At 35.5% G+C, this 57,671-nt stretch carries 50 protein-coding genes (2 of these 50 only partly in view); 34 read left to right on the top strand and 16 right to left on the bottom strand.

What is annotated here, in order from left to right; translation table 11 throughout:
• The 10 genes from P2W75_RS09785 to P2W75_RS09740 all read left to right on the top strand — a co-directional run.
• Positions 1-727, top strand: partial view of a cell surface protein gene (locus P2W75_RS09785; protein ID WP_276380245.1) — the 3' portion only. The gene continues 470 nt to the left of window position 1, outside the view; only the last 727 of its 1,197 coding nucleotides appear in the window; its start codon lies beyond the left edge, outside the window; the stop codon is at positions 725-727.
• A 28-nt stretch (positions 728-755) separates the two neighbouring features.
• Positions 756-3,035 (top strand): DUF5074 domain-containing protein, encoded by a 2,280-nt coding sequence (locus P2W75_RS09780; RefSeq protein WP_276380244.1) that lies wholly within the window; start codon positions 756-758, stop codon positions 3,033-3,035.
• A gap of 117 nt (positions 3,036-3,152) precedes the next feature.
• Positions 3,153-3,791 (top strand): NAD(P)H-binding protein, encoded by a 639-nt coding sequence (locus P2W75_RS09775; protein WP_276380243.1) that lies wholly within the window; start codon positions 3,153-3,155, stop codon positions 3,789-3,791.
• 147 nt (positions 3,792-3,938) lie between these two features.
• Positions 3,939-5,927, top strand: coding sequence for a GAF domain-containing hybrid sensor histidine kinase/response regulator (locus tag P2W75_RS09770; RefSeq protein ID WP_276380242.1), 1,989 nt, complete (start codon positions 3,939-3,941; stop codon positions 5,925-5,927).
• A 73-nt stretch (positions 5,928-6,000) separates the two neighbouring features.
• The gene (locus tag P2W75_RS09765; protein WP_207296495.1) at positions 6,001-6,366 is read left to right on the top strand and encodes a response regulator transcription factor; all 366 of its coding nucleotides are present in this window, start codon (positions 6,001-6,003) and stop codon (positions 6,364-6,366) included.
• Positions 6,363-7,577: a YaiO family outer membrane beta-barrel protein gene (locus tag P2W75_RS09760; protein ID WP_276380239.1), complete on the top strand. Its 1,215-nt coding sequence runs from the start codon at positions 6,363-6,365 to the stop codon at positions 7,575-7,577. Before P2W75_RS09765 ends, P2W75_RS09760 begins: the two co-directional genes overlap by 4 nt.
• Before the next feature lies 1 nt (position 7,578).
• Entirely contained in the window at positions 7,579-8,400 is an 822-nt protein-coding gene (locus P2W75_RS09755) for a hypothetical protein (protein WP_207296493.1), read from the top strand.
• A 9-nt stretch (positions 8,401-8,409) separates the two neighbouring features.
• Complete coding sequence (locus P2W75_RS09750) at positions 8,410-9,840, top strand: glycosyltransferase (RefSeq protein ID WP_207296492.1); 1,431 nt, start codon at positions 8,410-8,412, stop codon at positions 9,838-9,840.
• Positions 9,841-9,925: 85 nt separating this feature from the next.
• Entirely contained in the window at positions 9,926-10,519 is a 594-nt protein-coding gene (locus P2W75_RS09745; RefSeq protein WP_276380238.1) for a biliverdin-producing heme oxygenase, read from the top strand.
• Positions 10,519-12,789 carry an ATP-binding protein gene (locus P2W75_RS09740; RefSeq protein WP_276380236.1) on the top strand — a complete coding sequence of 757 codons (2,271 nt, stop codon included), beginning with the start codon at positions 10,519-10,521 and terminating at the stop codon, positions 12,787-12,789. The genes P2W75_RS09745 and P2W75_RS09740 overlap by 1 nt, the downstream gene beginning before the upstream one ends.
• Before the next feature lie 42 nt (positions 12,790-12,831).
• On the opposite strand, the gene P2W75_RS09735 is transcribed toward P2W75_RS09740, so the two are convergent.
• Positions 12,832-13,710 (bottom strand): diacylglycerol kinase family protein, encoded by an 879-nt coding sequence (locus tag P2W75_RS09735; protein ID WP_276380235.1) that lies wholly within the window; start codon positions 13,708-13,710, stop codon positions 12,832-12,834.
• Between the two features lie 207 nt (positions 13,711-13,917).
• On the opposite strand from P2W75_RS09735, the gene P2W75_RS09730 reads away from it, so the two are divergent.
• From P2W75_RS09730 to P2W75_RS09705, 6 genes are all read left to right on the top strand, one after another.
• Positions 13,918-16,983, top strand: a complete 3,066-nt coding sequence (locus tag P2W75_RS09730; protein ID WP_207296488.1) for a PAS domain S-box protein — start codon at positions 13,918-13,920, stop codon at positions 16,981-16,983.
• Positions 16,984-16,987: 4 nt separating this feature from the next.
• Positions 16,988-17,440: a response regulator gene (locus P2W75_RS09725; protein WP_207296487.1), complete on the top strand. Its 453-nt coding sequence runs from the start codon at positions 16,988-16,990 to the stop codon at positions 17,438-17,440.
• A 167-nt stretch (positions 17,441-17,607) separates the two neighbouring features.
• Complete coding sequence (locus P2W75_RS09720; protein ID WP_276380233.1) at positions 17,608-18,546, top strand: ring-cleaving dioxygenase; 939 nt, start codon at positions 17,608-17,610, stop codon at positions 18,544-18,546.
• 12 nt (positions 18,547-18,558) lie between these two features.
• The gene (locus P2W75_RS09715; protein WP_207296485.1) at positions 18,559-18,849 is read left to right on the top strand and encodes a GNAT family N-acetyltransferase; all 291 of its coding nucleotides are present in this window, start codon (positions 18,559-18,561) and stop codon (positions 18,847-18,849) included.
• Between the two features lie 15 nt (positions 18,850-18,864).
• Complete coding sequence (locus P2W75_RS09710) at positions 18,865-19,485, top strand: alpha/beta hydrolase (RefSeq protein ID WP_276380232.1); 621 nt, start codon at positions 18,865-18,867, stop codon at positions 19,483-19,485.
• Positions 19,486-19,526: 41 nt separating this feature from the next.
• Positions 19,527-20,042: a PPC domain-containing DNA-binding protein gene (locus tag P2W75_RS09705; RefSeq protein ID WP_276380231.1), complete on the top strand. Its 516-nt coding sequence runs from the start codon at positions 19,527-19,529 to the stop codon at positions 20,040-20,042.
• Positions 20,043-20,088: 46 nt separating this feature from the next.
• Here the strand turns inward: P2W75_RS09705 and P2W75_RS09700 are convergent, their stop codons facing one another.
• The gene (locus tag P2W75_RS09700; RefSeq protein ID WP_276380230.1) at positions 20,089-20,439 is read right to left on the bottom strand and encodes a hypothetical protein; all 351 of its coding nucleotides are present in this window, start codon (positions 20,437-20,439) and stop codon (positions 20,089-20,091) included.
• A 299-nt stretch (positions 20,440-20,738) separates the two neighbouring features.
• Between P2W75_RS09700 and P2W75_RS09695 the strand changes: the two genes are divergently transcribed.
• Positions 20,739-21,341: a murein L,D-transpeptidase catalytic domain-containing protein gene (locus P2W75_RS09695; protein ID WP_276380228.1), complete on the top strand. Its 603-nt coding sequence runs from the start codon at positions 20,739-20,741 to the stop codon at positions 21,339-21,341.
• Between the two features lie 81 nt (positions 21,342-21,422).
• Here the strand turns inward: P2W75_RS09695 and P2W75_RS09690 are convergent, their stop codons facing one another.
• A complete protein-coding gene (locus P2W75_RS09690) occupies positions 21,423-22,850 on the bottom strand; it encodes an NAD(P)/FAD-dependent oxidoreductase (protein WP_276380227.1) in 1,428 nt (475 codons plus the stop codon).
• 183 nt (positions 22,851-23,033) lie between these two features.
• Between P2W75_RS09690 and P2W75_RS09685 the strand changes: the two genes are divergently transcribed.
• From P2W75_RS09685 to arr, 8 genes are all read left to right on the top strand, one after another.
• Positions 23,034-23,846, top strand: coding sequence for an SDR family oxidoreductase (locus P2W75_RS09685; protein ID WP_276380226.1), 813 nt, complete (start codon positions 23,034-23,036; stop codon positions 23,844-23,846).
• A 37-nt stretch (positions 23,847-23,883) separates the two neighbouring features.
• Positions 23,884-24,798, top strand: a complete 915-nt coding sequence (locus tag P2W75_RS09680) for an AraC family transcriptional regulator (RefSeq protein ID WP_276380225.1) — start codon at positions 23,884-23,886, stop codon at positions 24,796-24,798.
• A gap of 29 nt (positions 24,799-24,827) precedes the next feature.
• Positions 24,828-25,166, top strand: coding sequence for a nuclear transport factor 2 family protein (locus tag P2W75_RS09675; protein WP_276380224.1), 339 nt, complete (start codon positions 24,828-24,830; stop codon positions 25,164-25,166).
• A gap of 93 nt (positions 25,167-25,259) precedes the next feature.
• Positions 25,260-25,454: a hypothetical protein gene (locus P2W75_RS09670; protein ID WP_207296476.1), complete on the top strand. Its 195-nt coding sequence runs from the start codon at positions 25,260-25,262 to the stop codon at positions 25,452-25,454.
• Positions 25,455-25,550: 96 nt separating this feature from the next.
• A complete protein-coding gene (locus tag P2W75_RS09665) occupies positions 25,551-26,771 on the top strand; it encodes a DUF763 domain-containing protein (RefSeq protein WP_276380223.1) in 1,221 nt (406 codons plus the stop codon).
• Positions 26,772-26,940: 169 nt separating this feature from the next.
• A complete protein-coding gene (locus P2W75_RS09660; RefSeq protein WP_207296474.1) occupies positions 26,941-27,576 on the top strand; it encodes a hypothetical protein in 636 nt (211 codons plus the stop codon).
• A gap of 168 nt (positions 27,577-27,744) precedes the next feature.
• On the top strand, positions 27,745-28,200 hold the full coding sequence (locus tag P2W75_RS09655; protein WP_207296473.1) for a hypothetical protein: 456 nt from the start codon (positions 27,745-27,747) through the stop codon (positions 28,198-28,200).
• Between the two features lie 86 nt (positions 28,201-28,286).
• Complete coding sequence (gene arr / locus P2W75_RS09650) at positions 28,287-28,706, top strand: NAD(+)--rifampin ADP-ribosyltransferase (protein WP_276380222.1); 420 nt, start codon at positions 28,287-28,289, stop codon at positions 28,704-28,706.
• A 4-nt stretch (positions 28,707-28,710) separates the two neighbouring features.
• On the opposite strand, the gene P2W75_RS09645 is transcribed toward arr, so the two are convergent.
• From P2W75_RS09645 to gndA, 4 genes are all read right to left on the bottom strand, one after another.
• Complete coding sequence (locus tag P2W75_RS09645) at positions 28,711-29,259, bottom strand: GNAT family N-acetyltransferase (RefSeq protein WP_276380221.1); 549 nt, start codon at positions 29,257-29,259, stop codon at positions 28,711-28,713.
• A gap of 90 nt (positions 29,260-29,349) precedes the next feature.
• Positions 29,350-30,066: a 6-phosphogluconolactonase gene (gene pgl / locus P2W75_RS09640; RefSeq protein ID WP_276380220.1), complete on the bottom strand. Its 717-nt coding sequence runs from the start codon at positions 30,064-30,066 to the stop codon at positions 29,350-29,352.
• The gene (zwf, locus tag P2W75_RS09635) at positions 30,050-31,579 is read right to left on the bottom strand and encodes a glucose-6-phosphate dehydrogenase (protein ID WP_207296469.1); all 1,530 of its coding nucleotides are present in this window, start codon (positions 31,577-31,579) and stop codon (positions 30,050-30,052) included. The genes pgl and zwf overlap by 17 nt, the downstream gene beginning before the upstream one ends.
• A gap of 30 nt (positions 31,580-31,609) precedes the next feature.
• Complete coding sequence (gene gndA / locus P2W75_RS09630) at positions 31,610-33,019, bottom strand: NADP-dependent phosphogluconate dehydrogenase (protein ID WP_276380218.1); 1,410 nt, start codon at positions 33,017-33,019, stop codon at positions 31,610-31,612.
• 588 nt (positions 33,020-33,607) lie between these two features.
• Between gndA and P2W75_RS09625 the strand changes: the two genes are divergently transcribed.
• The 3 genes from P2W75_RS09625 to P2W75_RS09615 all read left to right on the top strand — a co-directional run bounded on the left by P2W75_RS09625 (position 33,608) and on the right by P2W75_RS09615 (position 41,861).
• Entirely contained in the window at positions 33,608-36,547 is a 2,940-nt protein-coding gene (locus P2W75_RS09625) for an Ig-like domain-containing protein (RefSeq protein WP_276380217.1), read from the top strand.
• 685 nt (positions 36,548-37,232) lie between these two features.
• Positions 37,233-40,424 carry a SusC/RagA family TonB-linked outer membrane protein gene (locus tag P2W75_RS09620; RefSeq protein ID WP_276380216.1) on the top strand — a complete coding sequence of 1,064 codons (3,192 nt, stop codon included), beginning with the start codon at positions 37,233-37,235 and terminating at the stop codon, positions 40,422-40,424.
• Between the two features lie 12 nt (positions 40,425-40,436).
• Positions 40,437-41,861 (top strand): SusD/RagB family nutrient-binding outer membrane lipoprotein, encoded by a 1,425-nt coding sequence (locus P2W75_RS09615; RefSeq protein ID WP_276380214.1) that lies wholly within the window; start codon positions 40,437-40,439, stop codon positions 41,859-41,861.
• 139 nt (positions 41,862-42,000) lie between these two features.
• Here P2W75_RS09615 and P2W75_RS09610 read toward each other — a convergent pair whose 3' ends face one another.
• The gene (locus tag P2W75_RS09610) at positions 42,001-42,894 is read right to left on the bottom strand and encodes a hypothetical protein (protein WP_276380213.1); all 894 of its coding nucleotides are present in this window, start codon (positions 42,892-42,894) and stop codon (positions 42,001-42,003) included.
• Positions 42,895-43,245: 351 nt separating this feature from the next.
• Between P2W75_RS09610 and P2W75_RS09605 the strand changes: the two genes are divergently transcribed.
• The 3 genes from P2W75_RS09605 to P2W75_RS09595 all read left to right on the top strand — a co-directional run bounded on the left by P2W75_RS09605 (position 43,246) and on the right by P2W75_RS09595 (position 45,924).
• Positions 43,246-45,027 (top strand): mechanosensitive ion channel family protein, encoded by a 1,782-nt coding sequence (locus tag P2W75_RS09605; RefSeq protein WP_276380212.1) that lies wholly within the window; start codon positions 43,246-43,248, stop codon positions 45,025-45,027.
• A gap of 118 nt (positions 45,028-45,145) precedes the next feature.
• Complete coding sequence (locus P2W75_RS09600; RefSeq protein WP_276380210.1) at positions 45,146-45,436, top strand: hypothetical protein; 291 nt, start codon at positions 45,146-45,148, stop codon at positions 45,434-45,436.
• A gap of 50 nt (positions 45,437-45,486) precedes the next feature.
• Positions 45,487-45,924, top strand: a complete 438-nt coding sequence (locus P2W75_RS09595; protein WP_207296462.1) for a hypothetical protein — start codon at positions 45,487-45,489, stop codon at positions 45,922-45,924.
• 102 nt (positions 45,925-46,026) lie between these two features.
• On the opposite strand, the gene P2W75_RS09590 is transcribed toward P2W75_RS09595, so the two are convergent.
• The 4 genes from P2W75_RS09590 to P2W75_RS09575 all read right to left on the bottom strand — a co-directional run bounded on the left by P2W75_RS09590 (position 46,027) and on the right by P2W75_RS09575 (position 48,085).
• Positions 46,027-46,392, bottom strand: coding sequence for a hypothetical protein (locus P2W75_RS09590; RefSeq protein WP_276380209.1), 366 nt, complete (start codon positions 46,390-46,392; stop codon positions 46,027-46,029).
• A complete protein-coding gene (locus tag P2W75_RS09585; RefSeq protein ID WP_276380208.1) occupies positions 46,373-46,621 on the bottom strand; it encodes a hypothetical protein in 249 nt (82 codons plus the stop codon). Before P2W75_RS09585 ends, P2W75_RS09590 begins: the two co-directional genes overlap by 20 nt.
• A gap of 22 nt (positions 46,622-46,643) precedes the next feature.
• Complete coding sequence (locus P2W75_RS09580; RefSeq protein ID WP_276380206.1) at positions 46,644-47,645, bottom strand: SDR family oxidoreductase; 1,002 nt, start codon at positions 47,643-47,645, stop codon at positions 46,644-46,646.
• A 182-nt stretch (positions 47,646-47,827) separates the two neighbouring features.
• Positions 47,828-48,085, bottom strand: a complete 258-nt coding sequence (locus tag P2W75_RS09575) for a hypothetical protein (RefSeq protein ID WP_276380205.1) — start codon at positions 48,083-48,085, stop codon at positions 47,828-47,830.
• Between the two features lie 142 nt (positions 48,086-48,227).
• Here P2W75_RS09575 and P2W75_RS09570 point away from each other — a divergent pair, with 142 nt between their 5' ends.
• The 3 genes from P2W75_RS09570 to P2W75_RS09560 all read left to right on the top strand — a co-directional run bounded on the left by P2W75_RS09570 (position 48,228) and on the right by P2W75_RS09560 (position 50,264).
• Positions 48,228-48,656: a VOC family protein gene (locus tag P2W75_RS09570; RefSeq protein ID WP_373921638.1), complete on the top strand. Its 429-nt coding sequence runs from the start codon at positions 48,228-48,230 to the stop codon at positions 48,654-48,656.
• A 75-nt stretch (positions 48,657-48,731) separates the two neighbouring features.
• A complete protein-coding gene (locus tag P2W75_RS09565) occupies positions 48,732-49,193 on the top strand; it encodes a MarR family winged helix-turn-helix transcriptional regulator (protein WP_276380204.1) in 462 nt (153 codons plus the stop codon).
• Positions 49,194-49,241: 48 nt separating this feature from the next.
• Entirely contained in the window at positions 49,242-50,264 is a 1,023-nt protein-coding gene (locus P2W75_RS09560) for an LLM class flavin-dependent oxidoreductase (protein WP_276380203.1), read from the top strand.
• A gap of 180 nt (positions 50,265-50,444) precedes the next feature.
• On the opposite strand, the gene P2W75_RS09555 is transcribed toward P2W75_RS09560, so the two are convergent.
• The 4 genes from P2W75_RS09555 to P2W75_RS09540 all read right to left on the bottom strand — a co-directional run.
• Positions 50,445-51,344 carry an AraC family transcriptional regulator gene (locus P2W75_RS09555; protein WP_276380202.1) on the bottom strand — a complete coding sequence of 300 codons (900 nt, stop codon included), beginning with the start codon at positions 51,342-51,344 and terminating at the stop codon, positions 50,445-50,447.
• 17 nt (positions 51,345-51,361) lie between these two features.
• Positions 51,362-52,360: an aldo/keto reductase gene (locus P2W75_RS09550; RefSeq protein ID WP_276380201.1), complete on the bottom strand. Its 999-nt coding sequence runs from the start codon at positions 52,358-52,360 to the stop codon at positions 51,362-51,364.
• A gap of 240 nt (positions 52,361-52,600) precedes the next feature.
• Positions 52,601-54,034, bottom strand: coding sequence for a hypothetical protein (locus tag P2W75_RS09545; RefSeq protein ID WP_276380200.1), 1,434 nt, complete (start codon positions 54,032-54,034; stop codon positions 52,601-52,603).
• 28 nt (positions 54,035-54,062) lie between these two features.
• Positions 54,063-57,671, bottom strand: the 3' portion of a protein-coding gene (locus P2W75_RS09540) for a molybdopterin cofactor-binding domain-containing protein (protein WP_276380199.1). It continues 978 nt past the right edge of the window; 3,609 of the gene's 4,587 nt are visible here — the last part of the coding sequence; the start codon falls outside the window, past its right edge — the gene reads right to left on this strand; the stop codon is at positions 54,063-54,065.

The raw sequence follows: 57,671 nt of genomic DNA, 5'->3' as shown, positions 1-57,671 counted from the left end.
TAATACCACAATGATTTCTTTAGGTGGTTTTGGTGGTTATGTTGTGTTTGGTTTCGATCATACAATTCCCAATTTGAAAGGAAAAGATTTTAAAGTTTTAGGAAATGCATTTTGGGGAAATGAAGCCAATGAAGCTCGTTCAGGATCATGTGAACCCGGAATTATTCTAGTCGCTTACGACAAAAATAAAAACGGAAAACCTGATGAAGACGAATGGTACGAAATAGCAGGAAGTGAATATTTTAAAAATACAACTCTTAAAAACTACAGCATAACCTATTTTAAACCAGACGAATCTAAAACCGGAGTAACAGGAAATGAATTCTGGCAGACTGATGTTGAATACATTAAATGGCAGGACAATTTGGGAAATTCAGGCCATAAGACCAAAAACAATTTTCATATTCAAAGTTATTATCCGCTTTGGATTTCAGACGCATCTTACACGCTCAAAGGAACCCGAATGGAGAATAACTTTTATGACCAAAGCGGCACTGGAAATTACTGGGTCGGTAAATCATTTGAATTCGGTTATGCTGACAATGCGCCCAATAATGATGACGCTTCTAGCATTGACATTTCATGGGCTGTTGATAAAAACGGAAACTACGTAAAACTTTCTGGAATTGATTTCATTAAAGTTCATACAGGAATTAATCATGAAGCGGGCTGGCTTGGAGAAGTTTCGACAGAAGTAGCCGGCGCTTATGATTTATACTTTGACTAATTAAAATTTTTTAACCTAAATACAAATTATGAAGAAAAACTACTTTTTAATACTGTTGTTATTTTTTGCACTCTTTTCGAATGCTCAGATTACCGTTCAGGGCGTGCCAAGAAGTGACATAAAACAAAAAATAACAACAGAAAAGCAATCCAAAAAAGCAGCCGGTACCATCACTTTTGATGATATAAAATATTGGGTGGGAACAGGAAGCAACAAAGCCGCTTTTGTCGTACAATGGAATGATGATAAAAATTCTGATGCTTTAGTATGGGGATTTAAATGGGATGGCGATGCAACAGGAGAAGATATGCTAAAAGCCATTGCAAAAGCAGATCACCGTTTTTTTACGTTGCTGTATCAGGGAACACAATTTGGTTCTGCGATTGGAGGATTTGGTTTTGACCTGAATGGAAAAAACACGAACGGACTTTATAAAGATGAAAATGTAACCTATCCGTATTATCCTGTAAGTGGTATTGTAAACACAACTGCTTACGATTTTGATCAATACACACCAATAGATACAGAAGATCACTGGCAGTCTGGTTGGATGTCAAAAGGATATTGGTCGTATTGGGTAAAAGATGACATCGATAGCGATTTTGGGTACTCGGGTTTGGGAGCGTCTAGTCGTGCTTTACAAAATGGTTCTTGGGATGTTTGGAATTTCAATCCAGAATTTAATACCATTGATATTTCAACAGAATTTACTCCTGTTGATCCTTATGTAAATGTGGTAGATTTTACAAAAGGCTATTTTGTAGTAAACGAAGAATGGTTTGGACACACGAATGGTTCTGTAAATTTTGTAGACAATGAAGGAAATATCAATTATCGTGTTTACAGCGCAGCCAACAACAATCAGGCTTTTGGCGCTACTACACAATACGGAACTATTTATGGCGATAAATTCTATTTCATTTCAAAACAAGCTGCCGATGGCGGTGATAGTCAATATACTCCAGGCGGAAGATTGGTAATTGCCGATGCTTTAACAATGAAAAAAATCGCTGCTTTTGATAATATCGGTGGAGGAGACGGACGCTCGTTTATTGGTGTAGATGAAAATACAGGCTACATTGGCGCTTCAAACGGAATTTTTGCATTTGATATTGCGAATATGAAAGTAGGCGATATGATAGCAGGAACTGGCGGAGGAAGTCAATATGCCGGACAAATAGGGAATATGATTCGTACCTCAAAATATGTATTTGCAGTAAAACAAAACGCAGGAGTTTTAATCATCGATCCAAAAAATAATACGGTAATTAAAACTATTTCAGGTGCATTTCATTCTATTGCACAAGCAAAAGACGGGAGTGTCTGGGCGATTCAAAACCAGAAATTGGTAAACATCAACGCAGTAAATTTTGATGTAACCGAATATACCATTCCAACTACTAAATATTTAGGTTCGTGGGGAGCATGGAATGCAGGAAGTTTTACCTACAGCAATAAAGAAAATGCGTTATACTGGATTAACTCAATCAATAGTTTCAATTCGGGAACACAAATCGTAAAATTTGATGCAGCATTCAAAACCTTCAATGAAAACTTTGCGGTAATTCCGGGACAGACTGACACTTATAAACAAATTCCGTATGGAGCGGCCTTGCGTATTGATCCAGTTTCTGATGAATTGATTCTCAATACTACTGAAAGCGGTTATGGCGCTCATTACCAGAAAAACTGGATACATACTTTTAGTAATTCTGGAACGTTAATCAGCACCAAAACATTAAATGATTATTACTGGTTTCCAGCCATAACGGTTTTTCCAGATAATGCTCTGCCGGTTTTAAGTGCAGATTTAGCATCTGAAGTTTCCTTAAGCAACAATTTGGTAATTGATTTAAAAACGGTAGTTTCGGATCAAGATAATCTAAGTGCGGCGATTGTAAAAAAAGTAAAATCAATTAGTAATACAGAAATTGTTACAGCAGAAATTAATGCAGATGACGAATTGGTTCTAACGCCAAAAGCTTCAGGAAATGCAGCAGTTGTAATTAGTTTTAATTCGAATGGTAAAATAATCGAAAAAACGATAACCGTTACCACTAGCACTTTAGGAACAGATCAGTTTGAAAGAATACAAGTGGCAATTTATCCAAATCCCGTTTCCGATTATTTGAACATTAAAACTCAAGATGAATTAAAAGGCATAATAATATACGACGTTGCTGGAAGAGCAGTAAATATAGTAATAAACAACAACCAAGTCGATGTGAGTGCTTTTGCAAAAGGCTTGTACATCATTACTATCAGCACAGATAAAGGGAATTTTACCCATAAATTTATCAAGAATTAAATTTGTTTTTATTTCAAAAGAAACCCCTTTGTTGACTTTGGTAAAGGGGTTTTTAATTATATTTGATAGAAATTAATTTTTAGCAGCATAAGTTCTGCTCTTAAAATAAATTATAACATGAAAGCATTACTAATTGGCGCAACAGGTTCTACTGGACACGATTTAACAAATCAGCTTCTTGATGATAGTAATTATACCGAAGTGGTACTTTTTGTAAGACGTTCAACAGGAAAATCTCATCCTAAATTGAAAGAATATATTGTTGACTTTTCAAAACCCGAATCTTTTTCAGATATAATTACGGGAGATGTTCTCTTTTCATGTCTCGGCACCACATTGAAAACCGCTGGATCAAAAGAAAACCAATGGAAAATCGACTTTGATATTCCTGTTGCATTTGCTGAAATTGCCAGAAAAAATGAAGTCGGATCTTTTGTTTTGGTTTCCTCTTATGGAGCTTCGGCAAAAAGCAGTGTTTTTTATTCTAAAATGAAAGGCGAATTAGAAGATTATATTGCCAAACTTGATTTCCGTCAATATATCATTTTCAGACCTGGTCCGCTAATTCGAAAAGACACAGATCGTTTGGGAGAAAAAATAGCCGTAAAAGTTATTAAAGTCTTGAATGCATTGGGTTTGTTTAAGAATATAAAACCTATTTCGACTTACTTTTTAGCCCAAAAATTAAGAAAAGCTCCAAAAGAACTTCCACTCGGAATCACAATATTAGAACTCGATCGTATTCTTAAATTTTAGTTTTTACTTCCTAATACTCTTTACAATAGTCAAAAAAAGAAGTTCTGGAAATCTTCAACAGAGGTTAAAGAATCACCGCAGAGTACAATTACTCTAGGGTTTTATACCAAATTGTCTTACCTTTATGCACTTTACTTTTATATTAAAATGAATAAAGATTTTCCAATTCCAGATAACGAACTGCAGCGTTTAGCCGCACTAAAACGCTACAATATATTAGACACGCTTCCGGATAATGCTTTTGATGATGCCACAAAGCTTGTTTCATATATTTGTGGGGTTCCCATTGCTCATATTTCATTTATAGATGAAAATAGACAATGGTTTAAATCTGAAATTGGTATTGGCATATCTGAAGTGCCTAGAGAAATTACATTCTGCCGTTATACCATTTTAGACACTGAAATGGTTGAAATAAATGACACACATTTAAACGAACGCTTTAAAGATGATCCCAATGTAACAGGAGGGTTCAACGTACGTTTTTATGCTGGAGTACCACTGACGACTCCCGATGGTTATAACATTGGAACTTTGTGTGCTGTCGATCATATAGTCAAAAAACTCGATGAGAATCAAAAAAATGCCCTTTCGATTGTTGCTAAACATGTAATCGCACAATTAGAATTGTCAACCAAAAATATTGAACTGAAAGAACAGCGAAAAATTGCCGAAAAAGCTGTTTTGGCGCGTGATAGTTTTTTGGCCAATATGAGCCATGAAATCAGAACGCCTTTAAATGCAATTATTGGTTTTACAGATCTTCTTGCGCAGACAGAGTTAGATGAAATGCAGCGTGATTATATTGAAAGTGTTCAGATTGCAGGCGAAAATCTGCTTTTGATTGTAAATGATATTTTGGATCTTTCTAAAATCGAATCTGGAAATCTCGCTATTGAATCAGAACCTTTTAATATCAAGAAAACCCTAAAACACGTTTACAATCTGCTGAAAGTGAAAGTGCAGAATGATGTGGAATTTGATCTTTTTTTAGATGCCGATCTGCCGGATATGATTATTGGCGATCAAGGAAGACTTAACCAGATATTAGTGAATTTGATAGGAAACTCACTAAAATTTACTTCAGAAGGTGCAGTCACTGTTTCGGTCAAAAAAACAGAAGAAACAGATGATACCTATTCACTTAAATTTTCAGTTAAAGATACTGGGATAGGAATACCTAAAAATAAACTGAAAACCATTTTTGAACGTTTTACACAAGGCGAAGAAAGTACTACGCGAACTTTTGGCGGAACAGGTCTTGGATTAAGCATTGTAAAACAGCTTATTGAACTTCAAAGATCTGAAATTCATGTAAAAAGCGAATTAAACCGTGGTTCTGAATTTTATTTTACACTGACTTATAAAAAAAATACAACGGTATCACTTTCATTAAAATCAACATCACAAAATGATTTAGGAAAACTGAAAATACTTTTGTGTGAGGATAATATTTTAAACCAAAAACTAGCAAAAAGCGTAATTAATAATTTTGGTTTCGATCTAGATATTGCTAATAATGGAGAAGAAGGTATTGAATTATTATCTAAAAATACATATGATTTAGTTTTAATGGATTTGCAGATGCCTGTGAAAGATGGTTATCAAACTACAGAATTCATCAGAAATGAACTAAAATCGACAATTCCTATTGTTGCCATGACCGCACATTCATTGGTTGGAGAACAGGAACGTTGTTACAAAGTAGGAATGAATGCTTATGTACCAAAACCATTTAAGCAGGCAGTACTTTTAAAAGCCATAAAAACAGTAATGGATACAGATGCTGTACTAACTAAAAAACGTACTGTCGATTTATCATTCTTAGAGGAAATGGCCTGCGGCGATGAAAATTTTAAGAAAGACATGATTGAAATCTTTCTAGAAAAAATTCCAGAACAAGACGCTGAGCTTCAAGAAGCTTTTAAAAACGAAGATCATGAAACAGTCAAAAAAGTGGCACACAATATGAAATCCAGTTTGGACATATTCCTGTTGGAAGATCTTAGCAACTGTGCGGCTATTCTCGAACAAGAAGCATCAGCTGGAATATTCACCACAGAAAGTATAGACAAAATTGAAATTCTGCATTGTGGGATAATAGAAGTCGTAAAAGTTTTAAAAGAGTTATATTAGAGAGAATTTACACAATAGTTTTACAATTCTATTGTTATAATTTAAGGTTGCCTCAAGATAAATAATAATAAAAATGAGAATTATTTTAGCAGAAGATAATGATATCCTACGCAAATCGTTATCTTTTTTCTTAGAATCTAAAGGATTTAGTGTCGATCAGTTTTCGGATGGAAAAGACGCACTGGATGCCATTGAAACAAATACTTATGATCTGGTCCTAACGGACATAAACATGCCCGGCATCAGCGGTATGCAGATTACACAATATATACGAGAAACATTAAAATCAAACGTACCTGTTATTATATTGACCTCTTCGGGAGTAGAACAAACAGAGCTGGACTCTTTTGATATTGGAGCCAATGAATTTATTGCAAAACCAGTTAGTCCGGCGGTTCTTTTGGTACGAATTAATAAATTACTAAATATCCGATCGTGAAGAAGTATATCTATTATTCAATTTTACTGTTGTTTATTTCCTCTATCGCAATTGCGCAGGAAATCAATATCGATGAAACGCTGTCCAAAGTAAAACAAGAAGTTGAAAAGAATAATTTCGATAAAGCATTGTCTTTAATAGAGCCTTTACGTGCAAAATTTCCTGAAAATGAAGATATTCAAATCTACACCGGAAGAATCTACAGCTGGAAAAAAGACTATACTGCCTCTGCAAAAATACTACTGCCTATGGCAGACAGAGTTAATCCAAATCCAGAAGCTTTACAAGCCCTAGTAAACAATTATTTTTGGTCGGAACAATTCGAAAAATGCATAACATACTGCGATAAATATTTAGCATTGAATCCAAAAGATACAGAAGTACTAAAAATAAAAGTAACCTGTCTTGAAAAACTAAACCGAGATCAAGAAGCGTTGGACATCATTTCAAGATCTGATATCGAAAACAGCACTCAGGCTTTCAGAGGAATCCGCACACTAATTGGGCGTAAGGCTAAAAATGCAGTATCAGCTTCTTATCTAAATATTTCAACATCAGATCCAGGACAATCTCCATTTCATTACGGATATGTCGAATATTCACATAAATTTTCAAAATCGGCCATTGTGGGAAGAGCCAATATTGGAAACGTTTCTGATAATACCCAAATGTTATTTGAAACCGATTTCTACCAGACATTTTCCAACAAAAGTTATCTGTATGCCAACGCTGGAGTTTCGACTGGAGAAACAATTTTTCCAGTAGCAAAGGCAGGATTAGAATATTATTTTAAACCGCATAAAAATTTCGATTACTCTTTAGGAGCCCGTTTTATGCATTTTGATACTGATGATATTACACTCGTTACAGGTCAGCTGGCGTATAACTCAGGAAATTACACACTGGCTTACAGACCGTATTATGACACTTCAAACGAATTATTTTCGCATGTTTTAAGTTTACAGCGAAGCAATGAAGAAAAAGAACGCATCATAAGACTCGAACTTCAATATGGAAACGTACCGTATTTGTATCTCTATAATGGATTTACACAGCCTTTAAAAGCCTATAGAATTGGTTTGCAATACCAGCATCGTTTTGGAGATTCATTTTTTGTACGCCCCATTTTCCTTTATGAAGATGAAGAATATACGCCTGGACAATATCGAAATAGATTTAATGTACAGTTAATTGTAACCAAACGTTTTTAGTATGGCAGAAATCTGGGAACTATATAAAAACAGTCATTGGGTAGTACCATTTCTAACTTTTTCAATCTATTTGTTTGTATTGGCTTCCTTTACGCTGTATTTAATTATTGTTTGGAGCCGAAGCCGAAATATTAGAAGAGAAAGACTTCGAAAAGAATACAACATTGAAATTGAAAGACTACTTTCATCTGTTATTTTTGAAGATAGAACTTATTCAGATTTTAAAGAAGACAAAAATTTTCTAGTACTTTTTGATACCACTTTTTACAGAGAAGTTGTCATAGAATCGATCATCAATCTGCATAAAAATTACGAAGGTGTATTTGCCCAGAAGCTGGAACAATTTTACAAAGAATCGGGATTGATAAAAGACTCATTTAGAAAACTCAAAAGCTTAAAATGGGAAGTAAAATGCAAAGGAATTACTGAACTAGCTGAGTTTAATATTATAGAGGCTTTCGACAAGATCATCATTTTTGCAAAGGCCCGAAACAAAACTTTAAAGATTACTGCCATAAACGCTTGTATTAAACTCGCAGGAATAAAAGGAATTGTACATCTTACCCAGCACAGAGATCCTATTGACGACTGGACACAAGTGAATATTATAAATGCTTTTAAAAAACACGATATTGGCGATATTAGCGGAGTTGAGCTTTTATTAGAATCGCAGAATACAACTGTAATTGCCCTTGGATTAAAACTTATCAAAGAACTCAAACTAACACAAAAAGTTCCGTTTGTAGCACAATTAGCAGCTCAAACACCAAATTTAACCATTAAATACGAAGCGCAGAACGTATTACAAACCTTAACAGTATAAATTAAACAAATGACTTTTTTTAATAGCGAAGTAACCTGGTTTATAGATGTATACATCATCCTTATACTTGCTTATGCAATATTAATCATGTCGTCGTATCTTGTGTTAGCCTATCTTTCAACTAAAGAATTACGAGGTTATCTTAAAAAAAACAGTTTCGTAGATTACGAAGTACTGCTTACCAGCGAATTTGCACCTAAACTTTCCCTGATTGCTCCTGCCTACAACGAAGGTTTTACCATAGAAGAAAATGTAAAATCATTACTTTCCTTAAATTACAATAACTATCAGGTAATTGTTGTGAATGATGGAAGTAAAGACAATTCGATGGAAATCCTAATGAAAACCTATGATCTTGTTTTGACCGATTTAGATTTTCATCCGCAGATTGAAACCAAAAAAATCAGAGGAATTTACACATCCAGAAATGCCGCTTTCAAAAAGCTAATCGTAGTGGACAAGGAAAACGGAGGCAAAGCAGATGCCTTAAATGTAGGTCTTAATATTGCGCAGAACCCTTATGTTGTCTGCATTGATGTTGATTGTATTCTCGATAAAGATTCTCTTTTAAAACTGGCAAAACCATTTTTAGAGTCACACGGAAAACGAATTATCGCAACTGGCGGCGTAGTAAGAATTGCGAATCAATGTGTGATTAAAAACGGACGTTTGGTTGAAGTGAACATTCCAGATGTGATGCTGCCTAGAATTCAGGTTTTAGAATACCTGAGAGCATTTCTTTTGGGAAGAATGGCGTGGGGAAGACTCGACGGATTACTGCTCATCAGCGGTGCGTTTGGTGCATTCGATAAAGAAATTGCAGTACTCTCTGGAGGTTACAGCACTAAAACAGTAGGCGAAGACATGGAATTGATTGTGAGAATGCGCCGTTATATGTTAGAAAATAAACTTCCGTATTCTGTAGCTTACATTCCTGATCCGCTCTGCTGGACAGAAGCTCCGGAAAGTTTTAAAATATTTAAAAAACAGCGCAGCCGCTGGATGCGGGGAACCATTGAAACCCTTGATTTTCACAAAAAGATGTTTCTGAATCCCAAATACAAATTATTAGGAATGCTTAGTGTTCCGTATTGGACATTATTTGAATTTCTGGCCCCTGGTATAGAGTTTATTGGTTTGGTAATAACAATTATATTTATAGTTTTGGGACAGTTAAATTGGCATTTTTTCCTGCTTCTTTTGCTTTTTGTATACACATTTGCAGTTTTCTTTTCGGTTATTGCTTTGTACAGCGAAGAGCGAACGTATCATAAATACCCAAAACAAATTGACTTTTTTAAATTATTAATGGCGGCTTTTATAGAACCTTTATATTTTCATCCGCTTACCGTTTATGCAGCGTTGGTGGGGTATAAAGAAAAAATCATGGGCACAAAAGGATGGGGCGAAATGACCAGAAAGGGCTTTACCAAGAAATAATAAAAATCAGCTTTTATTTTTTTATTAAATTTGCTACAGAGAAGTTGCTGTTAACTCTCCTAATGCCATAATATTTACCCAATAAATGAGTACAAATTCAACTTCAATATCTTCAGGTTTTCTTACTGATATCAAAACGCACACCGCAGATTCACATACAAAATTAGAACAACTTCCAGTTTCAATGTCTATTGTTTCACCAGACATGAAAATAGAAGATTATGTACATTATTTAAGTCTAATGCATGATGTTCACAACGATACAGAAAATATTGTTTATCCACTGCTTTCAGGTATTGTTGAAGATTTAGAACACAGAAAAAAGAAACATCTTATAGAAAATGATCTTTCTTTTCTTCATCACACTAAAATTAATTCAGCCAAAGTATTTGAAATAACAAACATGAGTATTCCTTTTGCTTTAGGAGTTTTGTATGTAATGGAAGGATCGACACTTGGAGGAAGATTTATTTTGAAAAATGTTTCAAAATTGCCTGAACTCTCTACAGATAAAGGCGTTTCTTATTTTAATGGGTACGGAGACAAAACAGGAAGTTACTGGAAAACGTTTCTAAATGTTTTAGCCGAATACGAACAAGATTATAATTGTGGAGATGAAATTATAAAAGGTGCAAAATATGCTTTTGAAAGCATTTATAATCATTTTCAAAACGCATAATGAAGATAAAAGATATAGTCAACCGCGACATTGTTACACTTACCAATTGTGAACATGAACCTATTCATATTCCAGGCAAAATTCAGCCTCACGGATTTTTGATAGGTGTTACTGCAGACTGGAAAATTGATTTTTGTACTGATAATGTTGCTGACTTTATCGCTGTTTCTTATACAGAAGCATTAGGACAAAACTTTGCCGCTGTTTTTGGTTCTGATGCCCAACAGCAGATTTTAGATTACCTTAATACGGATAAAATTCAGGATGCATTTCCTCTCGAAATAGAACTTTTAGGGAAACTTTTTCAAGTAAGTATACACCAAAGTCACGGTATTTATGTTCTGGAAGCCGAACCGCATTTTCCAGACAAAGAAAAACTGGCCGATGTCTATACACAGACTATTCAGTTTGTAACCCAGATGAACCAGACCAAGTCACTTAAAGATTTGTGTGCACTTGTAGCAGAAGGAACCCGTAAAATAACAGGTTACGATCGTGTAATGATTTATCGATTTGATGAACAATACAATGGAGAAGTATTTGCTGAAAGCCGTCGAGATGATCTTGAGCCTTTTTTGGGATTGCATTACCCGCATACTGATATTCCGGCACAGGCAAGAGAATTATACATAAAAAATCAGCTCAGAATTATTGTAGATGTTGATTATGAACCTGTTCCAATTTTTACGGTAGATGATAAAGAAAATAAAAACCTTGATCTGAGTCTTTCTGTTTTAAGAAGCACATCACCAATTCACGTTGAATATTTAAAGAATATTGGAGTAGGCGCTACGCTTACTATCTCGTTAATTCATCACGACAAACTGTGGGGATTAATTGCCTGCCATCATTATTCAAAAAAGAATATTTCGCCCGAAATTAGACTAGCAGCCAAACTTCAAGGGCAATTTATAACTTCTCAAATCGATATCAGGCAATCGAACGATGAATATGTAAGTGTACAGAAAGCCTCTTTAGCATTAGAACAATTAACCGGACTCGAAATACCGCTTTTACAAAGTTCATTAGAACTCGTTGTGAAAACACCGCAGATATTGGATTTATCAAATGCGTCAGGCGTTTCAATTGTTTCAAGAGATAAAATCTATAAAAACGGTTTAACACCATCTGATGAAAAAATCATAAAACTGATTGAACTTATTGGTAATGAAAACACAAACAGTGTATTCACCACCAATAACATCAGCAATTCTTTTCCTGAAATAGAAACCGATTCTGATTTTGCAGGATGTATATATCATTCTTTAGGAAATAACGACCATATAATTTGGTTTAGACCCGAAACCATTTCTGAAATAAATTGGGGAGGTGAACCTGAAAAAAGCATCGTAAAAGACAAAAACGGACTTCATCCTAGAAACTCATTTAATATCTGGAAACAGATTGTTAAAAACCAAAGTACAAAATGGAAAAGGTACGAAATTAATGCAGCGATTCAATATGCGCACGCTCTTCACAATCAGTTGATTATGATAATGCTGAGTGAAGAAGAAGAAAAATACCGTACACAGAGTGAAATCTTAAAAGAAACCAACTCAGAGCTTGAAAACATCAACTGGATTAGTACGCATGATTTACAGGAACCGCTTCGTAAAATTCAGCTTATTACTTCCAAAATGCTTACTGAACCAGATGTAGTTTCTAAAGAATCAATTGCAGCTTCTTTAAAACGCGTTTCAAAATCGGCTAGTAGAATGAGAGGTCTGCTGGAAGATATTCTGAAGTACACTCGCATCAAAAATGCCAAAGAAGCGTTGCAATTAGTAGATTTAAACAAAGTATTAAAATCTACCATAAAGGAATTGCAGGAAGTCATTACACAAAAAAATGCAGTAATTGAATTTGAAAATCTTCCTGAAATTCACGCCATTGGCTTTTTAATGCAGCAGCTGTTTATGAATATCATTCAGAACTCTCTAAAGTATGCATCAGAAGAAAGAACGCCGGTTATCAAAATTACCGCTTCGCAGGAACCCGTCATAATGCGTCATTTGTATAAAGTGCACTGCCACTGGGTTCGTTTTTCGGATAACGGAATTGGTTTTGAACAGAAATACGCCGAGTCAATTTTCAAAGTCTTTACCCGACTTCATAATCAGGAACAATATGCTGGTTCAGGTATTGGACTTGCTTTATGTAAAAAAATTATGCAGGCAGTAGGAGGAGATATTCATGCCGAAGGAAAACCCAATCAAGGCACCGATATTATAATTTATTTTCCTTGTGATCCTGAAGATACGCTTATTTAAACGTATCTCAGGATTTCAGTTTTTTATCACATCTTTTGGAAGTTAAACCACTACTTTTAATGAATGAGGAAGTATAGAAACATCTATTTTATTTGATTTAAGTTTATAATGTTCACCATCTATCTGGGCATCTGTAAATATTTTTGAAGGTATTTCAATATGAATATCAGTAACTAGAAAATGCTTTGCTTTTTTGAATTTTTGAACTGAATTTCGAAGCACATAATATCCTAAAATTAACTTTTCTACAAATGATAATTCTGGTATAATAACGAGATCAAGTAATCCGTCATGTAAAGAAGCTTTTGGAGTCAGACTCATATTATATCCCATTTCATTTGAATTGGATATAAAAACCATGAAAGGATTAGTAGGTATCGTTTGTTCTTCAAAAGAAATAATGGAAGACTCAGACTTAAATTCAAAACTAGAAATCAAGGCTGATTTTATGTATGAAACTAATGTCCTGCGTCCTGAATTTTCATATTTTTTTATAATCATGGCATCAATACCAATTCCGGTGTTGCTAAAAAAATAACTTCCATTTATTTTTCCAGCATCAATTAATTTCGTTTGTCCCTTTTTGATAATGTCAATCGCTTTTTTAAAATCACGAGGAATATTTAGATTTGAGGCCAGTCCATTTCCTGAACCCACCGGAAGTATACCCAGTATAATGGATGTCCCAATTAAACATGAAGCCACTTCATTAATAGTACCATCGCCGCCGCACGCCACTATATAATCTGGATTATTTTGTACTGCTGCCGCAGTAAGTTCTACAGCATGTTTTTTACGTGTGGTATAATCGGTTTTTACGGTATAGAGATCAGCAGGAAAATGTTCTTGAATGAGTTCTGGAGTTAAATTGTGTTTTCCGCTTCCTGAAATAGGATTAATTATAAAATGAATGTAAGTCATTATCAATTCAAAGGTTATTACAAACCGCAAATTTTACCATTCAATTCTGAATTAATTTTGAATTTCTATTTCCTTAGTACAATAAATTCATAAGATTTATTCTCGTAAATTAGGAACAATAGGGTTTTATTTATTAATTTAGATTAGGAGATACGGCTCAAAGCTTGATTTCTAAAAGCAAATTTTTTAATCTACGAAGCTGTTGCGATGGAGTTAGTAAATAATCCTGATCTTTTTAAAGCCATATTTAATGCTGCGCCAAATGGTATTGCAGTTCTTAAGTCATTGTATAATGACAAAGGGCAGATAGAAGATTTTTCAATATTAAAGTTCAATTCGCGATTGCTTGAATGGATTAATGTTTCAGACTACAGAGAGAAACGTTTAAGCGAAGTGTTTTCTAAAGCTGTTGATAACGGAATTCTTAAAAATAGTATTGATACAGCCGTAACTGGAATTACTGCTGATTTCGAGCAATGTTATGAAGAAAATAATCAGATAAAGTGGTTTCGAATTACAATTGTAAAAGAAGACGAACTGCTGATTTTAAATGTAGAAGATATAACCGAAAAAAAGCAGGCAGATTCAGCCTTAAATGAGGCACTTATTGCAGCCGAAAAACAAAAACGATTTTACGAGTCTATCATAAATACTACACCAGATTTGGTGTATGTTTTTGATCTTGATTATACTTTTTCGTATGCCAATAAGGCTTTGTTGACAATGTGGGGAAAATCTGCTGAAGATTCTATCGGACGCGGCTTACGTGAAAATGGTTATGAAGAATGGCATGCTCTTATGCACGAAAGAGAAATTGATACCGTTGTAGCTGAAAAAAGATCGATTAGAGGTACAGTTTCTTTTCCGCATGCCGAATTAGGAAGCCGAATCTACGATTATATTTTCGTTCCCGTTTTAAACGAAAAAGGAGAAGTAGAAGCCGTTGCAGGAACTACCAGAGATATTACCGAAATCAAACAAGCCGAAGAAAAATTGCAGCAGAGCGAAACTCGTTTTCGAAATATGATTGAACAATCCCCAATAGCAATGCTTCTTTCCAGAGGAGAAGATGTTGTAGTGGAGATTATCAATAAGCCAATGCTGGAATTCATGAACAAAAAAGGGTTAGAAGATGCCGTTGGAAAAAAAATGCTCGAAGCACTTCCAGAATTGCAGGATCAGCCGGCATTGGAAACCGTTATAAATGTTCAAAAAACAGGTATTCCTTTTAGAGGCGATGAACAGCCCGTTGATTTAATTATAAATGGTAATCTCGAACGTCGTTATTTTAATTTTTCATACGATTACATTCAAGATGATGGCGATACAGGCGCCGTTCTTCATATGGCAATTGATGCAACTGAACAAGTTTTAGCCAGAAGAAAACTCGAAGATAGTGAAAGCCGATTAAAATCGATGATTGAACAGACTCCAGCGCCAACATTAGTTCTTAAAGGTGACGATTTGGTTATTGAGCAGGTTAATAAACACATGCTTGAAATGATTGGCAGAGGACCTGAAATTATTGGTAGGCCGCTAATCGAGGTGCTGCCGGAACTCGAAGGACAATATGTTTGGGAACAGGTTCAGAATGTCTACAACCAAGGAATTCCTTTTGACCAAAGCGAAGTTTTGGTACCTCATAACCGTACAGGAGAAATAAAAGACTATTATTACAATCTTGCCTATCGTCCGTTGATTGAAGACGGACAAATTACAGGAATGATTCAAGTAGCGGTTGATGTGACACAGCAGGTCTTGGCTAGAGAAAAAATGCAAGAAAGTGAAAGCCGTTTTCGAGCTTTAGTAAACGCTTCATCTGATGAAGTATACCGTATGGATGCAGATTGGAGAATTATGTACAGTCTCGAAGGAGATGATTTTTCTTTAGATTCGCAAAAACCTATACTCAATTGGCTTGACAAATATGCTCATCCTAATGATCGTGAAAAAGCCATACACCTTATTGCCAAATCCATAAAAGAGAAAAGTATATTTGAACTAGAACATCGTATAATAAACGAGAATGGTTCAACAGGATGGATTTTTTCGAGAGTTGTTCCTATACTCGACGATCAAGGTACTATTATTGAATGGTTTGGTGCGGCAAGTGATATCACCTCAGAAAAAGAACTTCATGAAGTTATCAGAGAAAGTGAAGAAAAGTTCCGACAGCTTGCAGATCTTGTACCTCAGATTATCTGGACCGGAAATCCAGATGGTTTTATAGATTATTATAACAGACGCTGGTATGAATACACCGGTTTTGACGAAAGTGAATATGGCGATTCAAGCTGGGTTCCAAGACTACACCCAGATGATGTCCCATTTGTCACTCAAACTTGGTATAAAAGCGTCGAAAACGGAACTCCGTATCAGCTTGAATTTCGCTTAAAAAACGCTTATACAGGAGAATATCGTTGGTTTTTAAGTAAAGCAGTTCCTATTAGAGATAAAGAAGGTACTATAACCAAATGGTTTGGAACCTGCACGGATATACACGAACAGAAATCTATTACCGAAAAACTGGAAATCTTGGTAACAGATCGTACTAAAGAATTACAGCGTTCTAATGAAGATTTACAGCAATTTGCGCATGTTGCTTCTCACGATTTAAAAGAACCAGTTCGTAAAATAAAGACATTTGTTGGCCGTCTCGAAGATCATCTTCAGGGGCAGTTAGACGAATCTTCAGCAAAATATATTGACAGAATTCATGTAGCTGCAGATCGTATGTTTAATATGATCGACGGAGTATTGGCGTATTCTAAAATAAATGCCGATTCTCAGAAAACGACTTTAGTAGATTTAAATGAAACCATTAAAAATATCGAAACTGATTTAGAGATTTCCCTGCAGAAAACTAACGGAAAAATCTATTATCATGATCTTCCAGTGCTGGAAGGTGCTTCAGTTTTACTGTATCAGCTTTTTTATAATCTGATAAACAATTCCATCAAATTTGCCAAAGAAGGAATTCCGCCAGAAATAACCATATCCTCAACAACAGTTAACCAGCACGACAGAAAAACAGCTGTGATCACTTTAGAAGATAATGGAATTGGCTTTGAACACGATCAAACCCGACGTATTTTCGAAACTTTTACACGCCTTAATTCAAAAGACCGTTATGAAGGAACAGGATTAGGATTGTCGCTTTGTAAAAAAATAACAGAACGCCATGGCGGAAACATTATGGCATCGGGAATTCCTAATGAAGGAGCTAAATTTATTATAACACTCCCTTTTGAGCAAAAGGAAAATGACATTTAAAACAATGAAAAAGATAATTTTACTTGCTGATGATGATAGAGATGACACAGAGATGTTTTGTGAAGCATTGGGTGAAATAGATGAAAACATTAAATGTCATTGTGCCGAAAATGGCAGTGAAGCACTGCAAATATTAAACACTCTTGATGAAGCTCCAAGTGTTATCTTTCTGGATTTAAACATGCCCATTATGAATGGCTGGGATTGTTTGAAAGAATTAAAATCGGATAAACGATATAAAGATGTGCCTGTTATAATGATTTCGACTTCTTCCCATAAAAACGATATGGACACAGCATCAAAACTCGGTGCAATCTGCTATTTCGTAAAACCCAATAACTTTAAAGATTTAAAACAAGTACTGCATTCTATAACCTCAAATCTTGAAAGCAGTTTAAAAGACACGATTCTCAGCCTTCATTCAGGTGGTTCACGCCACGTATTTTATTTAGGATAAAATCGTAATGTATTGATTTTTAATTCGCTAGTTTCTAATCGTTAATGGTATCAGCCAGTTTCCATTTTATTCGTTTTTATTTCTTAATCTAGATTAATCGATCAAGAAGTATAACGGTGGTAAATTTGTAAAAGAAAATCAAGAACAACTTTAATACATAAAATACCATGGAAAATAAAATCTTAGGCTTACACCATATTACTGCCATTGCAGGCGATGCCAAACGTAATTTTGACTTTTATTCAAAAATATTAGGATTGCGATTCATTAAAAAAACAGTGAATTTTGATGATCCTGGAACATATCATTTTTATTTTGGCGATGAAGTGGGAAGTGCCGGTACAATTTTAACTTTTTTCCCTTGGGGAGAAGGAATACAACAAGGCAGGAAAGGATCAGGAATGGCGACAGAAATAGGCTATTCTGTTCCAAAAGGTAGTTTGGATTTCTGGCAGCAGCGTTTTGAAAAATACAATGTTATCTATAACAAACCAGCCGAAAAGTTTGGAGAAAAATACCTTACTTTCTTAGATCCTGACGGATTAAAATTAGAATTAATTGAATCTAAAACCGAAGACAGCAGAAAAGGCTGGGAAACCGATGAAGTAAAAGCAGACGCCGCTACAAAAGGATTTCACAACATCACACTGACTTTAAACGATATAAAACCAACAGCAGCAGTTTTAACGGAAATATTTGGTTACAAATTAATCGCTCAAGAAGTAAACCGTTACCGCTATGCTACTGATGCCATAGAAAATGCGGCAATTGTAGATTTAGTAGAATTGGCTGATGAAAGAAAAGGTTTAGTAGCCAATGGTTCTGTTCATCACGTAGCTTTCCGTGTACAAAACGATGAAATATTAATGCAATTTCGTGAAAAAGTTGAAGAATACGGATTATCAATTACACCACAAATTGACAGACAGTATTTCCATTCTTTATATTTTAGAGAACCAGGTGGAGTTTTATTCGAAATAGCTACCGATAATCCTGGATTTACTGTAGATGAAAGCTTGGAAGAATTAGGACAAAATTTGAAACTGCCAGCTCAATATGAGCCACACAGAGCAGAAATTGAAGCCCATTTGGTAAAAATTAATTAATTAGAAAAGATCATGGAAGAAATAAAATTAGAATTAGACGAAAAAAAACACGGAGCTTTCAATTTGTATGTTGAGGGTAAAAAACTAGGCGAAATGACCATAAGTCTTAAACCTGATTTACTTACAGTTTACCACACAGGAGTAGAACCAGAAGGCGAGGGGAAAGGCTATGCTAAAAAGCTTCTGGAAGAAATGACATCGTATGCTCGTGCCAATAAATTGATGGTTTTGCCGCTGTGTCCCTATGTTCATGCGCAATTCAAAAGACATCCCGATGAATATCAGGATATCTGGAAAAAATAATTTTAAATCGTACTTATGAATCCATCATATATAACAGCTGGAGTTCCTTTGCAAGAAGCCCAAAAAGCCTTAATCATGCTTCACGGAAGAGGTGCTGGAGCAAACGACATTCTTTCAATTGCCCGATATTTAAATGTTTCAGATTTTGCTTTTATTGCGCCACAGGCAGAAAGCGGAACTTGGTATCCGTATTCTTTCTTGGCACCAATTAATGAGAATGAACCTTTTTTATCGAATTCCCTTAAAACGGTTTCACAGGTTGTAGCTTCGGTTGAAGAAAACGGCATCAAAAGAGAAAATATTTATTTCTTAGGATTTTCGCAGGGAGCTTGCCTTACTTTAGAATATACCAGCAGAAATGCCGATAAATACGGAGGAATTATTGCTTTTACAGGTGGTTTAATTGGCGATCAAGTTTACGAAAACCATTACACAGGCGATTTCAAAAACACACCCATTTTTGTAGGCACTAGCGATCCCGATTTTCATGTTCCCGTTGAAAGAGTTAATGATTCTGAAGAACTTTTAAAAAGAATGGGTGCTGCGGTTACTAAAAAAATATATCCAGATATGGGACATACGATAAGCCAGGATGAAATAGATATTGTGAATGCTCTAATTTTCGGGAAAGAGTAAGATTTCCTATCTTTAAGGTAATAACTTTAAAAATATAGAATATGAAGTCTGCTATGAAGATAGTAATGTTGTTGTTTTTCTTTACAACACATTTTATGCACGCACAAAATGATACTCAAAAATGCCGCTATACCAAGACATCGCAAGGATATTTAATGGTTTTACGGGAAGGCGATAATGTTTTGGCTTCGATAGAAAACTTAGTAAAAGAACAGCAGATTCTTTCAGCAAACTTTACCGGAATTGGTTTTGCACAAGAAGTTACTTTCGGGTTTTATGATTTCAGTCAAAAGAAATTCCATCCCAAAACCTTCAATAAAGTTGAAATGGGAAGTCTTACTGGATCAATTGCATGGAGTGATGGAAAACCTTCTCTGCACATTCACGGAGTAGCCACAGATGATAAATTTGATGCTTATGGCGGACATATTCTGGCAATGAAAGTAGGAACAGGTTCTATGGAAATTTACATTACACTTAATAATGAAAAACTAGAAAGAAAAATAGAACAACCGCTAAACGCCAATGTGTTACAGCTTCCATGCTTAAATAAATAAAAAAAGTGCTGATTTTAATCAGCACTTTTTTTATGAATAAATTGAATTAATCAATTTTATAACCATCGTCTGAGAAAGTTTCAGGCTCACGGTCGTTTTCATCATAATCTTCAACTAAATCATCATCAAGATCATCTTCGTCAAGATCTTCATCTTCATCTTCATAAAGATCATCATCTTCTGATTCATCTGGCTGATAATCAAGTTCTGGATCGCTGTCATCTCGGTCTAATGCATTCGAAAATTCATTATCCAAATAATTGTTCTCACTCAATTGAATCTCTTCAAACGTATTATCATCTGAAGGTTCTTGATATTGATTTGAATAATTTTGCTGATCTGCTGTGTCGTTACGATCATCATAATCGTAATGCGGTATATGTGTATCTGTAATCATAATAGTTGATTTTAATTAGTAGATATATCTTTTAATGTTTATTAAAATTAAAGTTTTTAAAGCCCTTTATTTTATACCATTTTTGAAGATAGCTGCTAAATTTTCATGCTGTTTTTATAAAATTATATTTTTGGTAAGTATCACATTTTTAGATATTTATGAAAAGTTTAACACAGCCTACATGGGAATTGTATAAAATTTCTACATAATTTTGCAACATCAAAAATCAAGTGATGGAAACTTGAAACTGATAATCCCCCCAATCTACTACTAACTTTTATATTGATTTGCGAATGAGAATGAAAATGTTTTTTTTGGTATTGTTTGTTTCTTTAACCTCTTTTACCACCTACAATGTAATGGAAAATGAAGAAATATTATCTGAACTTGAACTGGTAAGGCTTACTGACCACGTAAATGAAATTAAAGCACTTACTGCTTCAGACCACAAATACAACAGCAAGATTGCGTTTCTTGTAGATATGAAAATCAAATCAGGAAAGAATCGTTTTTTTGTATACGACCTTCAGAATAATAAAATCCTTGATCAAGGATTGGTAGCGCACGGAAGCGGTTCCGAAACAGGAATAAGAGGTGATGAATTAAAATTCAGCAATATGCCTAATTCAAACTGTACTTCATTAGGAAGATATTCTGTTGAGAAATCCTATAAAGGCATTTTCGGAAAAGCTTTCAGACTTAACGGTCTTGATGAATCAAACAATAATGCTTTAAAAAGAGCTATCGTATTACACCAATATTCGGCAGTTCCTTATGGCGAGCAGGATTATTACATTACAAACAGCCATGGCTGTCCAATGCTGAACGAGATATTTTTCAAAAGACTTGAGAAAATTATCGACAGTTCAAATTCAAAAATTATGCTTTATGTATATTATTAAATAAGGTTAATTGAGTTATAACAACAAGAAAAGAGCTGAAAAGCTCTTTTTTTGTTTTATATAAGTTATAGCTGCTAAAAGTTAGTTATTTCTTTTAAGACATCTTCCTCTTGGTTCGTCACTTTCGAGAAGTACAATTTCAGAATGAAGAAACTTTGCTGCTTCTGCTGAATCTTTCACTTTTACGGCGCTTCGTTCCAGCATCTCAGCTTCAAATTCATTTAAAACCCTTTCTCGTATGCCATGTTTTCTCCATTCTGATGAAGGTTTGCATCCTTTAGTGATAGAACGGGCAAGAGAAAGTGCATCTAATAAAGCCTGATTGGCTCCTTGTCCTTTAAACGGACTCATTGGGTGAGCTGCATCGCCTATTAAAGTTGCTTTTTCTCCCTTTTTTAGAATTGCTGGCGTAAGCAGTTCGCGATCGTAAACTGGATAACCTGAAATCTGTGCTTCCTGTGTGGCTTCTAAAAGCTGCGGAATTGGCGCATGCCATTTTGTTCTGCGAATAGCTTCTTCTTTTAATGCCTGAGTTCCTTTTGCGCTTAATGCTTTGGCTTCATCTTCGTCCATTGGAAAACTGAGCTGCCACATTACAGAGTCAGCTTTATAAGGCATTACGTAGATTCTTTCATTTCCATTGGCGGTTTGAAATACCGTTGCTTTATCTAACAAAGGATTATCATTGCCTTCAATCGTACTTAAAGGACAAATACCTAAGATAACAATACAGCCCAGATAGCGAAGAGGCGCAACATCATCTCCAATTAACAATTTTCTGACTGAACTTCGAATACCATCTGCTCCCACAACAAGATCCGCTTTGGCCGTTTTTAGAACTCCATTTACATCGAAAGTTAAAAAGACTCCTTGTTCTTCATCTTCTTTAAAATCCAAAAGCTGATGTCCCCATTGTACGGCATTATGGCCGCCAAGTTCTTCTAAAAGTGCTAAACGAAGTGATTGACGGGCAATATGCATATTGGTGCGCTTAGGAGAATTTTCTCCATCTGATTGAAGCCATTTCCTGATTCCCCATTCGCCAATTACTTTTCCTTCAACCGTATGTACTACATGTCGTGTTGAAATAACTTTGTCTTTCAGCGAAAAAATACCTAAACCTTCAATTGCTTTACTGGCTTGCTGTAGAGTAAGTCCATACCCTTGAGAACGGGCATCAAAACTAGCATCGCGTTCGTAAATCGTAAAAGGAATACCACGATGCAGGCAAGCGACAGCCAAAGCAGTTCCGCCAATACCGCCTCCAATAATAGCAACATTCGGAAGATTTTTATAATCGGCAGGAAGATAATAGTCAGAAGGTAATAATCCGGTTCCAGAGCATGTTGTGCAAGTATGCAGATGTGCTTTGGGACGTACAGGAGCAATTCCCGTATGTCCTGATTTTTCAAATTCGGCAACGGCTGATTGATAACTCTCTTTTGCTTTTTTAGTTAGTCCCCGGTTTTTCTTTCCGCGTCCCTGACATTCATGGCATATAATCCACATAAATAGATGCTAAATACAGCGCAAAATTAGGCAATATATTTTATTTCCTAGGTTTACATCTATAATTAGTATGTCTCCATGAGAATTTGGAGACGTTATTTCGGCTTACTTTTTCACCTTTTTGGCTACCTCTAAAAGTTGTATTTAAAACAATTTTGCAGTGTACAATTAAACACAATGCATATGAAAAAAACAATTTTTATTACAGGAGCATCATCAGGATTGGGAAAAGCAGCAGCAAAAGTATTTCAACAAAATGACTGGCATGTTATTGCAACCATGCGTAAACCTGAAAATGAAGCGGAATTAACACAACTAGAAAATGTTACCGTATTAAAATTAGATGTTACTAATTCTGCTGACATTATACAGACAATACATAATGTTTTATCCAAACAACCTGTAGATGTGGTTCTTAATAATGCGGGCTATGGACTTATTGGACCTTTGGAATCGTTTAATGAAGAACAAATTCTGAATCAATTTCAAACTAATCTTTTTGGAGTTATCAATGTAACTAGAGCTTTTTTGCCGAATTTTAGAGAAAGAAAACAAGGCACTTTTATTAATATCACTTCGACTTTTGGGTTATTAGGATATCCGACTTGTTCGATTTACAACGCTTCAAAGTTTGGTGTGGACGGTTTTTCGGAAGGACTTGCTTATGAACTGGCTCCGTTTGGAATTAAGGTAAAAATAGTTGCTCCAGGCGGAATGCAAACTGATTTTGCCGGAAGATCACTTCAAGGAGGTTTGCATGAAGCGTATCAGGATTTAACAGCTAAAGTGAGTGAAGGGTACAGCGAAGAACAAATTGCTAATTATACCAAAGCCGAAACCGTTGCAGAAATTATTTATAATGCCGCTTCAGACGAAAAAAGCCAGCTTCGTTATATTGCTGGAAATGACGCCAACGAATTGTATAATGAACGTTTATCGCTGACTCCAGAGCAGCAGTTTCAAAAAATCCGTTCTCAGTTTTTAATGCAACTTTAGGATGATTTTTATTATTTGAAATAATTAAATTGGCACCATGAAAAAAAAGCAGCCCGTTATATTCAATTCATTATCTCAATTGCATAAAGCAATGGGAATAGGAGCGCCTCTGCATCCGCTTATCAGCATTATAAATTATGGTGAAGCGAAGTTTGAACCTAAAGACTTTGAAAACGGAATTATTCTTAACTTTTATAAAATTTCCTTTAAAACAAAATTCTCAGGAAAATTAAAATACGGACAGGGATTTTATGATTTTGAGGAAGGAGGAATGTCTTTTGTGTCTCCCGGCCAGCTGCTGCGCATGCAGGATGAAGAAGCTGACTACAGCGGCATGTCATTGCATATTCATCCTGATTTATTGCGATCCTATCCGTTGAATTTCCAGATTAAACAATACGGTTTCTTTAACTATTCGGCTTCGGAAGGACTTTATCTTTCTGAAAAAGAAAAAACAACTATTTTGAGTATTTACCAATTTATTCAGGATGAGTTAAATGAGCGGATCGATAAATTTAGTCAGGATGTTATTATTTCTCAGATTGAAGTATTGCTTAATTATGCCAACCGCTTTTACGACCGACAGTTTATAACCAGAAAAGTGGTAAACCATGATATGCTGACCAAATTGGAAAAACAGCTTGAAGATTATTTTAAGGAAGAAAAAACAGTGCTGAAAGGATTACCAACCGTTAATTCGCTTGCCGAAACTTTGAATGTCACGCCACGTTATTTAAGCGATATGCTGCGAAACCTGATAGGGTTAAATACACAGCAGTTTATACATGAAAAAGTAATAGAAAAGGCGAGGGAATATCTAGCTAAAGACGAAATGACAATTGCAGAAATAGCCTATCAATTAGGTTTTGAACATCCGCAGTCGTTTACTAAACTTTTTAAAAGTAAAACCGCCTTATCGCCTTCAGATTATAAAAAAAGTCTTCTGAATTAGACTTTCAATTAAAACAAACAAAAATTACAATGAACATAGATATTTTTATTAAGGATTGGATTGAAGCAGGAAATGCATTTGAGACCGAAAAGTACCTCCAATTTTATCATGAAGATGCTGTTTTGGATGATCCTTCAGTAGGCAGAAAATTTGCAGGACACAAAGAGATAAAAGATTATTTCGAGAGTTACTTTATAGGTTATAACACGCATACCAAATTAGTTCATTTCCACAAGACAGATCAAGAAAACCTTCATATAGAAGTCGAATTTACAGGAGATTTCTCTGAAGGAAAACTGGGAGGAACTTTCGATTTAAGATTTAAAGATGAGAAAATCAGTTTCGCCAAAGCTGATTTAATTCATTAATCAATCATTATTTTATAATTTTTATAAAGGATTATGTAAGTAAAAAAAATTGGGTTTCAGCTAATTTTACTAAACATTTAAAAAATAGAAATTATGGAATCAAATAATCAAATCCCGAAAAACACCAATAAGAATGGTGCAGATCATCGAAGTGATACCAGAAAACACCAATATAGAGATCATGATGAAGTCTTAACAAATGATGAAAATTATGATGCCGATACGAAGAAGTTTAAAGGTGAAGACCCAGATTTCGATGATAAAATGAATAACGAAGAAAAAAAGTAAATAAAAAACGTCTTAGATTTCTATTTAAGACGTTTTTTAGTAAACCGTTTTTCGATGGTATTTGCGTATTTTTGCATAACAAAAAAAATCTAATACATGAAACGTTCAGGTACAGCAGATCTTCCTCTTCATTACGGACAAGTTCCGTTGTGGCTTTCTGAACGAATGTCAAAATTGGGTTTGGCCATAGTAGAAACGATTGCTATGGAATTCTCCACGTCTGAAGTAATCAGTAAATTAAGCAATCCGTTTTGGTTTCAAAGTTTTGGTGCAGTAATGGGAATGGATTGGCATTCTTCAGGAATTACAACTTCGGTACTTGGAGCTTTAAAAAAATCAGTAAATCCGCATTCTAAAGAACTGGGTATTTACATCTGCGGAGGCAAAGGAAAACATTCAACTGCAACGCCTCAAGAGCTTTTATTTGTAGGTGAAAAAACAGGACTTGACGGAATTAATCTGGCAAACTGCAGCAGGTTAACGGCTAAAGTAGACAACACGGCCATTCAAGATGGATTTCAACTGTATCAGCATAATTTTATTGTCGATAATAAAGGACAATGGGCTGTTATTCAGCAGGGAATGAATCCTAATTCTAAAACAGCGAGAAGATATCACTGGCATTCTCCAGATTTACAATCATTTATAAACGAGCCACATACTTTTATTTATGGTGAAAATCAAGGTTCTATTTTGAATCTTACCGCTCAGGCTGCTTCCAAATCGAGAGAAGGTATTTTGGAATTGGTAAAAGAATCTCCAGTAAAAATCATAAAAGAAATGCAGTATCTGTCTATGCCTGCGCATCATGATGTAAGGATGGAAGATGTGAATATGAAAAGGCTGGGAGCGATGCTTTGGACAACTCATGAAAATAAACCAGAAGATTTTGAAGAGCTTCTGCTTTTAAAAGGTATGGGACCAAGAGCTTTACAATCGCTGGCCTTGGTAAGTGAAATAATTTACGGAACTCCAACCCGATTTGAAGATCCTGCCCGTTTTTCATTTGCCCACGGAGGAAAAGATGGTCACCCGTTTCCCGTTCCCTTAAAGATTTATGACGAAACGATTTCTACTTTGCAAAAAGCCATTAACCGTGCTAAAATTGGAAATAGTGATAAAATAAGCGCTATTCAAAAATTATCTGAAATCTCAAGAAGGGCAGAAGAAAGCTTTACACCCAATTCCAATTTTGACGCTTTAATTGAGAAAGAACGCAGAGAATCTCACTTATACGGCGGTCGAACGATATTTGGAGATGCAAAACCTCCTAAGGATAGGCCTAAACCACCCAATAACCAGCTTGAGTTATTTTAAAGCATAAATGTATTTTCAAATGCAAAAAGATCGAAATCACCTTTTGTATCGATTATAAAATTTTTAGAAAAGTTAAAAAGCAGAAAAAAAATATGATTTGATTTTTATAGATTTGTATAATCTATTACATTCTCAAAATTTCCGAGAACAAATATAAAATGCAATTACAATGAAATCTGTTACTTCGTTTTTTTTATTCTTACTCTTTACCTGTACCAATTCTTATTCACAACTAAGCGCAGATAAAATATTCGAAAGCTTTAAACAAGGAGAACGCACCAATTGTTCGTCAATTGCTTTTATCAAAGCCGCTTTAAATGTTTACGGATTGGATAATCTTTTCGTAAACGAGAAGGTAAATGATAGTCTCTATAAAATCACCCTTAAAAATAATGCTTCCTTTAATCTAAAAGAAGAGGAATTAGAAAAAGCCAGAGTATCTGCAGGTTTTGTATTTATAAAAGACAATTGCGAAAGCGAAAAAATATTAGAATATGCCGTTTTAACGTATGCTGTAATGGCTAAATACAAACAAATTATTGATAAGGAATCTACTTTTGATAAAGCTTTAGAAGATTTAGAAGATGGCACAGTTTATACACCTACAATATATAAATATCTAGGATTTAGAATAGGAAAGCAGATTCAGAAATTAAAAAGAGAAACTGGAAGCGAATTCTGCGGTGTCGTGGCGTGGTCAACAGCACATGCAGTATTTATCTGTGAAGAATTTATGGACTATTACGGAAATAAAAAGAGTATTTGGATTAAATATCCAGGACGTTTTAGAATTATTAAATCCTAAAAAGCAGTAATTATTTAATAAATCTTTTAAAAATACCTCTTATTACATCGATTTTAGCAGATTAGACCCGTTAAATTATATTTTTGAAAAAAAGAAAATAATAAAGTTGGTATTTAACATAAATTATATATTTTTGTTTTCATTAACAACCAATTACAAATAGAAAAAATGAAGAGTAAAATTACTTTACTAAGTGTCCTTTTCTTCTTGATCATATCTGCAGCTGCATCAGCTCAGGCAAAAAATGCCCCAAGAAGTATAATCAGTACAACAGCTCTAATCCGTAAATACCACGATCAAAAAGAATTAAGCGGTATGCAAAAAGGAGAACTTCTGGAATTATACATTGAACGTATTAAAGTTTTAGTGAAGACTCTTCCTTATATTGCTTTGGTTACAAAACCGGGTGTTACGATGGCAGACTTAGGTATTCCAGACGATAACGAACACAAAAAAGTGTTAGATGCTCAGGCAGTAGGTACATCAACTTTCTTAGATACTACAGTAGAATTCCAAAGAAAAATGATGCCATATTCAGATAAAGGTAACCTTATCGCTGCTATCTTATTCTACGAAAATACATTGAAATCGTTACACGAGTTCAACGAATTGAACGAAATGTAATAGCATTTTGAAATATAAATTTAAATCTCCAAAGTCATTGATTTTGGAGATTTTTTATTTTAATACAAGTCAAGGAAATATAATCTATGGAAAAGAGCATAAAGATTTTAGACAATGGACCGTTTTATCATGGCACTAAGGCTGATTTAAAAATTGGTGATTTTCTAACAGCAGGCTTTAGATCGAATTATCATAGTGATGTTATTATGAATCATGTCTATTTTACTTCACTGGTGAATGGAGCAGGTTTAGCGGCAGAAATTATATCAGGAAAAGGTTCGCCGCGTGTTTATATTGTAGAACCCACAGGAAGTTTTGAAGATGATCCGAATGTGACTGATAAAAAATTTTCAGGTAATCCCACAAAATCGTATCGAAGTAAAGAGCCTTTAAAAATAATTGGTGAAATAACAGACTGGAAACGATTAACTCCTGAAGAATATAAAATGTGGCAGGAAAGACTGGCAAATCTCAAAGCAAATCCTGATGCAGAAATTATAAATTAAATAATTATAGTTTTTTCCATTCTTTCTGCAGCATAGCATATTGAAATTCACTTCCCCATTTTCCTTTAAAGAAGATATTCTCAATAAAATGACCTTCGCGTCTAAATCCGGTACTTTCGAGTAATTTTATAGAAGCTTCGTTTTCTGCATCAACGATTTCAACGATTCTATGAATATCTTTTTCTTCAAATAAGAACTTCATAATTCCCAGTAAAGTTTCTTTTGCATATCCTTTCTGTTGTTCAAGATGCGAAATGGTTATGCCAATTTCTGCAATTCGAGGATCGTAAGAATCTAGTTTTATAGCACAATCGCCAATAATTTTTTTGGTTTCATTGTTTTCAATAGCGTATTGAACCCATTGTCCCGGTTCTCCAAAATAGTGTACGGCATTTTCTTGTATAAAAGCTTCAGCCTCTTTTAAAGTCATAACATCAAAACCTTGATATTTAGTGACTTCAGGATTAGAACGATAAATATGAAAATCTTCTAAATCAGAAATACGGAGATGTCTTATTTGTAATCTTAAGGTTTTTATTTTGAGTTCTTTCATTTTAATTATTTGAATGAGTTAAATTATGAAAATAAAAAAAGTTTATACTTTGAGCATAAACTTTTTTTATTTGATTAACTGAAAAAATTCTTAGTTATTTCCAGCAGCAGCTTTGTCTACTAAAAACAATAACTCACCAGAAACTGGTTTGATGAGTTGCATCGGATATGTAGTTGGATTGTATTCTCCTGTTGTTACTTCTTTCAAGGCAGGTGCTTTTTTCTCTCCAAAAGCCACGACAACAATTTTTTCTGCTTTATTAATTAAAGGAGCCGTAAGTGTAATACGGTGCATGTTTTGCGGTGCAAGGAAATAAGCGTCTACCCATTTGGTTTCTTCTTTTAAAACTTCTTCACCTGGAAAAAGAGAAGCTGTATGTCCGTCATCTCCCATTCCTAATAAAATCAGGTCGAATTTTCCTTCTTCACCTAAAACTTTTCTAATTGACTGTTCGTACGTTACGGCATACTCTTCTGGTGTAACGCCATCTTTGTACATCTCGAAGATATTTTCTTTCGGAATAGAAACATGATTTAGCAAAGTGCTGTAAGACATTTTAGCATTGCTCAAATCGTCGTTAAGCGGAACCCAGCGTTCATCTCCCCAGAAAATAAATACCTTATTCCAGTCAATTTTGTTTTTATAGTCGTCAGACGCCAATAATTTGTAAATACCGGCAGGAGATGAACCACCTGTTAGTACAGCGGTAAATTTGCCTTTTTCGGCAATTGCCTTTTGAGCAGATGACACAAAAAGGTCTGCTGCCGTTGTATTGATTTCGTCTGTAGTATTATATATCTGTATCATCTATAAGTTCTTCTTTTGTTTGTGTGTTCGGAATCCATTTGTGCCCTTGACGCGCTAATAATTCATCTGCTTCTTCAGGTCCCCAGCTTCCTGCTTTGTAATTTGGAAAATTCTTTGGAGCAGTTGTTTTCCAAACTTGCTGAATGGTATCAATTGCGTCCCAAGCTTCTTCCACCTGATCCCAGCGCATAAATAGAGTAGGATCTCCTAATAATGCATCTGCGATTAAGGTTTCGTAGGCTTCCGGCGACATTGTAGAACATGCAAAATAATCAAAAACCATTTCGGCTGGTCTTAGAGACATTGATAAACCAGGTTTTTTGGTCATAAATTGCAGTTTAATATCCATCGAAGGTTGAATATTAATAATCAATCTGTTTGGTGTCATTCCTTCTTTTCCATATGAAAATGAAGAATGCGGAACAGGTTTAAACTGAATAATGATTGAAGATTGTTTTTCTTCCATTCTTTTTCCTGAACGCAAATAGAACGGAATTCCCTGCCATCTCCAGTTGTCCAAATAGATTTTCATTGCCACATAAGTTTCTGTATTAGAATCTGGTGCAATGCCCTTATCTTGGCGGTAACCGGGAACTGGAACGCCTTTGATTTCTCCAGCATCGTATTGGCCTCTTACAATATAATGGTCTACTTCTTCTGGTTTAATACGGCGAATCGATTTTAATACATCAGCTTTACGGTTACGAATATCATCTGCACTTAATGATGCTGGTGCTTCCATTGCTGTCATACATAAAATTTGAAGCAAATGGTTCTGAATCATATCTTTTAAGGCGCCAACACCTTCGTAGAATCCGCCGCGTTCCTCAACGCCAACTTCTTCTGCTACAGTAATCTGAACAAAATCGATAAAATTACGGCTCCATAAAGGTTCAAACATCGAATTTCCGAAACGGAAAGCTAAAATATTCTGAACCGTTTCTTTTCCTAAATAGTGATCGATTCTATAAATCTGCTCTTCTTTAAAAGTCTGCGAAAGCATTTCATTCAGCTCAATTGCAGAAGCTTTATCGTATCCAAAAGGTTTTTCAATAATAATACGATCCTGCTTTGGATTGGCAGCAAGACCAATTTTTTTGATATTGCTAGAAATAGTCGAAATGAAAGAAGGTGTAATCGAAAGATAGAAAAGGCGATTAGCGCGTTCGCCAAAAGCCAGATCAAAATTGTTGATTTTCTCATTTAATCCGATATACGATTCTTCTTTGTCAATATCGAGACTGTGGTAAGTAATGTGTGAAAGAAATTTTTCAGTTTCTGAATCAGAAAGTCCTTTTTTTCTTGAGAAAAGATTAAGGTTTTCTAAAACATATGCGCGAAAATCTTCATTGGTTTTTTCTGCTCTACCAAGAGCAATAATCTGGAACTTTTCAGACATACGTCCGTCAAGATACAGATTTTGAAAAGCGGGGAAGAGCTTTCTTTTTGCTAAATCCCCAGTTCCTCCAAAAATTACTATAATCGTTGGATTCTTTAGTTTATTTTTAGTCATTATGTGGTGTAGTTGTGTTGCTTTAATTGTTTATTCAGCCCATTGCGTGTGGAAAACACCTTCTTTGTCGATACGCTCGTAAGTATGTGCTCCAAAATAGTCACGCTGTGCTTGAATTAAATTGGTTGGAAGATTAGCAGAACGATACGCATCAAAATACGCTAACGAGTTCATTAATCCTGAAACCGGTAATCCTTTTTGAACTGCAAATTGAATAACAGCTCTCATTCCTGATTGGTTTTCTGTTAGTTTTGAAGCGATTACGGTATCTAAAAGCAAGTTTGGCAAATCTGTTTTTGCTACATACGCTTTTCTGAAATCTTCTAAAATGGTAGCACGAATGATACATCCTCCACGCCAGATTTTAGCAACCGTTTCTAGGTTTAATCCGTAGTTGTATTCTTTAGAAGCCGTGTGAAGCTGTGCTAAACCTTGAGCATAAGTCACCACAATCGAAAAGAATAATGCCGATTTTAAAGAAGCAATAGCTTCGCTTTGAGAAACATTGGTTTCATCAGCATTCCAAACTAATTTTTTAGCCGCTTCAATTCGTTCTGGTTTTGTTTTAGACATGTCGCGCATGTTCACTGCCGCGTCGATTGTTGGAACTGGAACTTGTAAATCCATTGCGTTTTGCGAAGTCCATTTCCCTGTGCCTTTAGATCTTGCCCAATCTGAGATTTTGTTGATTAATTGTGTGCCGTCTTCATCTTTTTGTTTTAAGATTTTTCCAGTGATTTCAATTAAATACGATCTAAGATCATCAGTTTGGTTCCATTCTTCAAAAGTTTTTTGAATTGTTTCATCATCTAGATTATAACCTCTTTTCATAAGGTCATAAATCTCAGAGATTAACTGCATGATTCCGTATTCGATTCCGTTGTGAACCATTTTTACGTAGTTTCCAGCAGATCCATTTCCTAAATATTCCACACAAGGCTCACCGTCAACTTTTGCTGCAATCGCTTCAAAAATTGGGCGAAGTCTTTCATATGCTTTTTGATCGCCGCCTGGCATCATAGCAGGACCAAAACGAGCTCCTTTTTCGCCGCCAGAAATTCCCATTCCAAAGAAATGAATTCCTTTTTCAGATAATTCTAAAAATCTTCTGTCAGTATCAGTAAAATAAGTATTTCCACCGTCGATAATGATGTCTCCTTTATCCAAATGCGGTAATAAGCTAGCAATAGCGCTGTCAACTGGTTTTCCTGCTGGAACTAAAAGCATAATTGCTCTTGGCTGCTGGATAAGTTCGACGAAATGTTTAACATCTGTAGTAGCTTCGATAGTATCGCCGGGACCGGCTTCTTGTTGAAGAGAGTTGACTTTTTCTGTATCTAAGTCTAAACCTGCGGCCGCAAAGTTATGGCTCGCAATATTTAAAAGTAAGTTACGGCCCATTACACCGAGTCCTACAATTCCAAAATCAAATTTGTTCATAGTTTTTAATTAACTAAATTATTAGAAAAATGTTTTTTCTAAAAGATTGTAAGAAAAAATATAGTAATCTGTTTTCATTCAGTTCTTTGCGAAAAAACAAGGTTTGTTTTAATCTTACATGATAAGATTGCAGTGTGCTAAGTTAGAGAAAAATGATGAAAAACGATGCGATTTATAGTCGTCTTTAAGTGTTTATTGTGATACTTTTTTATGTGTTAAAAACACGTTTATTTTTGCTTTTGGATATTATGAAACACCAGTGAATTAGGGTTAATTTATAGTATTGCTAAATTCATAAAAATGAATTTTTTAATATTGATGTTTTAAAACGAGAATATTGTAAATTATAAAGTTATTTTTTTGGAAATTCTCATTGATTTTATCTTAAAACAGTAATTTATCATCTAAACATATTCTTGATTTTGTAATCCGGTAGTTTTGTTTAAGATATTGATTATTAATGATTTAAATTAGCGAAAACGTTGTGAGAATCTTGATTTTTAACACATCTTTTTTTATTTTTTTGTTTTAGGATTAGTTTCGTTACACCCTTATTTAGGATAGAACTAATTTAAAAACCGAAAAATTATGAAAAATCAATTACTCAATGTTTTTTTTAAACGAGACAGATATGGTCTCATAATCTGGATTTTTTTAATACTCTTCACTTCAAACTTACAAGCACAAAGAGGTTATTATGATGCTCCGTATAAAAGATATGAAGCAAATCTGGGCCAATTGTCAAATGGTGCTTCTACCACTTCAAAATCATATGTACAATCTGAATTACAATCAGAAGCTTCAGACCAGCAGTGTGTTAATATGTCTGCAACAAATGCTACTGTGCAATGGACACTCACTGAAGCAGCAGACGGACTTGTAATTCGCTACAGCGTTCCAGACGGACAAAGCGGAACTTTAGGTGTGTACAATGGAAACACTAAACTTACAACTCTTACTTTGACTTCAACTTGGTCTTGGGAGTATTTGTGGAGTAATGGAAATCCTAACAACAACGGAATTACCAATCAAAACCCAAGAATGCGATTTGACGAAGTGCGTTATAAGCTTCCATCAAAAATTGCAGTATCAGGAACTTTAAAATTAGTGAGAGAATCAGGAAATATTCATGTGGATTTTGCTGAAATGGAATCTGTTCCTGCTGCTATTACAGCTCCAGCAGGTTCTGTAACGTATACTGGAAACGGAAGTGACTTACAGACATTTATTGATGCCAACGGCGGGAAAAAGATTTTTATTCCAAGCGGTGTAATCAATGTTAACCGCGAATTGTATTTTGGTGCTGCTAATACGTCATTAATTGGAGCGGGAATGTGGTATACGCAAATTAATTTTACCAATACCAGCAGTTTAAATGGCGGATTACGTGCAAATGCGAGTAATATTTCATTCAGCGATTTGTATTTAACAACCAATTCGGCTTCAAGAAGTAATTCATATAAAGCCATAAATGGGGTTTTTACATCGGGATCTACTATCAAAAATATCTGGGCAGAGCATTTTGAATGCGGCGCCTGGATTGCACAATACAATGTGGGAGGACCCGCAATCGCTGATGGATTTACGATGTCGCACTGTCGTTTTAGAAATAATTATGCTGATGGAATTAACCTTTGTAAAGGAACTGCAAATGCTATTGTAGAACACTGTAACTTTAGAAATAATGGTGATGACGATCAAGCAATTTGGTCTGCAGATGGATTAGAATGTATTAATAATACGTTTAGATACAATACTTCTGAAAACTGCTGGCGTGCTTGTGGTCTTGCTATTTATGGAGGAAAAAATAACAAAGCCTACAATTTGATTATTAAAGATAATTTAGAAGCAGGAATTAGAGTTAGTAATAATTTTCCTGGTGCTCCATTTAATAATGATGGGATGCACGAAATTCACGATATCACGATCACCACATGCGGAACTTTTAATGATACATACAATAATCCTGTAGCAGCTGTAGATATTTTTAGTGCAACTAATGCCGGATCTCAGGTTAAAAATGTTCAGCTATACAATCTTGATATTTTAGATTCAAGAAATGATGCCATTTCAATCAGCAAAAGATCAGGAGACGGAATTTATAATCTTTCATTTAAAGACATAACGGTGAATGGAACGGGTAAAGAATATCCAAACAATAATGCCTTAAATAGAAACTGGGGAAGAGGATATTTTGTATTAATTGCGGGTTCTCCAAGCGGAAATGGAACGTATTGTAATATGAATTATTCCAACAGAGGTGGTAATGCAGCGGCAAATGAAGAAACTAGTGCTATTGGTACGTTTTCATGGACGCAAAGCAGTAACTGTTCAACATCAAATGTAGCTGTAACAGGTGTAACACTTGCGCCAAGTACGGTAACTTTAAGCGTTGGAAGCACTCAGCAGTTAACTCCTACAGTAACACCTGCCAATGCTACAAACAAGACAGTTTCGTACAGTTCAAACAACACGGGAGTAGCAACGGTAAATTCATCTGGCTTGGTTACGGCAGTAGCTTCAGGATCAGCAACTATTACAGTTACGACTCAGGATGGTGCAAAAACTGCTGTATCTGCAATAACCGTAAACAATTCAAATGTTGCGGTAACTAGCGTAAGTCTTAGTCCGTCGACTGCGTCGTTAACGGTAGGAGGAACACAGCAATTGACAGCTACTATACTTCCATCAAATGCAACAAATAAATCAGTTAGTTATTCTTCAAATAATACCGGAGTAGCAACTGTCAATTCTTCTGGTTTGGTAACTGCAGTTTCAAATGGTACAGCAACCATTACCGTTACTACTGCTGACGGAAATAAAACAAGTACATGTGCTGTTACAGTAAGTACAGCTTCTGGAAATTATTTTACGATTAAAAACAAATGGACGAATAATTATTTATACGACGCAGGAGCGAATGTTGGATACGGACCAACTGTGGCCAATAACAATTACAAATGGGAAAAAGTGGCTGTAGATGCTACTTACTTTATCATTAAAAATGTAGGTACTGGCGATATTATGCATATTGAAAACTTAAATGGAGCAGTGCAGTGTACAGCAGGTTCTACAGGTTGGTGGAGTGCACAATGGTCTACTGAAAATGTGGACGGAACTTGGGTAAGAATTAAAAACAGATGGCAGACAGGAAGTATGATTCATATTGAAAATCTAAATGGTTCTGCGCAATATATTGGAGCTCAAAATAATTGGGAAAGTGCACAATGGCAGTTTCAAAATACGACAGCGTCAAAAAGAGTAAGTACTGTTGAGACAGAAGTGGAAAATTTAGCAGTAAGTATTTACCCGAATCCAGCAGTAAATAATGAGTTTAATGTGGCGCTGCCAGAATTAAAGCAAGGCGATACAGCCGCAATTACGGTTACTGATATTAACGGAAGAAAGGTTTTAGTAAATCAGCTTCAAGAATCAGGAAAAATTAGTCACAATCTGGCGACAGGAATATATGTTGTAACGATCAAGTCTAATGATTTTTCTATTTCGAAAAAACTCATTGTGAAATAATCGGTCATAAATTAAAATAAATAGAAAATGCTAAACGTCATGTTTAGCATTTTTTTTGTTTAAAAAACGACGATTTGCGATCGTTTCGCATTCTTTTTAATGCTTCTTTTCTTGTTATTGGGATTAAAAAAGGCTTTCAAAATGATCCAATTTGCGTCGTTTTAAAAAAAATCTTACATAGATTTTAAAATTATACTTTCATTTAAGTTGTTGTTTTTCAGGTGTTTGTTTTTTGATTGCTGATTTGATTAACATTTTTTTTGCAAAAAGTTCTCTTAAAATTTTGGGACTGAAATTTTTAATTTACCTTTGTTCTATCAAATTAGTAGAATTTAAATAAAATGCAAAGGTTAAAAACTATTTCATATACTTCATTTTTAAACATGCGGGGAATGATGGGCTCATTATGCCTTATGGATCACTGCTATTAAATTCTTCAATCACAATTTCATTTAAAATTTAATAAGACACATCCTTAGTAATAGGGCAGAAATCTCATGACTAATTCACAAAATAATAATCCAAAATAAAAGTAAAATGAAAAAACGAATGTGCAGCAAATAAAAAACCATTTCTGTTGCAGCAGAAATGGCGGAGCTTAAAAGAAATTATACATCTCTATAAGGAAAGCGAGAACGGAGAAATCCTTTTCGGCTCACCTTATTTATTAAACTAAAACAAAGTAATGAAAAAAAAATTAAATAGATATGCATGGTTATGTATTTTCTTGATTTCCATAGGGATTAAGGCACAAGAAACCAAACCGTTAATTCAATCCAAACTGGAAGGAATCGTAGTTGATGCTGTTACAAAAGAGCCTATTATTGGGGCTTCTGTAAACATAAAAGGAACTACACACGGAGTTATTACTGATTTTGATGGAAAGTTCTTTTTCCAAACGGGACAAAAATTACCATATACTTTAATAGTAAGTTATTTAGGATATAAAAAAGCTGAAATTGTTGCTAATGAAAATCCAGTTACAATCAACTTAACTGAAGAGCAGAATTTATTATCAGAAGTTGTAGTTACGGCATTAGGAATTTCAAAAGAAAAGAAATCTTTAGGATATACTACTCAGTCACTTAAAACTAAAGACTTAGAAAATACGAAAGAAACCAATATTTTGAACAACCTTACCGGAAAATTGGCAGGGGTTCGTATTACAAATTCACAAGGTGATATGGGATCTTCTCGTATTGTTATTCGTGGAGAAACTTCTATTGCAGGAAACAATCAGCCTTTATTTGTAGTAGATGGAATTCCAGTAGATAACTCACAACTAGGAAGCGTTGGTGGAGCTACTCGTGACTTTAAAAACGCAATTGCCGATTTGAGTCCGCAGGATATCGAATCGATAAACGTATTAAAAGGACCAAACGCGGCTGCTTTATACGGTTCTCGTGCGGCGCATGGTGTAGTTTTGATTACTACAAAATCAGGAAAAGGACAAAAAGGATTGGGAATAACCTTTAATACTGGAATCACAATTTCTCAGGTAGCTACTTTACCTAGATTTCAAAATACATTTGGGCAAGGTTCTAACGGAAGATTCAGCTATGTAGATGGTAAAGGAGGCGGTGTAAATGACGGAGTTGACGAAAGCTGGGGACCAAGAATGGACGGTCGTCTTATTCCGCAATTCTATTCAAATGGTGAAGCAGTTCCTTTTGTAGCACATCCAGATAACGTAAAAGACTTCTTTAACAATGGATATACTTTTGATAACAGTATTTCGGTTGCGAAATCAAACGACAAATCAGATTTCCGTTTAGGGGTAAACAATCAAAAACAATTAGGAACAGTACCAAACAGTGAAGTAAATAAAACTAACTTTACGATTAATTCTAATTACCAAATCTCAGACAGAATCAAAGTAGGAGTAACAGGTAATTATATTGTTACAGATGCTCCTGCACTTCCGGGTGGTCCATCAGGTAACCGTGCTGCAGGTGTAATGCTTCAGTTTCTTTGGTTTGGACGCCAGGTTGATATCAATCAGCTTAGAAATAACAGAAATGTGAACTGGAACAACAGCTACTACAGCAATCCATACTGGAATGCCTATTATAATACTACAAGCCAGCAGCGTAACCGTTTAATTGGAGATATCCATTTAGAGGCAAAATTAGCAGAAGGACTTGATTTTAAATTCCGTACAGGCGTTGATTACTACAATGACAGAAGAAAGTACACTATTAAATATGGTACAAATGGAACTCCTTACGGTTCGTATGCAGAAGATGCTTACACAGTAAATGAAAGAAATACAGAGGGTATTTTCCATTATGATAAAAAATTAAGCGAAGATTTCTCTTTAGATGCACTTGCAGGATTTAATGTTCGCAGCCGTAATGATGCCAATAACTATCAAAAAGCACCACGTTTAGCGGTACCGGATTTATATACATTAACCAATTCACGTGATCCATTAACATCATCAAATTTATTATCAAGATTAAAAGTGTATAGTGTTTATGCATCGGCACAATTAGGATTTAGAAATTACGCTTACTTAAACGTAACAGCTCGTAATGACTGGTCTTCAACATTGCCAAGCAATAACCGTTCTTATTTCTATCCATCGATTAATGGTAGTTTAATTTTATCTGAAGCTTTAAATCTGAAAAGCAACACGCTTGATTTCTTAAAGTTACGCGGAGGTTGGTCTGAAGTTGGAAATGATGCAGATCCTTACCAATTGTCTACGATTTATAATTTCCAAACAGCATTTGATGGAAATCCTATTCAGACTTCTTCTCAAAAGAAACTGAATCCAGACTTAAAACCAGAAACTACACGTTCTACGGAGTTTGGTATTGAATCTTCTTTCTTTAAAAACAGACTTCACTTTGATGTAGCTTATTATAACACAAATAGTTTTGACCAGATTTTGGAAATCAAAACAACAGCTTCAAGCGGTTACAATTCGCAGTTGATCAATGCTGGAAAAATCAACAACCGTGGTATTGAGGTTCAATTAGATGGAACTCCTGTTCAAGGTAAAGATTTCAAATGGAATGTAGGCTTGAATTACTCAAGAAACAGAAGTAAAGTAGAAGTTTTAGATTATGATGGATTAATTAAAAACTATACTATTGGTTCTTCAGGAGGTGTTGATGTATTGGCATCTGTAGGACAAGCTTATGGTGCACTTTACGGAACAGCGTATCAGCGTGATGAAAACGGAAATATTGTAGTAGGTGCAAACGGATTACCAAAAGCTGATCCGCAGAAAAAGGTTTTAGGACATTACACTCCTGATTACTTAGCCGGTATTACGAATACTATAACGTACAAAAACCTTGAACTTTCGTTCCTTGTGGATGCAAGTGTAGGAGGCGAATTGTTTTCTGGAACAAACAGAACAGGAAATTATACAGGAGTATTAGCACAAACTCTTCCGGGTCGTGGTGCTGAAAATGGAGGATTAAGCTACTATTATCCAGGAAACAATACTGCAAATCCGAAAACATTGGTTGTAGGCGGAACTCCTCCAAGTGGTGTAACGGTTTATGATGACGGTATGATCTTTAATGGTGTCTTTGCTGATGGAACTGCAAATAACAAAGTAATCAGTGCGCAGGAATATTACAAAGCATCATACAATATTAGTGAAGCATATATCTACAGCTCGACTTTTGTAAAATTAAGAGAAGTAAAACTAACGTATAATTTCGACAAGAAATTTGCTAATAAACTTGGATTTCAAGCCGCGAGTGTTACAGCAGCGGGACGTAACTTGTTATTTATTTACAAAGATGCGCCAAATATTGATCCTGAAACAGCTTTCAATACTGGAAACGCACAAGGATTGGAAAGTTTATCGCTTCCAACTACCAGAAACTTCAGTTTGAATGTTAATCTTAAATTCTAAAAACAAGAAATCATGTTAAAAAAACTATTATATACAACCCTGTTTGCACTAACACTGACTTCTTGCAGTGATAGTCTGGATGATATTAATAAAAATCCAAATGCAACCGAAACACCTTTGGCTCCATATCTTTTAACAGGAACTTTAAAACAAGGTGCTGATTTATACTGGGGAGATGCGAATAACTTCAACTCATCTTTGTTATTTGTACAACATTGGGCTAAAATTCAGTATACAGAACCAGACCGATATGATGTATCGAATACTTCGTTTACTTCTTTATGGAATACGGGATATGCAACTTTGATCACAGATTTAAACACTATTCTGAAATTCCCAGAGGCACAAGCCAATTCAAATTATAAAGGTATTGCATTGACATTACGTTCATGGACCTTTTTACTTTTGACAGATGCTTACGGAAATATTCCGTACAAAGAAGCAGGTCAAAAAGTAACTCCGGCTTATGACACGCAAAAAGATGTGTACACAGGATTATTAGAAGATTTAAAACAAGCACAGTCTTTATTAAATACTTCAAACGGTGCTGTAACGGGAGATTTAGTATACAAAGGAGATATTGGAAAATGGAAAAGATTTGTGAATTCACTTCGTCTGCGTATTGCTTTGCGAATTTCAGACAAAGAACCTGCTTTAGCAAAACAAGCGGCTATTGAGGCTACAAATGATGCTGCTGGCGTTTTAAGCAATAACAGTGATACTTTTAAATTTACGTATACAAGTTCACCTCAGCAAAATCCAGCTTCTGCATGGTTTGAAACACGTGATGATTTCCGTATTTCAAAAACAATGGTAGATAAATTAAATGAATTTTCAGATCCGCGTTTACCAGTTTACGCACAACTGCCGTCAGATGCAAGTGTAGGTAAATATGTGGGAGGAGCAAACGGATTATCAAACAGTGATGCTAATAGCCAAGGATTTGCTAAAACATCCAAACCAGGAACTTATTTCCTTACATCAGCATCGCCTGCTGTAATCGCTTCTTATTCTGAAACGCTTTTCAATCTTGCCGAAGCTGCCGCACGTGGTTATATTGCAGGAGATGCAGAGCAGTATTATAGAAACGCCATTATTGCATCGTTCAATCAATTTGGAATCACAGATCCAACGGTTATTGCGAATTACCTTAATCAGGCAGTTGTAAAATATGATGCAACCAATTATGCGAAATCGATTGGAACACAAAAATGGATTGCATTCTTCGGACAAGGTCTTGATGCTTTTACAGAATGGAGAAGACTTGATTATCCTGTTTTAACAGCAGGTCCAGCAACTGTTTTAGACGGAAAAATTCCTTCACGTTTTTTCTATCCTGGAACAGAACAATCATTGAACGGTGCTAGTTATCAGGCTGCAATAGCTGTTCAAGGAAAAGACTTGTTGACAACCAAATTATGGTTTGATGCTAAATAAGCGCTTATTCTAAATTAGCACAAAATTTCATCAAAAAGCCCTGTATCAATTTGATACAGGGCTTTTCAATTTTAAGTAATAAATATCTGCTTTTCTAGACTTTACTATTTTTAGATCTAAATTTTAGAAAAAATGTTACTTATATTGCTGGTACGATATCTTTTACTGGAACAGGCCAAACACCAGGACTTGGGAAACTGATTCCTTTATTAGCACCTCTTACGCTCGCATCTTGTCCGAAATAATACAATGGCCAGCCGTTGTAAGTAATTTGCGATTTTCCAAACACAGTAATAACAGCAAATTTAGATTTGTCAAGAGCAGATGGCACTACAATTTTATCGGTTTCATAAATGGGCCATACGCCATTGTTTGAAAAATCAGCCTTTGTAAAATTGTTTTTATTGAAATTATCGCCTTTATAAGTATACAACGTAATTCCTTTTGCATCTGTAAAATAAGTCGTTAATCCATCTCCAACAGTATAATCTGATTTGTAGTTTTTGCCGTCATGTCCCACAAGCTGACTTCTTACAATCATTATAGAATAATCTGGTTTTGCAATAAACCAAACACCGCCCACTCCGTCTCCAGTAGTTTTACCCGGAGCTTCAGGGCTATTTACTCCACCATATCCGTCACTTGAAGTTACTGGAGCATAATAATATAATGGCCATCCTTTGTACGTTAATTGTTTTTTGCCAGATCCTGTTGTTATAGAACCAAAATCAGAAAATGTCAATCCCGCGCCTAATTTGTCAGCAGTTAAATTATCTACAAAAAATACCGGCCAGACTACTTCGCATCCTCCTGTACAAGAAGATTGGCCATTAGCATCAGTAGAGAAAAAATACAAAGATCTTCCATCTTTGTCTGTAAGATAGGTTCCTAATGTTGTACTCGTAGCAAGGTTGATTTCTTTTTTTGCTTCTGGGGTTGGAGTAGGTTCATTACTATTGTCACTGCTGCAGCTTTGAAAGAGGGTAGTCATGATAACAGCAGCTAAAGCGAATTTGATTTGTTGTAATTTCATTGTAATTTAATTTAGGTTATTGAAAAGTGAAAAAATATAGTACACTGCAACAGCAGTTTATATTTCAAGTTCTAAAGGGGATACTTTGTTTTTACATTTTTTATTCTTTAACGATCAATTGTAAAACAACTATGAGATCAATTACCCTACTTGCTGTGTTATTTATTTTCTAGAAAAGAGTACTAATTTTTTTTAATACGCTGAGTCGGTTTTGTGTATAAGTGAATTGCATCCATACAGAAACTTTAAGGAAATAGAGAAGATTTAGATAATTTTAAATTCATTATTTCCTGAGTAAAGGTTTCTTTTCTCTTCTATATTTCTTATTTTTAATAGATTGAATCATTAAAAATGAATGCAATTATGATTTTAGGAATTAAGCGTTTACTGCCATTTGTATTGTTGATGATCAGTTTTATCACGCCGCACAATATGAAAGCCCAGCTGCTGGGATCAGCCAAAACCACAACTGAAGAACCAGCCAAAACTCCTGATGATTCTTTGGGAAGAAGAACGCCTCAGGGAACAGTTAACGGATTTATTAAAGCACTCGCCGATCAAAATTACCTGCGCGCCAGCCAGTATTTTGTTTTAAGCAAACGTTCGTACCGCAAAACCGCTGAGAGAATCAGAATCGCCAAAACATTTCAGCAGTTATTGGATCAGGGAGGTAATTTATCGCCATCTTCCATTATCAGCAATAAAGAAACCGGTCGTATAGACGATGATCTAGCAACAGGTGTCGATTTGGTCGGAAATATATCAAGTGACAAAACCACTATACCGCTTTATGTCGAAAACCAGTCAGATGACAGTCAACCGCCTTTATGGCTTTTTTCGGCAGAAACAATAGAATCGATTGTATCTGCTGATATTAGAGGAGAAAAAACATTTTTAGACCGAGTACTTCCCAATGTTTTAAAAGAAAAAAAACTAGGAAATGTACCCATCGGACATTGGGGCGTAGTTGTGGTAATGACTATCGTTTCTTATTTACTGTCAAGACTACTGATTTTTGTGTTTGTTTTTCTACTCCAAAAATTATGGAAGAAGGCAGATACCGAAAAAGGAAATGCCATTATAGATGCTTTTACATTACCAGTCCAGATGTATCTGACGGTAATTTTGTTTGTAGCTTTTACTCAGAGAATGGGAATTTCTATAGTAGTAAGACAGCGTTTTAGTATTATCATCATCACCATTGGAATTGTTGCTTTTTTAATTCTGCTCTGGCGAATGACCGATTTTGTGAGCATGTTTACCAGAAGCAGAATGAACAGACGCGGACGAATTTCTGCGGTTTCGGCAATTTTGTTTTTAAGCCGTACCACTAAAGTTGCAATTGTATTCATAGGTATTATCGCTATACTTGGAATCATTGGTGTAGATGTAACTGCTGGGCTTGCTGCTCTGGGAATTGGAGGTATCGCATTGGCACTGGGAGCACAAAAAACAATTGAAAATTTTGTGGGAAGTGTGAGCCTTATTGCAGATCAACCATTAAGAGTAGGCGATTATTGCCGTGTAGATGATATTAAGGGAACCGTAGAATCTATCGGAATGCGTTCGACAACTTTACGCACCTCAGCACGAACGATTGTGACGATTCCAAACGGACAGCTCTCTGCCAGTAAAATCGAAAATTTTGCCCATCGCGACCGTTTTATTTTTAATCCCATTTTTAATTTCAGAATGGAAACAACACCCGATCAAATGCGATACCTGCTGGTAGAACTCAGGTCTTTATTGTATTCTCATCCAGCGGTATTAAATTCACCTCCAGTAGTACGCTTTACCGGAATTACCACCGACGCTTTGAAGGTTGAAATTACAGCTTACATCGAATCCATAAATTTTGAAACATCACAGGAAGTACAAGAAGATTTATTACTGCGCATGATGGATATAATCGAGAAAAGTGGTACTGCTTTGGCTTATCCATCTCAAACACTTTATATGGCACGTGATACTCCTTTTTCAGCCGAAAAAGCCGCTGAAGTTTCAGAAACGGTTAAAAAATGGAAAGAAAACAACGAATTGCAATTGCCAAAATTTGACCCAAAACGTGTTGAAGAATTAAAAGGCAGTATACAATATCCAGAGGAGGGCAGTTATAAACCAGAAGAAGAATAAATTACAAAATACAGGTAAAATCTATGATTTCTGTAACTGACTAACGGAATCCTGTAAATGTTTTGATAATCAGAGTTTTAATTTTGTTTTAAAATTTATAAACTCAAACTACTGGATTATGAAAACACTTTTGAAAACAAGAATCGTAATACTGCTGTTTGCTTCGACAGCGCTATTTTCATGTAAAAAGAATGAGAATAATACTGTCGATGCCAATAAGAAAGATACATTAGATATGTCTGTCGATACCATTGGTCCATCTATTGATTCATCTGCAACCTTAGATCCTGAACAGCATGGCAAATACGGAACTACAGGAGCTACAGGAGAAGGTTCAACTGGATCGGGTACCGATGGATCGCTTCAAAAAGGGAATCAAAATATAAAAACAGATTCCATTAAAAAGTAATCTCTAAGTGTTGAAATTAGATTTTTATTGTTGAATTAAAAATAATAATTATGAAATTACCTAAAGAAATTACTAATGGATTTTTGATCTTCGTAGGGATAGCATTATTCTTCCTTCTAATGGAACTATTAAACCTTTCAAATTTATTTTATTTAAGGCTTCTCAATGTTTTATTTATTTTCTACGGCGTAAACCGAAGCTTGAAAATGAATCTTGCCGAAGGAAAAAACGGATTTGTACCCAATGCCATTTCAGCTATGGTTACTTCATTTACAGCAGTAGTTGTAAGTATTGTGGCACTTCTTATTTACAGTTATGCCAAAGGAGGTGACCGTTATGTAAAATCCTTATCTGAAGCGTTTATGTTTGGAGGAGAGCCTTCCGTTACCACGTATTGTCTTTCGTTGTTTTTTGAAGGAACAGCATCTTGTATCATTGTAACCCTTTTATTGATGTTGTATTGGAATAATAAATATGCAGCTGATTAAATGCAATGCTATACAATTCGGATCATTAAAAAATAAATCCTGAAAAGAAACTATTTAGATTCCTTTCAGGATTTATTTTTATTCGATAATTAATTTTTAACATTAGTAATCGTCATCCTCGTCTTCATCGGGTTTTGTTTCATCTAATGTCCTTCTATTAGCATCATTGTCAAAATCATCGTCGTCATCTTCATCTTTAAGATCCTCATCTAAATCTTGTGCTATAGAGGCATTTTTTTGAAAGAAAGGATCTGAAGTGTCATTTTCTTTTTCATCAGAATGTTCGCTTATGCTATCCTCATCATGATGTGGTATATGACTGTGTCTGTCTGATTCGTTTTGATGCTGATTAATTGCTGGATCTTTTTTTTCCATCGTTTCTGAATTAATAGAATCTCCGGCAGCGTGATCTGCTGCGTGATAAGTAAAATCTTCCTGATTGTAATTATCATAATTTTCTCTTGACATAATATTTAGTTTTAATGTGATACTTAATTCTTTTTTGTATGGTTTGTTCTACTGTTTTTCTCTTGTGACTTGTAAGTAGTTCACGAGCTTGTTTCAATCCTGTTGCAATTGCAACTCCTTCTTCGACGCCATCCTGAAGCAGGGCGTTGGCTATTTCAACAGCTTTTTCCCGAATTTCTTTCGGCTGATTTTTATAGGAGGGAGGATAGTCTCCGGAATACCAAGGCATGACTTAAAAATTTATGGGTTATTTAAGGATTTCCTTCACCACCGCTGGAACCATAGATTTGTCCAGTTGCATAACTCGCATCTTCAGCTGCCAGCTGAACATAAATGGAAGCAAGCTCTGCCGGTTGTCCAGGTCTTCCCATAGGCGTTTGTGAACCAAAATTCTTAAGTTTTTCCATTGTCGCACCACCGCTTACCTGAAGCGCCGTCCATACAGGACCAGGAGCCACTCCGTTTACGCGTATTCCTTTCGGAGCTAGTTGTCGGGCCAATGATTTAATATAATTGGTAGTTGCTGCTTTTGTTTGTGCATAATCGTACAAATCTTCAGTAGGAGCATAAGCTTGAACTGAACTTGTCCCTATTATCGAAGAACCTGGCTTTAGATGAGGAAGTGCAGCTTTTATAATCCAGAAAGGAGCATAAATATTTGTTTTCATGGTCGCATCAAAATCTTCTGTCGAAATATCCAGAATTGAATCATGAGTTTGCTGTCTTGCAGCATTATTAATAACAATATCCAGACCTCCAAGCGCTTTTACGGCTTGTTCGACTAACGATTTGCAGAAATTTTCATCTCTTAAATCTCCCGGAATCGCCACCGCTTTTCGTCCTTCTGCTTTAATAAGCTGAATAACTTCTTTTGCATCTTCCTCTTCAGTAGGATAGTAATTTATCGCTACATCGGCACCTTCCCTGGCATAGGCAATAGCTGCTGCTCTTCCCATACCTGAGTCACCACCAGTTATTAAAGCTTTACGGCCTTTTAATCTGCCAGAACCTTTATAACTCTTTTCTCCATGATCAGGACGCGGATCCATTTTACTAACAAGTCCCGGCCAAGGCTGCGATTGTTCTTTAAAGGGCGGACGGGGATATTTTGTGGTTGGATCTTCGGGGAGTGTAGACCATTCTTCTTTCATAGAAAAATCAGCTCCAATGACTGGTGTAAAAGCAGTTGTTAAACAAATTGCTCCCATTCCTGTTAAAGCAGTTCTTCGTGATATTTTGTTTTTATCATCCATAACTTCAAATCTTAAATTAATATTTTCTTTGAATAGTTAAAATTAATGATATTGATTTCCAGTGTTTTATATGATTAGTTTTTCGATTTACATAATACGCCTTAAAATGAATATCTTACATCTTTTATGGATATAAAAAAAGCCAGTGATTGCACTGGCTAAAATGTTTTACTGTATTTTTTTTAGAGCTTACTCTCGTCATAATCTCCCATCAGATTATAATCTTCTTCTTCCCAATCATTTTCATCATATTCTGAATTATAATCATCATCAAGATAATCTTCTCGAAGATCATCAAGCTTTAGTCCATAATGATTGGCGGCTAATGAATCTGCATTGTTGCTCTCCAAATAATTATCGTAGTTTATCAAAAGCTGCTCTTCGTATGAAGTCAGATCGCTTTCCTGTGGGTCTAAATTAAAGTAGTTATCATATATCATATAAAATCAGTTTAAATTAATAGTAGTGTTCGAGTCAAATTTTTCTTTAGATAAGGAACTCTAATTTATATTCTTTGTTTAATACCTTTCTTATATAATTTTCATCTGAAGTTTCTAAATTTTCATTTATACGTAATTTGAAATTAGATTAAAAATATTTGTAAATTGTTGTCGTGTATACTATATTTGCGACAACAATAAAATTTATAAAGATGAAACAGTTAACATTGCATCACTGCAAGTAAAAAATCTAGAAGCATCAAAAGACTTCTATACTCAAAAATTAGGTTTTGAAATTGGCGATACCAATCCGCAAGCTTGTATATTTAAGTATAATCAGGGAGAAGCAAGCTTTGCTATTCGCACACCGCTTGAACCAATTGAAGGAAAAGAATTAGGAATTGGTGTAGCACTCTGGTTTGCGGTTACCGAAAACGTAGACGAACTAAAAGAAAAATACATTGCAAATGGTATAACGACTGCAGGACCAATTATAGAAACACCATTTGGAAGAGCATTTCATGTAAAAGATCTCGATGGTTATAAACTCACATTTTTGGAAACAAAATAAAAGTTGAAATACAAAGAGTTTAATTATCAAAAGCAAAGCTATATATTTACCCAAGGCAAATGCCTCAAAATTAGTATGGAAAAAAAAATAGAATTTAAGTTTAAAAGTCCCAATGAAAGTCCTGGTTATTTGTTAGGACAAATGACATTATTGTGGCAGCGCAAACAAAAGAAAGTTTTGGATCCGTTAAATTTGACACAAACGCAATTTGTACTGCTGGCTGCCTTGGGCTGGCTTTCACGCGAAAATGAAAATGTTACCCAGATCGATATTGCCAATCAAGGAAATGCCGATAGAATGATGGTTTCTAAAGTACTTCGAACTTTGGAGGAAAAAGAATTCATAAGCAGACAAGAACATCCAACCGATACAAGAGCCAAAGTAATCAAACTAACACCAGCAGGATCTGAAGTTCTGCAGAAAGCATTAACCACAATTGAAAACGCCGATATAGATTTCTTTTCAGGTTTAGGAAACAACCTAAGCTCGTTTAACGAGAATATGGTGAATTTGATTGAACAGAATAAAGAAGAATAAATATCCATACTTATGGCGTATCTTTGAGAAAGTTAAAAAATAAGCCATATGAAGAAAATAGGATTTTTATCATTTGGGCATTGGTCACATAATTCTTCTTACCAGACTCGTAAAGCAGCAGATACATTGCTTCAATCTATTGATTTGGCTGTAGCAGCAGAAGAGATAGGTATCGACGGCGCTTATTATCGTGTGCATCATTTTGCACAACAGCTTGCGTCGCCTTTTCCTTTGCTGTCTGCCATTGGAGCCAAAACCAGTAAAATTGAGATTGGAACTGGTGTTATTGATATGAGGTATGAAAACCCATTGTACATGCTGGAAGATGCCGGTGCAGCCGATTTGATTTCAGGAGGACGTTTACAACTTGGAATAAGCAGAGGATCGCCAGAACAGGTTATCGATGGCTGGAGTTATTTTGGTTACGAACCCGAAAACGGTCAAACTGATGCCGATATGGGACGTCAAAAAGCATTAGCATTTTTAGAAGGATTGAAAGGTGAAGGATTCGCAGAACCAAATCCGTACCCAATGTTTCCAAATCCACCTGGATTACTGCGTATAGAGCCACATTCTGAAGGATTAAGAGAAAGAATCTGGTGGGGAGCAGCATCTAATGCCACCGCTGTTTGGGCAGCAGAAAATGGAATGCATCTTCAAAGTTCTACTCTTAAGTACGATGAGAACGGAAAACCTTTTCATGTACAACAAGCAGAACAAATCAGATTGTATAAGGAAGCATGGAAAAAAGCAGGACACGATCGTGAAGCTAGAGTTTCAGTAAGCCGTTCGATTTTTGCCATTACCAACGATGAAGATAAATACTATTTTGGAGGGCAGGGAAAAGGAGCTGATAGTTTTGGTTATATCGAACGTGATAAAAGAGCTGTCTTTGGTAAAACTTATGCCGCTCAACCTGATCAACTAATTAAAGAATTGGCAGAAGACGAAGCCATTCAAGAAGCCGATACTTTATTATTGACGATTCCTAATACGTTAGGTGTTGACTATAATGTGCATGTATTGTCATCTATTTTAGAATATATTGCCCCTGAATTAGGCTGGCGATAAATTTTATGAAAAAATAAAAGCCCTCTTTTTAAATAAGAGGGCTTTTATATACTTTTACATTCTTATGTATGAAATTTTCCAAAAGTATCTAGAAGAAAAAGCCTTCTGTTGGAAGTGGAATGGATTTGTTTGTAATTGAAATGGAAAAGTACAGAAACCATTTTATGCAGAAATTAAATATCAATTATTCCTAATCTTCTCTCTAAATTCTAAAGGCGCCATTTGGGTTCTTTTTTTAAATAGTGTACTAAATGACTGCGGATGTTCAAAACCAAGATCATAAGCAATTTCACTCACAGATAATTCTGTAGCAGATAGTTTTTCTTTGGCTTTATTAATTAGCTTTTCATAAATATGTTCTTTTGTATTTCTTCCGGTGTGTATCTTTAGGAAATCGCTGAGGTAATTTGGAGAAAGATTCATAGCATCTGCAATCATGGCTACGCTTAAAAGACCTTTCTCTGCAGCTCTATCACTATAGTAATAATTAATAAACTTTTCGAACTTAGCAAGAAGTGCATGACTGTTGTTTTTTCGCGTTATGAATTGTCTTTCATAAAATCGGCTTGAATAGTGTAAAAGCAGATCAATCTGCGAAAGGATAATATCCTGAGTATGATGATCAATATGCTGACATTCTTTGTCAATTCGATCGAGTATTTCAATAAGGTATTTTTCTTCTTGTTCTGAAAGATGTAATGCTTCATTTACAGCGTAAGAGAAAAATCCAAAATCGAATATTTTCTGTGCCAGCGGATGTTTCAAAATAAAATCTTCATGAAATATCAGCAAATAACCCGCTCCGCATTCCATATTATGTAAGTCCAAATACTGCACCTGATTAGGGGCAGTAAAACTTAAAACGCCTTTGTCATAATCGTAATGTCCTTGACCGTATCTAATTTTTCCTTTAGCGTCTCTTTTTAGAGCAACACAATAAAATTTATTGACAAATCCTTTCCAGATTTCATCTTCCAGAAAAATACTTTCAGATAAATTGATCACACTTACCATAGGATGTTTGGGTTCTGGAAGAGAAAGCAGTCGGTGAAAAGCAGATACGGATGCAATTGTGTTCATAATTAGCTTTTTTAAGTTTAATCTAAAAGTCCCATACTGAACTCATCATAAGGAGCTCCAGTATCTGTTCCTAAAGGTACAATACTTTCCAGTTTTAAAAGATCAGATTGACTCAATTCTATATTTGCGGAAGCAATATTTTGTTCCAAATATTTTCTGCGCTTAGTTCCCGGAATAGGTACAATTCCTTTGCTGATGATCCATGCCAAAGCCAGCTGGGATGAGGTTACATTTTTTTCTTCAGCAATTTTTTCAACTGCTTTTACCAGTTCAATATTTTTATGAAAATAGTTTTCCTGAAAACGAGGAATAGCTCTGCGGAAATCATTTTCGGGAAGATCATCAATAGAACGAATTTGTCCTGATAAAAAACCACGTCCTAAAGGCGAATACGCAACAAAACCGATTCCTAATTCCTCCAATGTTTTTAGTACACCTCTTTCTTCTGCAGTTCTTTCAAATAAAGAATATTCACTTTGAACAGCAGTTATAGGATGAACATTATGAGCTTTTTGTATAGTTTCAGAGGACACTTCCGAAAGTCCAATGTATTTCACTTTTCCTTCCTTAACAAGTTCACTCATTGCACTTACCGTTTCTTCAATTGGGGTATTTTTGTCCAAACGATGCATGTAATACAGATCAATACAATCTGTATTTAAATTTTTAAGTGAACGTTCAACCGCTTTTTTGATATAATTTCGACTTCCATTGATGGCCCAAGTTACCTTTCCATTGTCATCAATTTCCCAGCCGAATTTTGTGGCTAAAATATATTTATCACGTTCTTTTCCAATAGCTTTTGCTATTAATTGCTCATTTTTTAAAGGCCCGTACAAATCTGCCGTATCTAGAAAATTGCCTCCAAGTTCTAGCGAACGATGAATCGTATAAATCGCTTCTTTTTCGTCAGCCGGACCGTACATATTTCCTTCTTCAAATCCGGTCATTCCCATGCATCCCAAACCAATTTGCGGAATGATTAATCCTTGATTTCCTAATTTAATCTGTTTCATCTTTTAGAGTTTTATTTGAATACAAATTTCTAAATAAGATCATGGTTTCAGGTTTGCAGTTTACGGAAGTTTGTATGCAGATTACAGGTCTTAATAAAACATAAATCTAAAATATCCATATCACCGATTTTAGCTTTTCTGTGCTAAAAGAATCTAGTTTTAAGATTTCCTAATACTATAATGCCTATTCAAATTTTAAAAACTTGAATAGGCATCAGTATTTTGCTTCTTTTATGTCGATTATTTGTTAGGCGCCACATCTCCACGGCGTATAGGCACATGGATAGCTTTATATTGTGAAGCAAATTTTCCTTTTTCGGAAGCTTCTTTGGCGGTAAAAAAGTTTTCTAAAGCGATAGCAACCTGAAAAGAGAAATCAGTTGAATATACATTTGGATTCATAGAAGTGCCACAGTCTATGTTTTGAAACCATTTCATCCACTCATCGCTGCCACCACCCACAGGAGGAGTTTTACCACCGTCTGGAGCTGCATTTGGCGGAACTAATGAAGTTACTGCCGGATACTGAGCTGCATTATGACATGACATACATGATACAGTGTTCAAATCTGCAGGTCCGTCTAATCGGCCATTCCATCCAAGGTGCTGCGGTGGAAGATTTGGACTTTCGAAAATCACGGTTTCTTTAAGGTCTTTATTTACTTCTGTCTTGATTGGCGGATATGGAGATGTTTTGTTTATTCTATTTTCCGGATCATTACCCCATGTAAGTCCAACAGGTACCAGATTCATTAATTTGTTTTTATTATTCAATTTACCATTGTAACAAAACGTTCCAAATACCCATCCGGTTCCCTCTGGATTGCTTGCGCTTCTATCTGCTCTTGGGTCTCGTATCGAAATATCCATTTGTAAAAGATGGACATCAGCTACAGCTCTTTTGTCTGATTTCCAGAAATTTTCAGTGATGTAGGCTTTCCACGTTAATGGATTTACCAGATAATCTACGAAATCAGTTCCTTTTGGTGCGTCAGTAAAAAGTAGTTTTACAAACACAGTTCCTGTTGGAAATCCGCCATCATCGTATCGTTTATCCAATACTTTAATATTCGGATTTTGTGGATCTTTCCACATTTTGCCCATAGCATAACCAGCTTTGTCATTGATTAAAGTAATGGCATAAACGGAATAATCTCCCTCAACACCTTTAAGTCCTGGCCCTAGTTGATAAGGTCCTAGAGGAGCTTCTTTAATAAGACCATGAAAACCTTCCGTACCTCCGTTTGGCGGATAAGCATTTGGTCCTTCAACACTTGGGTGCAGCCACGGAATATGATACCAGTCGCGAACTTTATTTTTGTATGGATTCCACTCTTCTGTGTTTCCTTCAAAACCATAATCGCGAACAGCTTCTATATATTTTAAAGGTTCTTTTTTGAAATCAATATCAAGAAATTTGGGCATTTCTTTAGGCATTTCGGTTGGGAAATCTGTTTTGAGACGAAATATCGGCTGATCCGAATATTTTTCTCGGTATTCCTGCGGACTTACCATATAACCGAAATCGGGAAAGCCGTTTTCTTCATAATTTTGTTGTTCTAATACAGCTAAGGCTTTGCTCTTTTTTGCTGTAGGTTCTTCTTCAGTTTTTTGATTGCAGGAAGCAAACAGGGCGGAAATTGCTATTATCAGCAATGGTTTAAATTGTTTCATAACATCTAGAAATTTGTTTTTGGTTTAATTATTCTACTAGGTTTTTTTCAGTTATTTCACAGGCTCTGCGTACTTCTTGTACGGTAGCTGGGGCGTCTAAGCGAAAAAGAGGGGAAAGGTTTCGCTCTTTTCTCGAAGCACGGATGGCATCTTTTATGGCAAAGAAGACACTGTTCGCAAGAACTAGAGGAGGTTCGCCAACTTCTTTTGCAGAAAATATTTGGTTAGGATCTTCAGGAATGCTTTTTACCGAATCTTCATCTCTAGGGAAAAGAAACGTATTCATTTCCAGTGGAATAGTGGTTACGGCAGGAATTTTATAGCGCCAGGTATTGGTTGAATTTAAGCGTCCTATATTTGGTCCCTCCGTTTCTGATACTAGTTTTTCAGTTAAAAGATAGCCGATACCTTGAACAAAAGCACCTTCAATTTGTCCGATGTCAATAGCAGGATTCATACTCCATCCCATATCATAAATAATGTCAGAGCTGATGATTTTTACTTCTCCAGTAAGAATATCCACTTCAGTAACAGAGCACGCTACCGAATAGGTAAAACCGACAAATGAATCAACCCCGCCGCCAAGATGTGCATTTTTAGTACGTTCTATACCGGGAATATTAGGTTGGTCTGCTTCTGTTTTAAATGTCATAGCCGGAATTTGTACTTCACCGCCTTTTATTTTCGTATTAAAGGAAGCAATCAGATTAACACGCTGGGATGCTGCTAAATTGACAAGCTGCTGCCAGATCATGATTTCATTTCCGCTGCTGTTCTTAACCCTTTTAGCCCAGCCTTTATTTTCGCCTGCACCGTAGTTCCAAAAATCTATGTTTTTATTTTTACACCATTCTTCTCCGTTTTCCTTCAGCATTTGGTAACCAAATTCCATAAGTCTTGCTCGCATGTCTTCGCAGGTTTGTTTTACGGCTTCACAAGAATACGGAGTTCCGGTAGAACCTCCTGTACTGGTAGGGTTTGGGGTTACGCTTGTATTGACATTATCAATAAAAATCATTTCCATCGGGATTCCTAAGACATAGGCAGCGACTTGTTGTGCCTGAGTTACTAAACCCTGCCCAATTTCAACGCCTCCTTGATGGATTATCACCGTTCCGTCACTTGAGTTTACCACTACAATAGCGGCTGATTGTTCTAACGCAAGTAAGTTGTATCCTGAACCATATTTTACAGGAATCATAGAAATTCCTCTTTTTACCCATTTGTTGTCTTTGTTGAAATTTTGAACTTCTTCGTATTTGGATTCAAAATTTGAAACTTTCTTTGCGTAAGCCCATACTTGTTTCATATAGCAATAAGTAAGCGCCTGCCCAAACGGAGTCACATCACCACGGTCGTAAAGGTTTTTTTCACGTAAATCTTCTGGTCTCATATCGATGGAAACTGCTGCATCGTCTATTGCATTTTCAACAATATTCTTTCCTTGTACATCTCCAAAAGCACGCATTGCAGTGCTGGGAGCTGTATTGGTGCGGCAGACGTCGATTTGGCTTTCAAAATTTTGAATTTTATAAGCATTATCGGTACGAAGCTGTACGCAGTTAGAAACAATGAATGAACAGTCATAAAAGGCACCGCCATCGCCCCACATTTTTAGTTGAAAACCGTGCAGTATTCCCTTGTTTTCTGGTTTATATTGTCCTGTATCAACAGCAATTTCATATTCACCATAATAAGCATGACGTTTTCCTATCATGGCGGTATCTTCATCACGCGGAATTACTAATCGAACAGGAGTTTTGGTCGCTTTTGCCGCTACTGCAGTTGGTCCGGCAACAAAACGGGTTTGTTCGGTTTTTCCTCCAAATCCGCCTCCAACAGGTGGAACCTTTACTTCAATTTGATGATGGTACATTCCTAATGATAAGGCAACTGTATCGTGCATAGCTGCAGGACTTTGAACTGAGGGCTGCACTTTCATGCGTCCTTCATCAATTGGAGTTACAATACAGGCTTGTGGTTCCATATAAAAATGTGCTTGCCCGCCACAAAGCTGTGAAGCAGTAACAACTGTGCAAGGAATATTGTCTACATTTTCTTTTCGAGCCGTTATTTCTTCTTCTCGGATGAGTGTTTTAGGCGCCGTTGGCTGATGTTTTTTCACCCAGTCAAATTGACTTCCGGGGCGGGTTATTTTCCAAATATGAGAGGCAAAAGAAGCGGAGACAGGTGCATCTGGAAAAATACTTCCTTTTTTAATAGCATCTAATAAATCTATAATAGGTTCGCTCCATTCTCCCGTCCACGGAGTTCCTGGTTTGGTGTATTGTACGCATTTTTCAGAAACATATGCCGCAATTTTGATGGCTTCCTGTTCATTTGAAGCCAATATCATAGCAATAGATTGGCCTACATAACTTACTAATTGTTCTGCAAAAAGCGGCTGGTCATTTCCCATTCCTTGGTAATTACGACCTCCGTTTTTAATATTTTCGTAAGTGATGATATCTGTAAAAGCGGGAAATTTATCTTTTAAATGTGCTCGTAATTCTGCAATTGTCGCATTCTTTTCATAGACAGCAAAAGAATAATTCATAAGCGCTCTCTGACTTTGGACAAATGCTCCATTTAAAGTAAGCGGCGGCACTGGAAGTTCGTGCGTGTAATGAGTTTGTCCTGATGTTTGGTACATCGCTGTGACTTTGATATAAGGCTGTGCAACAGGCGCTTTATAATCTTGGGGTTTGTAATTTTGGATCCCATCACTCACAGGCCAATTTCCCCATTTATTATCTGCAATTGAAAGAAGGTTTTTAGGAATTGAAATCCCTTTAACTGTTAGAGCATTTACAACTGATTTGTAAAAAAATGAAACGGCTAATTGTGTGCGGTATTCTAAAGTAAAACCTTCATTTGGAACTTCTTTCATGCGTTCTTCCTGTGCAATAAGTTCATTATAGACTTCTTTTGACAGAATTTTTAAGAGCGTATCGATATTTTTTAATGTTACCTTTTCATTTTTCATTGCTTTTTCAGTCTCTGCTGCTCTCCACGGATACGGAGCAATACCACCAAATGTAATTATTGCCGATTTTACGATGGATTCATCGTTTATATTAAAATTAGTAGTAGCATTTACAATACTGTGAGCGTTCACTTCACGAAGTGCGACTTTTTGTGCAAATACAATATCATTGCTGTCTCTTAATGAAACTTCATACGATTTTAGAACAATATTATCGGCCAGTTTCGGATCAATTTTGACTGCTTCAACAAGTTCTTGGGCTGTTTGTATATATTCTTTGAATTGGCCATTTTTTTCTAATAAGAGATAAGTAATTTTTGCTTCTACCGCAAATAAAACCGTAAAAAGATCAGATGGAAAAGGTTCTCCCGTATGTATGGGAATGTGTTTTAATACCAACATCGTATTACCTCCAATTGTAGCAGCATTACGAACGATACGGCCGGCGGTTCTGCGTGCCATATAATCTAATGCTTCTAAAGTAGTAATATCAGATTTTGATGTTTTTTTAGTGTTGTGTTTGGCTTTGTCAATACCTTCAGAAAGCAATTTTATTAAATCAGTATAGGTACAGCTGGCTGAAAATTCAAGATGTCCATTTGTTATTTCGTTCTTGATATTGAGTTCTTTAATAAATCGAATGTCAACATA

Origin of the sequence: Flavobacterium sp. H4147 (assembly GCF_029360735.1) — a bacterium.
In the GTDB taxonomy this organism is placed as follows: Bacteria; Bacteroidota; Bacteroidia; order Flavobacteriales; family Flavobacteriaceae; genus Flavobacterium; species Flavobacterium endoglycinae.
This window is presented reverse-complemented; position numbering and strand designations above follow the sequence as displayed.

Coding starts and splice junctions, on each gene's coding strand:
- P2W75_RS09780 (WP_276380244.1), top strand. CDS start 756: ATGAAGAAAAACTACTTTTTAATACTGTTGTTATTTTTTGCACTCTTT.
- P2W75_RS09775 (WP_276380243.1), top strand. CDS start 3,153: ATGAAAGCATTACTAATTGGCGCAACAGGTTCTACTGGACACGATTTA.
- P2W75_RS09770 (WP_276380242.1), top strand. CDS start 3,939: ATGAATAAAGATTTTCCAATTCCAGATAACGAACTGCAGCGTTTAGCC.
- P2W75_RS09765 (WP_207296495.1), top strand. CDS start 6,001: ATGAGAATTATTTTAGCAGAAGATAATGATATCCTACGCAAATCGTTA.
- P2W75_RS09755 (WP_207296493.1), top strand. CDS start 7,579: ATGGCAGAAATCTGGGAACTATATAAAAACAGTCATTGGGTAGTACCA.
- P2W75_RS09750 (WP_207296492.1), top strand. CDS start 8,410: ATGACTTTTTTTAATAGCGAAGTAACCTGGTTTATAGATGTATACATC.
- P2W75_RS09745 (WP_276380238.1), top strand. CDS start 9,926: ATGAGTACAAATTCAACTTCAATATCTTCAGGTTTTCTTACTGATATC.
- P2W75_RS09740 (WP_276380236.1), top strand. CDS start 10,519: ATGAAGATAAAAGATATAGTCAACCGCGACATTGTTACACTTACCAAT.
- P2W75_RS09735 (WP_276380235.1), bottom strand. CDS start 13,710: ATGACTTACATTCATTTTATAATTAATCCTATTTCAGGAAGCGGAAAA.
- P2W75_RS09730 (WP_207296488.1), top strand. CDS start 13,918: ATGGAGTTAGTAAATAATCCTGATCTTTTTAAAGCCATATTTAATGCT.
- P2W75_RS09725 (WP_207296487.1), top strand. CDS start 16,988: ATGAAAAAGATAATTTTACTTGCTGATGATGATAGAGATGACACAGAG.
- P2W75_RS09720 (WP_276380233.1), top strand. CDS start 17,608: ATGGAAAATAAAATCTTAGGCTTACACCATATTACTGCCATTGCAGGC.
- P2W75_RS09715 (WP_207296485.1), top strand. CDS start 18,559: ATGGAAGAAATAAAATTAGAATTAGACGAAAAAAAACACGGAGCTTTC.
- P2W75_RS09710 (WP_276380232.1), top strand. CDS start 18,865: ATGAATCCATCATATATAACAGCTGGAGTTCCTTTGCAAGAAGCCCAA.
- P2W75_RS09705 (WP_276380231.1), top strand. CDS start 19,527: ATGAAGTCTGCTATGAAGATAGTAATGTTGTTGTTTTTCTTTACAACA.
- P2W75_RS09700 (WP_276380230.1), bottom strand. CDS start 20,439: ATGATTACAGATACACATATACCGCATTACGATTATGATGATCGTAAC.
- P2W75_RS09695 (WP_276380228.1), top strand. CDS start 20,739: ATGAAAATGTTTTTTTTGGTATTGTTTGTTTCTTTAACCTCTTTTACC.
- P2W75_RS09690 (WP_276380227.1), bottom strand. CDS start 22,850: ATGTGGATTATATGCCATGAATGTCAGGGACGCGGAAAGAAAAACCGG.
- P2W75_RS09685 (WP_276380226.1), top strand. CDS start 23,034: ATGAAAAAAACAATTTTTATTACAGGAGCATCATCAGGATTGGGAAAA.
- P2W75_RS09680 (WP_276380225.1), top strand. CDS start 23,884: ATGAAAAAAAAGCAGCCCGTTATATTCAATTCATTATCTCAATTGCAT.
- P2W75_RS09675 (WP_276380224.1), top strand. CDS start 24,828: ATGAACATAGATATTTTTATTAAGGATTGGATTGAAGCAGGAAATGCA.
- P2W75_RS09670 (WP_207296476.1), top strand. CDS start 25,260: ATGGAATCAAATAATCAAATCCCGAAAAACACCAATAAGAATGGTGCA.
- P2W75_RS09665 (WP_276380223.1), top strand. CDS start 25,551: ATGAAACGTTCAGGTACAGCAGATCTTCCTCTTCATTACGGACAAGTT.
- P2W75_RS09660 (WP_207296474.1), top strand. CDS start 26,941: ATGAAATCTGTTACTTCGTTTTTTTTATTCTTACTCTTTACCTGTACC.
- P2W75_RS09655 (WP_207296473.1), top strand. CDS start 27,745: ATGAAGAGTAAAATTACTTTACTAAGTGTCCTTTTCTTCTTGATCATA.
- arr (WP_276380222.1), top strand. CDS start 28,287: ATGGAAAAGAGCATAAAGATTTTAGACAATGGACCGTTTTATCATGGC.
- P2W75_RS09645 (WP_276380221.1), bottom strand. CDS start 29,259: ATGAAAGAACTCAAAATAAAAACCTTAAGATTACAAATAAGACATCTC.
- pgl (WP_276380220.1), bottom strand. CDS start 30,066: ATGATACAGATATATAATACTACAGACGAAATCAATACAACGGCAGCA.
- zwf (WP_207296469.1), bottom strand. CDS start 31,579: ATGACTAAAAATAAACTAAAGAATCCAACGATTATAGTAATTTTTGGA.
- gndA (WP_276380218.1), bottom strand. CDS start 33,019: ATGAACAAATTTGATTTTGGAATTGTAGGACTCGGTGTAATGGGCCGT.
- P2W75_RS09625 (WP_276380217.1), top strand. CDS start 33,608: ATGAAAAATCAATTACTCAATGTTTTTTTTAAACGAGACAGATATGGT.
- P2W75_RS09620 (WP_276380216.1), top strand. CDS start 37,233: ATGAAAAAAAAATTAAATAGATATGCATGGTTATGTATTTTCTTGATT.
- P2W75_RS09615 (WP_276380214.1), top strand. CDS start 40,437: ATGTTAAAAAAACTATTATATACAACCCTGTTTGCACTAACACTGACT.
- P2W75_RS09610 (WP_276380213.1), bottom strand. CDS start 42,894: ATGAAATTACAACAAATCAAATTCGCTTTAGCTGCTGTTATCATGACT.
- P2W75_RS09605 (WP_276380212.1), top strand. CDS start 43,246: ATGAATGCAATTATGATTTTAGGAATTAAGCGTTTACTGCCATTTGTA.
- P2W75_RS09600 (WP_276380210.1), top strand. CDS start 45,146: ATGAAAACACTTTTGAAAACAAGAATCGTAATACTGCTGTTTGCTTCG.
- P2W75_RS09595 (WP_207296462.1), top strand. CDS start 45,487: ATGAAATTACCTAAAGAAATTACTAATGGATTTTTGATCTTCGTAGGG.
- P2W75_RS09590 (WP_276380209.1), bottom strand. CDS start 46,392: ATGTCAAGAGAAAATTATGATAATTACAATCAGGAAGATTTTACTTAT.
- P2W75_RS09585 (WP_276380208.1), bottom strand. CDS start 46,621: ATGCCTTGGTATTCCGGAGACTATCCTCCCTCCTATAAAAATCAGCCG.
- P2W75_RS09580 (WP_276380206.1), bottom strand. CDS start 47,645: ATGGATGATAAAAACAAAATATCACGAAGAACTGCTTTAACAGGAATG.
- P2W75_RS09575 (WP_276380205.1), bottom strand. CDS start 48,085: ATGATATATGATAACTACTTTAATTTAGACCCACAGGAAAGCGATCTG.
- P2W75_RS09565 (WP_276380204.1), top strand. CDS start 48,732: ATGGAAAAAAAAATAGAATTTAAGTTTAAAAGTCCCAATGAAAGTCCT.
- P2W75_RS09560 (WP_276380203.1), top strand. CDS start 49,242: ATGAAGAAAATAGGATTTTTATCATTTGGGCATTGGTCACATAATTCT.
- P2W75_RS09555 (WP_276380202.1), bottom strand. CDS start 51,344: ATGAACACAATTGCATCCGTATCTGCTTTTCACCGACTGCTTTCTCTT.
- P2W75_RS09550 (WP_276380201.1), bottom strand. CDS start 52,360: ATGAAACAGATTAAATTAGGAAATCAAGGATTAATCATTCCGCAAATT.
- P2W75_RS09545 (WP_276380200.1), bottom strand. CDS start 54,034: ATGAAACAATTTAAACCATTGCTGATAATAGCAATTTCCGCCCTGTTT.